The 56864-nt window shown below is 56.6% G+C and carries 53 protein-coding genes and 1 pseudogene (1 of these 54 running past the window's edge); 22 read left to right on the forward strand and 32 right to left on the reverse strand.

All coding sequences use genetic code 11. From position 1 onward, the window contains the following. Window positions 1-104 precede the first annotated feature (104 nt). Window positions 105-683 (reverse strand): oligoribonuclease, encoded by a 579-nt coding sequence (gene orn / locus PY257_RS13175; protein WP_275742562.1) that lies wholly within the window; start codon window positions 681-683, stop codon window positions 105-107. Between the two features lie 34 nt (window positions 684-717). On the opposite strand from orn, the gene PY257_RS13180 reads away from it, so the two are divergent. The 3 genes from PY257_RS13180 to rsgA are packed head-to-tail and all read left to right on the forward strand — an operon-like array spanning window position 718 to window position 3275. Next, window positions 718-1986, forward strand: coding sequence for a M48 family metallopeptidase (locus PY257_RS13180; RefSeq protein WP_275742564.1), 1269 nt, complete (start codon window positions 718-720; stop codon window positions 1984-1986). An 18-nt stretch (window positions 1987-2004) separates the two neighbouring features. After that, window positions 2005-2340, forward strand: coding sequence for a 4a-hydroxytetrahydrobiopterin dehydratase (locus tag PY257_RS13185; protein WP_275742566.1), 336 nt, complete (start codon window positions 2005-2007; stop codon window positions 2338-2340). Beyond that, window positions 2337-3275, forward strand: coding sequence for a ribosome small subunit-dependent GTPase A (gene rsgA / locus PY257_RS13190; protein WP_275742568.1), 939 nt, complete (start codon window positions 2337-2339; stop codon window positions 3273-3275). The genes PY257_RS13185 and rsgA overlap by 4 nt, the downstream gene beginning before the upstream one ends. A gap of 6 nt (window positions 3276-3281) precedes the next feature. On the opposite strand, the gene PY257_RS13195 is transcribed toward rsgA, so the two are convergent. From PY257_RS13195 to rpsP, 7 genes are all read right to left on the reverse strand, one after another. After that, entirely contained in the window at window positions 3282-4418 is a 1137-nt protein-coding gene (locus PY257_RS13195) for a pyridoxal phosphate-dependent aminotransferase (RefSeq protein ID WP_275742570.1), read from the reverse strand. A 408-nt stretch (window positions 4419-4826) separates the two neighbouring features. Further along, the gene (locus PY257_RS13200) at window positions 4827-5813 is read right to left on the reverse strand and encodes a CobD/CbiB family protein (RefSeq protein ID WP_275742572.1); all 987 of its coding nucleotides are present in this window, start codon (window positions 5811-5813) and stop codon (window positions 4827-4829) included. A 51-nt stretch (window positions 5814-5864) separates the two neighbouring features. Then, window positions 5865-6596: a CoA pyrophosphatase gene (locus tag PY257_RS13205; protein WP_275742705.1), complete on the reverse strand. Its 732-nt coding sequence runs from the start codon at window positions 6594-6596 to the stop codon at window positions 5865-5867. Between the two features lie 88 nt (window positions 6597-6684). Continuing rightward, window positions 6685-7077 carry a 50S ribosomal protein L19 gene (gene rplS / locus PY257_RS13210; protein ID WP_275742707.1) on the reverse strand — a complete coding sequence of 131 codons (393 nt, stop codon included), beginning with the start codon at window positions 7075-7077 and terminating at the stop codon, window positions 6685-6687. A gap of 147 nt (window positions 7078-7224) precedes the next feature. Then, window positions 7225-7974: a tRNA (guanosine(37)-N1)-methyltransferase TrmD gene (gene trmD, locus PY257_RS13215; protein WP_275742574.1), complete on the reverse strand. Its 750-nt coding sequence runs from the start codon at window positions 7972-7974 to the stop codon at window positions 7225-7227. A gap of 33 nt (window positions 7975-8007) precedes the next feature. After that, window positions 8008-8568 carry a ribosome maturation factor RimM gene (gene rimM / locus PY257_RS13220; protein WP_275742576.1) on the reverse strand — a complete coding sequence of 187 codons (561 nt, stop codon included), beginning with the start codon at window positions 8566-8568 and terminating at the stop codon, window positions 8008-8010. 60 nt (window positions 8569-8628) lie between these two features. Then, window positions 8629-8883, reverse strand: a complete 255-nt coding sequence (rpsP, locus tag PY257_RS13225; RefSeq protein WP_275742578.1) for a 30S ribosomal protein S16 — start codon at window positions 8881-8883, stop codon at window positions 8629-8631. A gap of 146 nt (window positions 8884-9029) precedes the next feature. Here rpsP and PY257_RS13230 point away from each other — a divergent pair, with 146 nt between their 5' ends. Next, window positions 9030-9554 carry a GNAT family N-acetyltransferase gene (locus PY257_RS13230; protein ID WP_275742581.1) on the forward strand — a complete coding sequence of 175 codons (525 nt, stop codon included), beginning with the start codon at window positions 9030-9032 and terminating at the stop codon, window positions 9552-9554. A 7-nt stretch (window positions 9555-9561) separates the two neighbouring features. Further along, window positions 9562-10008, forward strand: coding sequence for a TM2 domain-containing protein (locus PY257_RS13235; RefSeq protein ID WP_275742583.1), 447 nt, complete (start codon window positions 9562-9564; stop codon window positions 10006-10008). Between the two features lie 289 nt (window positions 10009-10297). Here the strand turns inward: PY257_RS13235 and PY257_RS13240 are convergent, their stop codons facing one another. The 7 genes and pseudogenes from PY257_RS13240 to PY257_RS13270 form a co-directional block, all read right to left on the reverse strand. Then, complete coding sequence (locus tag PY257_RS13240; protein ID WP_275742585.1) at window positions 10298-10660, reverse strand: DMT family protein; 363 nt, start codon at window positions 10658-10660, stop codon at window positions 10298-10300. Next, a complete protein-coding gene (locus PY257_RS13245) occupies window positions 10657-10851 on the reverse strand; it encodes a hypothetical protein (protein ID WP_275742587.1) in 195 nt (64 codons plus the stop codon). Before PY257_RS13245 ends, PY257_RS13240 begins: the two co-directional genes overlap by 4 nt. Before the next feature lie 254 nt (window positions 10852-11105). Beyond that, window positions 11106-11834, reverse strand: coding sequence for an ABC transporter ATP-binding protein (locus PY257_RS13250; protein WP_275742589.1), 729 nt, complete (start codon window positions 11832-11834; stop codon window positions 11106-11108). Between the two features lie 2 nt (window positions 11835-11836). Next, window positions 11837-12607, reverse strand: a complete 771-nt coding sequence (locus PY257_RS13255; protein ID WP_275742591.1) for an ABC transporter ATP-binding protein — start codon at window positions 12605-12607, stop codon at window positions 11837-11839. A 22-nt stretch (window positions 12608-12629) separates the two neighbouring features. Further along, the gene (locus PY257_RS13260; protein WP_275742593.1) at window positions 12630-13790 is read right to left on the reverse strand and encodes an ABC transporter permease subunit; all 1161 of its coding nucleotides are present in this window, start codon (window positions 13788-13790) and stop codon (window positions 12630-12632) included. 27 nt (window positions 13791-13817) lie between these two features. Continuing rightward, window positions 13818-14747: a branched-chain amino acid ABC transporter permease gene (locus PY257_RS13265; protein ID WP_275742595.1), complete on the reverse strand. Its 930-nt coding sequence runs from the start codon at window positions 14745-14747 to the stop codon at window positions 13818-13820. Window positions 14748-15196: 449 nt separating this feature from the next. Continuing rightward, window positions 15197-16165, reverse strand: a pseudogene (locus tag PY257_RS13270) (replication-associated recombination protein A); the annotation flags it as partial. A 181-nt stretch (window positions 16166-16346) separates the two neighbouring features. Between PY257_RS13270 and PY257_RS13275 the strand changes: the two are divergent. After that, a complete protein-coding gene (locus PY257_RS13275) occupies window positions 16347-17618 on the forward strand; it encodes a tyrosine-type recombinase/integrase (protein WP_275742597.1) in 1272 nt (423 codons plus the stop codon). Window positions 17619-17666: 48 nt separating this feature from the next. Here the strand turns inward: PY257_RS13275 and PY257_RS13280 are convergent, their stop codons facing one another. The 3 genes from PY257_RS13280 to PY257_RS13290 are packed head-to-tail and all read right to left on the reverse strand — an operon-like array spanning window position 17667 to window position 26963. Continuing rightward, window positions 17667-20972, reverse strand: coding sequence for a DEAD/DEAH box helicase family protein (locus PY257_RS13280; protein WP_275742598.1), 3306 nt, complete (start codon window positions 20970-20972; stop codon window positions 17667-17669). Between the two features lie 2 nt (window positions 20973-20974). Further along, entirely contained in the window at window positions 20975-24052 is a 3078-nt protein-coding gene (locus PY257_RS13285) for a site-specific DNA-methyltransferase (RefSeq protein WP_275742600.1), read from the reverse strand. 22 nt (window positions 24053-24074) lie between these two features. Then, window positions 24075-26963, reverse strand: a complete 2889-nt coding sequence (locus PY257_RS13290; protein WP_275742602.1) for an SNF2-related protein — start codon at window positions 26961-26963, stop codon at window positions 24075-24077. A 360-nt stretch (window positions 26964-27323) separates the two neighbouring features. Here PY257_RS13290 and PY257_RS13295 point away from each other — a divergent pair, with 360 nt between their 5' ends. Further along, window positions 27324-27947, forward strand: a complete 624-nt coding sequence (locus tag PY257_RS13295) for a hypothetical protein (protein ID WP_275742604.1) — start codon at window positions 27324-27326, stop codon at window positions 27945-27947. Between the two features lie 60 nt (window positions 27948-28007). Continuing rightward, window positions 28008-28460 carry a hypothetical protein gene (locus PY257_RS13300; RefSeq protein WP_275742606.1) on the forward strand — a complete coding sequence of 151 codons (453 nt, stop codon included), beginning with the start codon at window positions 28008-28010 and terminating at the stop codon, window positions 28458-28460. Between the two features lie 23 nt (window positions 28461-28483). On the opposite strand, the gene PY257_RS13305 is transcribed toward PY257_RS13300, so the two are convergent. Continuing rightward, window positions 28484-29338, reverse strand: a complete 855-nt coding sequence (locus PY257_RS13305; protein WP_275742608.1) for a hypothetical protein — start codon at window positions 29336-29338, stop codon at window positions 28484-28486. 110 nt (window positions 29339-29448) lie between these two features. Between PY257_RS13305 and PY257_RS13310 the strand changes: the two genes are divergently transcribed. From PY257_RS13310 to PY257_RS13330, 5 genes are all read left to right on the forward strand, one after another. Continuing rightward, a complete protein-coding gene (locus tag PY257_RS13310; RefSeq protein ID WP_275742610.1) occupies window positions 29449-29739 on the forward strand; it encodes a hypothetical protein in 291 nt (96 codons plus the stop codon). Window positions 29740-29775: 36 nt separating this feature from the next. Next, window positions 29776-30141 carry a hypothetical protein gene (locus PY257_RS13315; RefSeq protein ID WP_275742612.1) on the forward strand — a complete coding sequence of 122 codons (366 nt, stop codon included), beginning with the start codon at window positions 29776-29778 and terminating at the stop codon, window positions 30139-30141. Between the two features lie 20 nt (window positions 30142-30161). After that, entirely contained in the window at window positions 30162-30560 is a 399-nt protein-coding gene (locus tag PY257_RS13320) for a hypothetical protein (RefSeq protein WP_275742614.1), read from the forward strand. A gap of 145 nt (window positions 30561-30705) precedes the next feature. Beyond that, window positions 30706-30879 carry a hypothetical protein gene (locus PY257_RS13325; protein WP_275742616.1) on the forward strand — a complete coding sequence of 58 codons (174 nt, stop codon included), beginning with the start codon at window positions 30706-30708 and terminating at the stop codon, window positions 30877-30879. A gap of 226 nt (window positions 30880-31105) precedes the next feature. Beyond that, window positions 31106-32806, forward strand: a complete 1701-nt coding sequence (locus tag PY257_RS13330; RefSeq protein WP_275742618.1) for a primase-helicase family protein — start codon at window positions 31106-31108, stop codon at window positions 32804-32806. Window positions 32807-32843: 37 nt separating this feature from the next. Here PY257_RS13330 and PY257_RS13335 read toward each other — a convergent pair whose 3' ends face one another. Continuing rightward, entirely contained in the window at window positions 32844-33125 is a 282-nt protein-coding gene (locus PY257_RS13335) for an integration host factor subunit beta (protein ID WP_275742620.1), read from the reverse strand. A 182-nt stretch (window positions 33126-33307) separates the two neighbouring features. Here PY257_RS13335 and PY257_RS13340 point away from each other — a divergent pair, with 182 nt between their 5' ends. Continuing rightward, a complete protein-coding gene (locus PY257_RS13340) occupies window positions 33308-34093 on the forward strand; it encodes a hypothetical protein (RefSeq protein ID WP_275742622.1) in 786 nt (261 codons plus the stop codon). Window positions 34094-34096: 3 nt separating this feature from the next. On the opposite strand, the gene PY257_RS13345 is transcribed toward PY257_RS13340, so the two are convergent. Together PY257_RS13345 and PY257_RS13350 are read right to left on the reverse strand one after the other, a co-directional pair. After that, window positions 34097-34975 carry a hypothetical protein gene (locus PY257_RS13345; protein WP_275742624.1) on the reverse strand — a complete coding sequence of 293 codons (879 nt, stop codon included), beginning with the start codon at window positions 34973-34975 and terminating at the stop codon, window positions 34097-34099. Further along, the gene (locus PY257_RS13350; RefSeq protein WP_275742627.1) at window positions 34941-35612 is read right to left on the reverse strand and encodes a hypothetical protein; all 672 of its coding nucleotides are present in this window, start codon (window positions 35610-35612) and stop codon (window positions 34941-34943) included. Before PY257_RS13350 ends, PY257_RS13345 begins: the two co-directional genes overlap by 35 nt. A gap of 381 nt (window positions 35613-35993) precedes the next feature. On the opposite strand from PY257_RS13350, the gene PY257_RS13355 reads away from it, so the two are divergent. The 6 genes from PY257_RS13355 to PY257_RS13380 all read left to right on the forward strand — a co-directional run bounded on the left by PY257_RS13355 (window position 35994) and on the right by PY257_RS13380 (window position 43581). Beyond that, entirely contained in the window at window positions 35994-36257 is a 264-nt protein-coding gene (locus PY257_RS13355; RefSeq protein ID WP_275742629.1) for a hypothetical protein, read from the forward strand. A 5-nt stretch (window positions 36258-36262) separates the two neighbouring features. Further along, on the forward strand, window positions 36263-39445 hold the full coding sequence (locus tag PY257_RS13360; RefSeq protein ID WP_275742631.1) for an AAA family ATPase: 3183 nt from the start codon (window positions 36263-36265) through the stop codon (window positions 39443-39445). 16 nt (window positions 39446-39461) lie between these two features. Next, window positions 39462-39710, forward strand: coding sequence for a hypothetical protein (locus PY257_RS13365; RefSeq protein WP_275742633.1), 249 nt, complete (start codon window positions 39462-39464; stop codon window positions 39708-39710). A 431-nt stretch (window positions 39711-40141) separates the two neighbouring features. Continuing rightward, complete coding sequence (locus PY257_RS13370; protein ID WP_275742635.1) at window positions 40142-40351, forward strand: hypothetical protein; 210 nt, start codon at window positions 40142-40144, stop codon at window positions 40349-40351. A gap of 9 nt (window positions 40352-40360) precedes the next feature. Then, window positions 40361-42826 (forward strand): type IV secretory system conjugative DNA transfer family protein, encoded by a 2466-nt coding sequence (locus PY257_RS13375; RefSeq protein WP_275742637.1) that lies wholly within the window; start codon window positions 40361-40363, stop codon window positions 42824-42826. Between the two features lie 134 nt (window positions 42827-42960). After that, complete coding sequence (locus tag PY257_RS13380) at window positions 42961-43581, forward strand: DUF4116 domain-containing protein (RefSeq protein WP_275742639.1); 621 nt, start codon at window positions 42961-42963, stop codon at window positions 43579-43581. Window positions 43582-43595: 14 nt separating this feature from the next. Here PY257_RS13380 and PY257_RS13385 read toward each other — a convergent pair whose 3' ends face one another. Continuing rightward, a complete protein-coding gene (locus tag PY257_RS13385; protein WP_275742641.1) occupies window positions 43596-44201 on the reverse strand; it encodes a hypothetical protein in 606 nt (201 codons plus the stop codon). Between the two features lie 125 nt (window positions 44202-44326). Between PY257_RS13385 and PY257_RS13390 the strand changes: the two genes are divergently transcribed. Then, window positions 44327-45217 carry a hypothetical protein gene (locus PY257_RS13390; protein WP_275742643.1) on the forward strand — a complete coding sequence of 297 codons (891 nt, stop codon included), beginning with the start codon at window positions 44327-44329 and terminating at the stop codon, window positions 45215-45217. Window positions 45218-45243: 26 nt separating this feature from the next. Here the strand turns inward: PY257_RS13390 and PY257_RS13395 are convergent, their stop codons facing one another. The 6 genes from PY257_RS13395 to PY257_RS13420 all read right to left on the reverse strand — a co-directional run bounded on the left by PY257_RS13395 (window position 45244) and on the right by PY257_RS13420 (window position 50973). Then, window positions 45244-46302 carry an ArdC family protein gene (locus tag PY257_RS13395; RefSeq protein WP_275742645.1) on the reverse strand — a complete coding sequence of 353 codons (1059 nt, stop codon included), beginning with the start codon at window positions 46300-46302 and terminating at the stop codon, window positions 45244-45246. 85 nt (window positions 46303-46387) lie between these two features. After that, window positions 46388-46960 (reverse strand): hypothetical protein, encoded by a 573-nt coding sequence (locus tag PY257_RS13400; protein WP_275742647.1) that lies wholly within the window; start codon window positions 46958-46960, stop codon window positions 46388-46390. Further along, complete coding sequence (locus tag PY257_RS13405; protein ID WP_275742650.1) at window positions 46960-47922, reverse strand: hypothetical protein; 963 nt, start codon at window positions 47920-47922, stop codon at window positions 46960-46962. Before PY257_RS13405 ends, PY257_RS13400 begins: the two co-directional genes overlap by 1 nt. 35 nt (window positions 47923-47957) lie before the next feature. After that, entirely contained in the window at window positions 47958-49262 is a 1305-nt protein-coding gene (locus PY257_RS13410; RefSeq protein WP_275742652.1) for a replication-associated recombination protein A, read from the reverse strand. Continuing rightward, window positions 49255-49722, reverse strand: a complete 468-nt coding sequence (locus PY257_RS13415) for an AAA family ATPase (RefSeq protein WP_275742654.1) — start codon at window positions 49720-49722, stop codon at window positions 49255-49257. Before PY257_RS13415 ends, PY257_RS13410 begins: the two co-directional genes overlap by 8 nt. Before the next feature lie 138 nt (window positions 49723-49860). Then, window positions 49861-50973 (reverse strand): hypothetical protein, encoded by a 1113-nt coding sequence (locus PY257_RS13420; protein WP_275742656.1) that lies wholly within the window; start codon window positions 50971-50973, stop codon window positions 49861-49863. A 195-nt stretch (window positions 50974-51168) separates the two neighbouring features. Here PY257_RS13420 and PY257_RS13425 point away from each other — a divergent pair, with 195 nt between their 5' ends. Continuing rightward, a complete protein-coding gene (locus tag PY257_RS13425; protein WP_275742658.1) occupies window positions 51169-53526 on the forward strand; it encodes a heavy metal translocating P-type ATPase in 2358 nt (785 codons plus the stop codon). A 105-nt stretch (window positions 53527-53631) separates the two neighbouring features. Here PY257_RS13425 and lolA read toward each other — a convergent pair whose 3' ends face one another. The 3 genes in view from lolA to PY257_RS13440 are tightly spaced (at most 52 nt apart) and all read right to left on the reverse strand, a layout consistent with a single transcriptional unit that may run on beyond the window. After that, window positions 53632-54264 carry an outer membrane lipoprotein periplasmic chaperone LolA gene (gene lolA / locus PY257_RS13430; protein WP_275742660.1) on the reverse strand — a complete coding sequence of 211 codons (633 nt, stop codon included), beginning with the start codon at window positions 54262-54264 and terminating at the stop codon, window positions 53632-53634. Between the two features lie 28 nt (window positions 54265-54292). After that, the gene (locus PY257_RS13435) at window positions 54293-56608 is read right to left on the reverse strand and encodes a DNA translocase FtsK (protein WP_275742662.1); all 2316 of its coding nucleotides are present in this window, start codon (window positions 56606-56608) and stop codon (window positions 54293-54295) included. A 52-nt stretch (window positions 56609-56660) separates the two neighbouring features. Beyond that, window positions 56661-56864, reverse strand: partial view of a Crp/Fnr family transcriptional regulator gene (locus tag PY257_RS13440; RefSeq protein ID WP_275742664.1) — the 3' portion only. Its footprint extends 468 nt past the window's final position; only the last 204 of its 672 coding nucleotides appear in the window; its start codon lies off the right edge, out of view; its stop codon occupies window positions 56661-56663.

The following is a 56864-nucleotide window of genomic DNA, read 5'->3' on the forward strand; positions in this document are numbered from 1 at the left end:
CGACCCCATCAATCAGCCATGCGACCCAAAACCAAGCATTTGTTTTAACTAAACAGTATTGGGCTCATACCCGAATTGGAAAAGACTGCTGCTTTATGCCAAGCTCACTTGACCAGGAAATGCTCGCGGTAGTAGGCCAACTCGTCGATGGACTCGTGCACGTCGGCCAGCGCCGTGTGCTTCTGCGCTTTCTTGAAGCCGTTGTAGACCGCGGGCTTCCAGCGCTTGGCCAGTTCCTTGAGCGTGCTCACATCGATGTTGCGGTAGTGGAAAAACGCTTCGAGCTTCGGCATGTACTTGACCAGGAAGCGCCGGTCCTGCCCGATGGTGTTGCCGCACAGGGGGCTGCCGTTCCTGGGCACGTAGCGGCTCAGGAAGTCGATGATCTGCAGTTCGGCCTCGGCCTCGGTCACGGTGGAGGCGCGCACCTTGTCGATCAGGCCGCTCCTGCCGTGCGTGCCCTTGTTCCAGGCGTCCATCTTGTCGAGCTGCTCGTCGCACTGGTGGATCACCCATACCGGGCCTTCCATGCGCGGCTCCAGGTCGGGGCCGGTGACGATGACGGCGATCTCCAACAGGCGGTCGGTTTCGGGCTCCAGGCCGGTCATCTCGCAGTCGAGCCAGACGAGGTTCTGGTCGGATTTCGCCAGCGCGGCGCTCGAAGGGGTTTGCGTGTCGGACATAGGCGAGCATTGTCGCCGATACACTCTCGCGCATATGTCCGCACCCATTTCCTCCTCGCTGGCGTTCACGCTGGCCTTCGCCGCGGCCCTGGTGCTGGGGCTTGCCGCCAAGTTCTGGCTCGCCACGCGCCAGATCCGCCATGTGGCGCTGCACCGCGCCGCGGTCCCCGCGCCGTTCGCGCAGCGCATCTGCCTGGCGGCGCACCAGAAGGCCGCCGACTACACCATCGCCAAGGGCCGCTTCGGGCTGCTGGAGCTGGCCTTCGGCGCGGCGGTGCTGCTGGGCTGGACGCTGCTGGGCGGGCTCGATGCACTCAATCAGGCGCTGCTCGGCTGGCTGGGCGGCGGCATGGTGCAGCAACTGGCGCTGCTGGCGGCTTTCGCGCTCATCGGCGGCGCGCTGGAGCTGCCCTTCTCGCTCTACCAGACCTTCGTCATCGAGGAGCGCTTCGGCTTCAACAAGACCAACTGGCGGCTCTGGCTGGCCGATCTGGCGAAGGCCGCCTTCGTGGGCGCGCTCATCGGCCTGCCGCTGGCCGCCGTGGTGCTCTGGCTCATGGGCGCGGCGGGCGCCTGGTGGTGGCTCTGGGCCTGGGGCGTGTGGACGGGCTTCAACCTGCTGCTGATGCTGGTCTACCCCAGCTTCATCGCGCCGCTGTTCAACAAGTTCCAGCCGCTCGCCGACGAGACGCTCAAGACCCGCGTCACCGCGCTCATGCAGCGCTGCGGCTTCGCGGCCAAGGGCCTGTTCGTGATGGACGGCAGCCGGCGCAGCGCGCATGGCAATGCGTATTTCACGGGCTTCGGCGCGTCCAAGCGCGTGGTGTTCTACGACACGCTGCTGGAGCGCCTCTCGCCGCCCGAGGTGGACGCAGTGCTGGCGCACGAGCTGGGCCACTTCAAGCACCGGCACATCGTCAAGCGCATGGCCGGCATGTTCGTGGCGACGCTCGCTGGTTTTGCGCTATTGGGCTGGCTGTCAGCGCAAACCTGGTTCTACACGTGCCTGGGCGTGCGCCCATCCCTGGCCGCCCCGAACGACGCGCTGGCGCTGCTGCTGTTCCTGCTGGCCGCGCCGGTGTTCCTGTTCTTCGTCGCGCCGCTGTTCGCCCAGCTCTCGCGCCGCGACGAGTTCCAGGCCGACGCCTACGCAGTGGCGCAGACCAGCGGCGCCGATCTGTCGTCTGCCCTGCTCAAGCTCTACGAGGACAATGCCTCCACGCTCACGCCCGACCCGGTGTTCGCGCGCTTCTACTATTCCCACCCACCCGCCACGGAGCGGCTGGCCCGCCTGGCGGGCTGACCACCGGAGAACAACGCCATGGCATCCGATTTCAAGCCAAAAGACTGGTCCGCGCAGGTGCGGCGGGCGCTAACCGCTACTGAAATAGTAGCAATGCTGGCACAGCTACAAGGCTGGGCGCTGCACGGCGACGGCACCGACGTGGCGATCGAGAAGACCTTCCACTTCGCCAACTACTTCGAGACCCTGGCCTTCGTGAACGCCGTGGCCATGGTGGCCCACGTGCAGGACCACCATCCCGACCTGTCGGTGCACTACAACCGCTGCGTGGTTCGCTTCAACACGCACGACGTGGGCGGCTTGTCGGCCACGGACTTCGACTGCGCGGGGCGCGTGGACGCGCTGCTGCAATGACGGATGCGCCGCCGCAGTCGGCAGATGCGCTGCGCGGCGGCCTCGTGGTGAGCAGCCATGGCCGCCACTGCATGGTGGAGACCGCCGACGGCACGCGCGTGATCTGCCACCCGCGCGGCAAGAAAAGCGCCGCCGTGGTGGGCGACCGCGTGCTGTGGCAGCCCTCGCGCGACGAGGGCACCATCGAGCGCGTGGAGGAGCGCCGCAACCTGTTCTACCGCCAGGACGAGGTGCGCAGCAAATCCTTCGCGGCCAACCTGGACCTGGTGCTGATCCTGGTTGCCGCCGACCCGGTGTTCTCCGAAAGCCAGCTCGCCCGCGCACTGATCGCCGCCGAGGACGCGCGCATCGCGCCGCTGGTGGTGCTCAACAAGAGCGACCTGGCGGCGCCCTACACCCGCGCCTGGGAGCGCCTGCAGCCCTACCGCGACATGGGCTACGAAGTGCTGGGCCTGTCGCTGGCCCAGGCCGGCGCGGCGCGGCGCGCCGAGCTGCTGCGGCGGCTGGCGGGCAAGACCACCCTGGTGCTCGGCCCCTCGGGCGCGGGCAAGAGCACACTCATCAACCTGCTGGTGCCCGGCGCGCTGGCGGCCACGGGGGAGGTGTCGCAGGCGCTCAACTCGGGCAAGCACACCACCACCACCACGAGCTGGTACTGGGTGGACCGCGCCGCCGGCACCGCGCTGCTCGACTCGCCGGGGTTCCAGGAATTCGGCCTGCGCCACATCGCGCCCATGCACCTGGCAGCCTGCATGCCCGACCTGCGCGCGCATGCGCAGGAATGCAGGTTCTATAACTGCACCCACCTGCACGAGCCCGGCTGCGGCGTGATTTCCACAGTCAAAACGGCCTACAGCGCAGGCGGAATAAGCGCCAGCCGCTACAAAATATATAGTGACCTGTTCGCCGAGCTGAGCGCGCCGCAGCGCTACTGAACGCGGCTACGCCAGGATCTCCGCCAGCGCCCGCAGCAGCGTGTCGCACTGCGCGGGCGTGCCCACGCTGATGCGCAGGTACTGCGCGATGCGTTCGGGCCGCGCGAAATGCCGCACCAGCACGGCCCGCTCGCGCAGCGCCGCCGCCAGTTGCGCCGCATCGCGCGCCGGGTGGCGCGCGAACACGAAGTTGGCCTGCGAAGGCAGCACCTCGAAGCCCAGGTCTTCCAGTCCCAGCGTCAGGCCCTCGCGGCTGTCCATCACCGCGCGGCGCGTCTGCGCGAAATACGCCTCGTCCTGGTACGCCGCCTGCGCGCCGGCTTGCGCCAGCCGGTCGAGCGGGTAGGAGTTGAAGCTGTCCTTCACCCGCTCCAGCGCCTCCACCAGATGCCGCTGGCCAAAGGCCACGCCCACGCGCAAGCCGGCCAGCGAGCGCGACTTCGACAGCGTGTGGACCACCAGCAGGTTTGGATACTTGGCCACCAGGCCGACGGCACTCTCGCCGCCGAAATCGACATACGCCTCATCGACCAGCACCACGCGGTGCGGGCAGGCCGCGAGCAGCCGCTCGATGGCCGCCAGCGGCAGGCCGATGCCCGTGGGCGCGTTCGGGTTGGCCAGCACGATGCCGGCGCAGGGCGCGGCGGCAGCGCGCGCCGCGAGCGCCTCCACGTCGATGCGCAGGCGCGCGTCGAGCGGCTGCGGCTGCGCCGCGATGCCGTAGAGCCCGCAGTACACGCGGTAGAAGCTGTAGGTCACGTCGGGCATCAGCAGCGGCTCGCCCGCGGCGGGCGGGCTCGCCTGCGGACTCGCGTGCTGGAAGAAGGCAAAGAACGCATGCGCCAGCACCTCGTCGGAGCCGTTGCCCACGAACACCTGCGGCGCCGACAGCGCGTGCCGCGCCGCGATGGCCTCGCGCAGCGCCTGCGCCTGCGGGTCCGGGTAGAGCTGCAGTCCCCCGTGCGCGCCGCGCGCCGCGGCCTCGATGGCGGCGATGGCGCGCGGCGACGGCGGGTACGGGTTCTCGTTGGTGTTGAGCTTCACCAGCCCCGCCATGCGCGGCTGTTCACCCGGCACGTAGGGCTGCAGGCCGGCCACCACGGGGCTCCAGAACGGTGGCGCGGCAGTATCGGCGGCTGGCATGCAATGCTCCTGAATTAATAGCTTCCACCGCTTATTGCACCTGCGCTGGCGGCACTTTTTGTCGATAAAACCAGCTATCCAACACACTGATTGCGTGATCCGCGCCGCGTGAAACCGCTGCACCCCAGCGCAGCGGCTCGGGGCGTTGTCTCACTTCAGTTGCTCCACCGCGCTTCGCACCACCCGCAGCGCATGAAACTAGTGCAGTGTTCAACGCCAAGCAGCACATAAAAACCGCGCCTTTTGACGCATCGCTTTTATTGGTGCCGCCAAGCATCGAACACTGCACTAGCGCAGCCCAATGCCAGGGATACCGCGCAACCGGCTTTGCCGGGCCGCCGGTATCGCCCCCGGCGAGGGGGTTGGCGGCCACACGCAGTGGGCAAAAGCCTGGGGGAGTGTTTCACTTCAGCCCAGCAAGCGCGCCAGCGTGAGCAGCGCCAGCAGCAGCATCCACACCACGACCGAGCGCCAGACCAGCCCCACCACGCTGCGCAGATGGCCGACTTCGGGCTCGCGGCCCGGCGTGCTGTCGCTGTCGCCGATCTCGGTGCCGACCTGCAGGCCCTGCGTGGTGCCGGGCGCGTACACGGTCTTCAGCGCCTCGCCACCCAGGCGTACGTTGATGGCGCCCGCCGTGGCGGCCAGGATCACGCCGTCGTTGTCGTTGGGGAACTGCTGGGCGTGGAAGCGCCAGCCCTCGATGGCCTCCTCGAAGCTGCCGACCATGGCGAAGCACAGCGCCGTGAGCCGCGCGGGCAGCCAGTCGACCAGCGTCCAGGCCTGCGCCGCCGCGCGCTGCAGCGCCGGGCTCACGGCCTGCGGCTGCGCACGCTGCTTGTAGGCCCAGTAGCGCGAGACAAACTCGCTCGCGCGGTACAGCACCGCCCCCAGGGGCCCGAGCCCGAAGGCCGCACCGATGGAGAACCACGCCAGCACGCCGAACACGTGGCGGTGCGCCGAGAGCACGGAATATTCGAGCACGTGGCGCACGATCTCGCTGCGCGGCAGGTCGCCCACGTCCACTTTCTGCCACTCGGCCAGCCGGGCGCGCGCCGCATCCTCGTCGCCCGTCTCCAGCGCGTCGCGGATGTTGGTGAAATGGTGGCTGAACTGCCGAAAGCCCAGCGTGAGGTAGAGCACGGCGACGCTCCAGAGCATGGCGAACGGCCAGCCCAGCCCCCAGAGCAGCAGCCAGTACAGGCCCAGCGTGAGCAGCGTGGGCAGCAGCACCGCCAGGCCCCAGGCGATCCAGGCATGGTGCGGCCGCCCGGCGTCGCAATTGCGGCTGACCGACAGGGCCCAGGCGCGCAGGCCGCCGTGGATGGGGTTGGCGGGGGAAAGGGGCCGGGCTTGTTCGAGCAGCAGGGCGAGCAAGATGGCAAAGAAACTCATGGGCGGCAATGATAGCGGCCAGGCAGCCGTCGCCCGCGTTTTACCGGCCCCTCAGGCGCTCAGGAAGCGGTAGAGGTTGCGCAGCATCCCCGCCGTCGCCCCCCAGATGAAACGCTCGCGCCCGCCATCCTGGTAGGGCATGGAGAACCACTCGCGCCGCATGCCCTGCGTGTCCAGCACGTGGCGGCGGTGGTGCGCCGGGTTCATGAGGAATTCCAGCGGCACCTCGAACATGTCGGCCACTTCGTAGGCGTTGGGCCGTGGTTCGTAGTCCGCACGCACCAGGCCGACCACGGGGGTGACGACGAACGCGGTGCCAGTCACGTAGGTCGAGAGGTGGCCCAGCACGTCGATGAAGGCGGCGGCGATGCCCACCTCTTCCATCGTCTCGCGCAGCGCCGTGGCGGCAGCGTCGCGGTCGCCCGGGTCGGCGCGGCCGCCGGGAAAGGCGACCTGCCCCGAATGGTTGGACAGGTGCGCCGTGCGTTCGGTGAGCAGCACGGTCGGCCCGGCGTCGCGCAGGACGATGGGCACGAGCACGGCGGCCCGCGTGGGCTCGCGCGCGCTGCTGGGCAGCCGCGGGTCGACCCGCACCTCGGGCGTCCAGGCGGGCGGCTGCGCGAAGCGCGCGCGCAGCGCGGCGGGCGCGAGGGCAGCGGCGGGCACGGGCGGCAGTGCGTCGTCCACGCCGGCCACGGGCACGGCGCGCGGGTCGAAGTTGGGCAGCGCCGACAGCGATGCGATGACGGACGAGACCGCGGGGGCGGAAGAAGCGGGGTTCACGGCGTAGGCGCTGGCGCGCGCCAAAAGACAAAAGCCGCTACAGGCGGGCGCTGTAGCGGCTTGGGCTGCGGCGGCGAGGGGTTGTTCCTCAGGCGGCTGTCGCGGCGGTTGCGGCGGTCTTGGCGCGCGAGGGCAGCTTTTCCTTGATGCGGGCCGACTTGCCGCTGCGCTCGCGCAGGTAGTACAGCTTGGCGCGGCGCACGTCGCCGCGGCGCTTGACCTCGATGCCGGCGATCAGCGGGCTGTAGGTCTGGAACGTGCGCTCCACGCCTTCGCCGCTGGAGATCTTGCGCACCGTGAAGCCGCTGTTGAGGCCGCGGTTACGCTTGGCGATCACCACGCCTTCGAAGGCCTGCACGCGCTTGCGGGTGCCTTCGACCACGTTGACGCTGACGATCACCGTGTCGCCGGGGGCGAATTCGGGCACGGTCTTGCCCAGGCGGGCGATTTCCTCTTGTTCGAGGGTCTGGATCAGGTTCATGTCGGTTCCTTGAGCGATCATGGCCGCGCCGTGGTTGGCAAGGGTCTGAATGACGGTTGATGCCGGGCCGCGTGCTGCACTACCTGCTTAAGGCAGATAAGGTGCCCGGCCCGGCGTGGCCGGCCAGAGGATCTGGAGAGCCTGCAATTATAGCAGGCGCGCCAATGCCGCCTCGTCCTCGCCCGCCAGCCGGCCCGCGGCGCGCGCGGCGGCGATCAGGTCGGGCCGATGGCGCGCGGTGAGCGCCAGCCGCTGGTCGCGCCGCCAGCGCTCGATGCGGGCGTGGTGGCCCGAGAGCAGCTCCTCGGGCACGCCCTGCCCTTCCCAGACTTCGGGCCGGGTGTAGTGCGGGCAGTCGAGCAGGCCGTCGAGCGCGGGGTTGAAGCTGTCGAGCTGGTGGCTGCCCTCGTCGTGCAGCACGCCAGGCTGCAGGCGCGCCACGGCGTCGAGCAGCGCCATGGCCGCGATCTCGCCGCCCGAAAGCACGAAGTCGCCCAGGCTGATCTGCGCGTCCACGTGGCGGTCGATGAAGCGCTGGTCCAGCCCCTCGTAGCGGCCGCAGAGCAGGATGGCGCCCGGGCTGGTGGACCAGGCTTCGACCGCCCCATGGTCGAGCGGCCGACCGATGGGCGAGAACAGCACCACGGGCGCGCCATCGTCCGCGCGGTCGGCGCGGATGGCCGCCAGACAGCGCGCCAGTGGCTCGGCCATCATCACCATGCCGGGGCCGCCGCCGAACGGGCGGTCGTCCACGCGGCGGTAGTTGCCCTCGGCGTGGTCGCGCAGGTTCCAGAGCCGCACCTCGACCTGGCCCGAGGCATAGGCGCGGCGCGTCACGCCGCTCTCCAGGAAAGGCGCGAACAGTTCGGGGAACAGCGTGACGATGTCGAAGCGCATGTGGCGCAGCCGGGCCGCAAGTGTCGCCGGCGGTCAGTAATCAGGCTGCCAGTCGACCGTGATGCGGCGCTCGGGCAGTTCCACCTTGTCCACGAAGGCCGACACGAAGGGAATCATGCGCTCCAGCGTCTTGTCCTCATCGGCGTATTCGATCACCAGCACGGTCTGCGGGCCGGTGGAAAGCAGGTCGCGCACCTGGCCCAGCGCCACGCCTTCGCGGTTGACGACATCGAGGCCAATCAGGTCGACCCAGTAGTACTCGTCGCTGTCGGCGCTCGGGAAGCTGGAGCGCGGCACGAAGACGCGTGCGCCGCGCAATGCCTCGGCGGCGCTGCGGTCGGGAATGTCGTGGGCGCTGGCGACGACGGAGTCGGCATGCTCGCGCGCCTCCTTGATGGCCAGCCGGCAGGTGCCCTCGAACGTGCGGGCGCCCTTTTCGGCGGGCTGAAGGAACCAACGCTTGGAAGAAAAAAGCGCCTGGGGATCGGCGCTGTAGGGCAATACCTTGAACCAGCCCTTGATGCCCCAGGCATCGGCGATGCGCCCGACCTCGATCGCGTCGGCGGGAAGCTCTGCGGGTTCGAGGGGCGCCATGGCGGATGCGGGGGCTGGCAGGCACCAGCGGATGCGGGCGCCCGATGGTGCCGGCGGGCCTTAGGCCGCGGCCTTGGCGATGGCCTGCTGGGCCAGGCGCTCGACGGTCGGCGACGGCTGCGCACCCACGCCCTTCCAGTAGGTCAGGCGGTCCTGCGCGATGCGCAGGCCCTCCTCGCCTTCCTTGGCGGTGGGGTTGTAGAAGCCCAGGCGCTCGATGAAGCGGCCATCGCGGCGCACGCGCTTGTCCGCGACGACGATGTTGTAGAACGGACGGGACTTGGAGCCGCCGCGGGAGAGTCGAATGACGACCATGATTTATCCTTCGGGTGGTGCACCGGTCGGTCGGCTGCTTTTTTAGCAGGCGGCATTCCGGAACGGATTTTCCAGCGTTGAGACACGCGACTGGCCACCCGGCCAGCGACACGCTGCAAAACCTGCGATTATATCTTTTTCATCTTATGCCCACCATCCGCCCCAGCCGCGACGGCGATATGCCCGCCGTCACGGCCATCTATGCCCACCACGTGCTGACCGGCACCGCGAGCTTCGAGCTGGAAGCGCCCACGCTCGCCGCCATGCGCGAGCGCCGCGCCGACGTGCTGGCCAAGCCCCTGCCCTACCTCGTGGCCGAGGACGCGGACGGCGCCATCCTGGGCTATGCCTACGCCAACCATTTCAGGCCGCGCCCGGCCTACCGCTTCTGCGTGGAGAACTCCATCTACCTCGCGCCGTCCGCCCAGCGCCGCGGCGTGGGCCGGGCGCTGCTGGCCGCGCTGATCGCCGGCTGCGAGGCCGCGGGCGCACGCCAGATGGTGGCGGTAATCGGCGGCTCGGACAACGCGGGCTCCATCGGCCTGCATGCGGCGCTGGGCTTCGCGCCCGCGGGCGTGCTGCGCGCCAGTGGCTGGAAGTTCGGCCGTTGGCACGACACGGTGCTGATGCAGAAGGCGCTGGGCGCGGGCGACACGACAACACCCGCGTGACACCACCATGAAGAACAAGACGCTGGCCGTGTGGCTGACCTTCCTGGGCGGGCCGCTGGGGCTGCACCGCTTCTACCTGCGCGGCTTCGGCGACCTGCTGGGCTGGCTGCTGCCGATACCCACGGCGCTGGGCCTGTACGGCATCGAACGGGTGCGCCTGTACGGGCTAGACGACCAGGGAAGCTGGCTGCTGATCCCGCTGCTGGGCTTCACCATCGCGGGCTGCGCGCTCACGGCCATCGTCTACGGCCTGATGTCGCCCGAGCAGTGGAACCGGCGCTTCAACCGCGCCGCCAGCCCCGAGGCCGCCGCCGGCGGCACCGGCTGGCCCACGGTGGCGGGCATCGCGCTGGCGCTGCTGGTCGGCACGGGCGTGCTGATGGCCAGCCTGGCCTTCAGCTTCCAGCGCTACTTCGAATACCAGATCGACGAGGCCCGCAAGATTTCACAATGAAATCGGCCTCCAGCGCTTATTTTACGGGCGGCAGCAGCTATCAAAACAAGAGTAATCGTCGGCTCACTGGATACGGCATGCACCCACACCGTATCCGGCATAGCCATCAGAACCGGATACCGATTGGGATTGGCATGGCCTCATCGCGCGGCGCCTCGACCCACAACCGAGCCGAAACGACACCGCGCCATAGGTTGCAACGCAGCACCCAGGGTGCAAACGCCGCAGCATGCGACGTTTGCATATGCGATGGCTGCGCGAGCTTATGCACCAGCACGGCAGCCCGGCGTCAAGCCCCACGGAACATGAAGAAGACCGCAGCGGCCATGCACAGGCCCGCCCATACATAGTCCCAGCGGAAGGGCTCGCCCAGGTAGAACATCGAGAAGGGCACGAACACCGAGAGCGTGATCACCTCCTGCATGATCTTGAGCTGCCCGACGTTGAACACCGTATGGCCGATGCGGTTGGCAGGCACCTGCAACAGGTATTCGAACAGCGCGATGCCCCAGCTCGCCAGCGCCGCGACGTGCCACGGCGACGATGCCAGACTCTTGAGGTGGCCATACCACGCGAACGTCATGAAGACATTGCTGAGCACCAGCAGCAGCACCGTCTGCGCGGGCACCGGGAAAGCGTGGAAAAAGTTCATCCTAGAAACGGCAGTTGGATGCGCCTGCCGGTGCCGTGATCGGGGTGCCAGGCAAGACGCGACGACGCGGCGGGCTTGCTGCCCGCAAGGAGGAGCAACGCCGCATGGCGCGCCGAGCGCGGTGCTGGCGGGTGCATAGCGCTCTCACCCACGAGGTGAACGCCATCGGAGTCATCAACGATAGATTTCATGCGGCTTGTCAAGGGATACAAAGCGGTCAACTGCCGTTTCCAGGTTCATAGGGCCGGGATTATCCAGGCGCGCGCTGGTGGTTCACGCCGCAGTGGGCCGCCGTGCTGGAGTGGGAGCGGCGGCACGACCTCCATTTCGTCGGCACGGGCCACGAAGGCGCGAGCGCCCCCTCGCTGGGCATCCAGTACCGCTACTGTGCAAGGAAGAAAGGCACGCCTGGCCGTCTCTTTCGCTGCCGGGCGACCCAGGCGCGCTATTCACCCAGATAGGCCGCACGCACCTTCGGGTCGCTGAGCATCTCGCGCCCTGCGCCGGTCATGGTGATGATGCCGGACTCCATCACGTAGCCGCGATCGGCGATCTGCAGCGCGCGGCTCGCGTTCTGCTCCACCAGCAGGATGGTCACGCCCTGGGCATACACGTCGCGCACTACCTCGAAGATCTTGTCGACCATGATGGGCGACAGGCCCATGGACGGCTCGTCGAGCAGCAGCACCTTGGGCTGGCTCATGAGCGCGCGGCCCATGGCCAGCATCTGCTGCTCGCCGCCCGACATGGTGCCCGCGAGCTGGTCGCGGCGCTCCTTCAGCCGCGGGAACAGGGCGAACATGCGGTCGATGTCGGCGGCGATGCCGGCCTTGTCGGTGCGGATGTACGCGCCCATCTGCAGGTTCTCGGTGATGGTCATGCGCGCGAAAACGCCACGACCCTCGGGCACCATGACCAGGCCGTCCCTGACGAGATCCCAGGCGCCCCTGCCGCGGATGCTCTTGCCCAGGTACTCGATGGTGCCGTCGTTGAACGGCAGTGTGCCGGTGACGGCCTTCATGGTGGTGGTCTTGCCCGCGCCGTTGGAGCCGATCAGCGATACCAGCTCGCCCTCGTGCACCTCGAAAGCGACGCCCTTGACGGCCTGGATGCCGCCGTAGGCCACTTTCAGGCCCTTGACCTGCAATAGAACTTTGTTGGATTTCTCGGCCATTCTCAGTGTCCTCCGGTGCCCAGATAGGCCTCGATCACTTTTTCGTTCTTCTGCACGTCGGCAGGCGTGCCCTCGGCGATCTGCTTGCCGTAGTCGAGCACGGTCACGCGGTCGCACAGGCCCATCACCAGCTTCACGTCGTGCTCGATCAGCAGGATGGTGCGGTTGTCGCGGCGGATGCGGTCGATCAGCTCGCGCAGTTGCACCTTCTCGGTGGCGTTCATGCCGGCGGCGGGCTCGTCGAGTGCGATGAGCTGCGGGTCAGTGGCGAGCGCGCGGGCGATCTCCAGGCGGCGCTGGTCGCCATAGGACAGCGTGCGGGCCTTGTAGTCGGCGTACTTGCCGATGCCCACATAGTCGAGCAGCTCCTGCGCACGCTTGGCGATTGCGGCCTCCTCTGCCTTGAAGCCCTTGGTGCGGAAGATCGCGCCGAACAGGCCCGAACGGGTGCGGATGTGGCGGCCCACCATCACGTTCTCGAGCGCCGTCATCTCGGCGAACAGGCGGATGTTCTGGAACGTGCGCGCGATGCCCGCCTTGGCCACCTCGTGCACCGCCGTGGGCTCGTAGGGATGGCCGGCCAGCATGAAGCTGCCGCTGTCGGGCGTGTAGAGGCCGGTGATGACGTTGAAGAACGTCGTCTTGCCCGCGCCGTTGGGGCCGATCAGGCCATAGACCTGGCCGCGTTCGATGGTGATGCCGACATCGCTCAGGGCCTGCAGGCCGCCGAAGCGCTTGGAGATGCCCGCGACTTTCAATACGGTATTCGTCATTTGCGAAAAACTCCTGGGGCGCTCACGGATTGATGGACATCGGGCGGGCCGGCTCGTGGGGCACTTCGTCGGCGGGCGTTTCGATGCCGGGCGCTTCGGACGGGGCGGGCTTGCCGCGCAGCGACTTGCCGTGCTCGGGCGCCGGCCACAGGCCGCGCGGGCGCAGCAGCATGACGACGATCATGGCCAGGGCGATGAGCAACTGGCGCAGGATGGAGGCGTCGAGCCGCCCGTCGGTCAGGCCCTGCAGGGGCGCCGCCACGTAGCGCAACACCTCGGGCAGCGCCGACAGCAGCACCGCGCCGAGGATCACGCCCGGCAGGTGGCCGATGCCGCCCAGCACCACCATGGCGATGATCATCACCGACTCCATGAGGCTGAATGATTCGGGCGACACGAAGCCCTGGAAGGCGCCGAACATCGCGCCCGACACGCCGCCGAAGCTGGCGCCCATGCCGAAGGCCAGCAGCTTCAGGTTGCGGGTGTTGATGCCCATGGCCTTGGCGGCGATCTCGTCCTCGCGGATGGCCATCCAGGCGCGGCCGATGCGCGAATCCTGCAGGCGGTAGCAGATCAGCACGCTCACCAGCACCAGGAACAGGAACAGGAAGTAGTAGAGCGTGACGGAGGAGATGTCGAAGCCCAACAGGTCCAGGCGCCGGCCCAGGTCCAGGCCGAACACCTTGACCGAGTCGATCTGCCCTATGCCCTTGGGGCCGTTGGTGATGTTGATCGGGTGGTCGAGGTTGTTCAGGAAGATGCGGATGATCTCGCCAAAGCCCAGCGTGACGATGGCCAGGTAGTCGCCGCGCAGCTTGAGCGTGGGCGCGCCCAGCAGCGCGCCGAAGAACGCCGCCAGCAGCGCCGCGAGGGGGATCACCAGCCACAGCGAGATGTGCAGGCCGTTCGGGAACAGGGCCGCGAAGGCGGGGAAGTTTTCGGTCAACTGGGGCGAGGCCAGCAGGCCGAACAGGTAGGCACCCACGGCGTAGAACGCCACGTAGCCCATGTCGAGCAGGCCGGCGTAGCCCACCACGATGTTGAGGCCCAGCGCCAGCATGATGTAGAGCAGGGCCAGATCGGCGATGCGCACCCAGGCGTTGCCGAAGTACTGCAGCAGGAACGGCAGCACCAGCAGCGCGATGGCACCCGCGATCCAGCGGGAAAGATTCTGAGGTTTCATGGTTCGGTCCTTCTTCTTCTCTGGCCGTCAGGCGCGGTCGGCCACGCGCTCGCCCAGCAGGCCCGAGGGGCGCAGCGTGAGCACGATGATGAGCACGATGAAGGCGAAGATGTCGGTGTAGTTGCTGCCCAGCAGGCCGCCCGTGAGCTGGCCGATATAGCCCGAGCCGATGGATTCGATCAGCCCCAGCAGGATGCCGCCCACCACGGCGCCGGCCAGGTTGCCGATACCGCCGAACACCGCGGCGGTGAAGGCCTTGAGGCCCGGCAGGAAGCCCATGGTGTGCTGGGCCGTGCCATAGTTGGATGCATACATGATGCCCGCGATGGCCGCCAGGATGGCGCCGATGATGAAGGTGGCGGAGATCACCATGTCGGGCTTCACGCCCATGAGCGCCGCCACGCGCGGGTTTTCGGCGGTGGCGCGCATGGCGCGGCCCAGGCGGGTGTAGTTGACCACCCACATCAGCAGCGCGAGCGAGGCGGCGGTGAGGCCCAGGATCATGATCTGCGTGGGCGTGATGACCGCGCCGCCGATGAAGAAGGGCTCGCTGGACAGCAGCGTGGGATAGGGCTTGTAGTTGGGCTTCCAGATGATCATCGCCAGCGTCTGCAGCAGGATGGACATGCCGATGGCGGTGATCAGCGGCGCCAGCTTGGGGCTGTTGCGCAGAGGCCGGTAGGCCACCTTCTCGATCACGAAGTTGAGCGTGGCGGCCACCACGCACGAGATGAGCAGCGCAATGATGAGCACGATCCAGCCGGGGGTGCCGGGCATGGCGCTCTTCATGAGGCCGATGATGGTCCAACTGGTCAGCGCGCCGACCATGAGTACCTCTCCGTGCGCGAAGTTGATGAGGTTGATGATGCCGTACACCATGGTGTAGCCCAAGGCCACCAGGGCATACATGCTGCCCAGGACCAGACCGTTGATGATCTGCTGCAGCAGAGTGTCCATAAGAAATTTCCCTTCGACTTGTGTGACGGGCCCCTCGGGCAGGCTTCGGTGGCCTGGCCCTTGTAAGGACTGCATGCCATCTAGTGCAGTGTTCAACGCCAAGCAGCACATAAAACCGCGCCTTTTGCCGCATGGCGGCGTTGCAAATCCTCGCGATAGCTACGGCTATCGCTGTGGTTTGCGCCTTGCCCTGCGCCAAAACGCATCGCTTTTATTGGTGCCGCCAAGCATCGAACACTGCACTAGCAAAAAACCCGCCAGGGACGGGCCGCGCGGGTTGGAGGTGGCGCATTGTAGCCAGGGCCCCGCAAGGCCGGAAATCACGGCCAGAAAGGGTTTTCCCGGGCATTCGGGCTGAATCAGCGCGAATTTCACTGCATTAGAAATACTGATTGAACCGATTTGCCAGTCCTCCTGCTTATCGCAGGCCCGGCCATCGGCCACAGTCTTCAGCCTTTTCTGCCGGCCTCCTCGTCGAGTTGCCTCAGGTGGGCGAGTTTGTCGGCGATCTTGGCCTCCAGCCCGCGCGGCACCGGCTGGTACCAGCCCGGCTCGGGCATGCCGTCGGGCAGGTAGGTTTCACCCGCCGCGTAGGCCTCGGGCTCGTCGTGGGCGTAGCGGTACGCCTTGCCGTGCCCCAGTTCCTTCATGAGCTTGGTGGGCGCGTTGCGCAGGTGGATGGGCACCTCGCGCGACTTGTCCTTGCGCACGAACGCGCGAGCCTGGTTGTAGGCCGTGTAGCCCGCGTTGCTCTTGGGCGCGATGGCCAGGTAGATCACGGCCTGGCCCAGCGCCAGTTCGCCTTCGGGCGAGCCCAGGCGCTCGTAGGTGGCGGCGGCGTCACCCGCGATCTGCATGGCGCGCGGATCGGCCAGGCCGATGTCCTCCCACGCCATGCGCACGATGCGCCGCGCCAGGTAGCGCGCGTCGGCGCCGCCGTCGAGCATGCGGGTGAGCCAGTAGAGCGCGGCGTCGGGGTGCGAGCCGCGCACGGACTTGTGCAGCGCCGATATCTGGTCGTAGAAGTTGTCGCCGCCCTTGTCGAAGCGGCGGGCGTTGAGCGTCAGCGCGTTCTGCAGGAAAGCGGCGTCCACCGCCTGCACGCCCGCGGCGCGCGCCGCCGTGTCGGCCTGCTCCAGCAGGTTGAGCAGCCGGCGCGCGTCGCCATCGGCATAGCCCACCAGCGTGTCCACGGCGGCATCGTCGAGCCGCAGGCGCGTCAGCACCTTGGCCTGCGCCCGCCCCGCCAGCAGCCGGAGTTCGTCGTCCGTCAGGGACTGCAGCACGTAGACCTGGGCACGCGACAGCAGGGCCGAGTTGACCTCGAACGAGGGATTCTCGGTCGTCGCGCCCACGAAGGTCACCAGGCCGGACTCCACGAACGGCAGCAATCCGTCTTGCTGGCTCTTGTTGAAACGGTCACTAAAGCACTGTACTTTGTTATAAAATAACGACTTACAACGATTTTTAACAGGCTTTTCGGCACAAATTTCTTGAACGCGGCACAAATTTGGCACAAACTTTTTTCTTTGTGCCGATCTGGCTTTTAGCATTCTGCGGCCGCACATTTTTGCAGCCACACCACATGAAGGATTTAGCATGTCCGTCTATACCGTTGAGTATTCCCGCAAGAATCCAGAGACCAAGCGGAACATCACAGTAGTCAAATACCGTGCCCAGGTAAAGCACAACGGCAAGGTTCATACCAAGCTGTGTGACACCGAGCTAGAAGCCAAGAATTGGGAAGCCCAGAAGGAAAAAGAGCTATCGGGCATGGCCACGGTAGAGAACCTGATCACCGAAGCGAACAAGATCACCATGAGAATGCTCTTGGCGGAGCACTTCAAGCAACACCTGTCCAAACAGAGCCCCAACTCCTACAAGACCAATCACAATCGCAGTCTAAGGGCCATTCCTGAGTTCAAGATTCCATACGAGCTGATTCACAAGCGGATCAACAAGTACAAGTACAGCAAGACGATTGTGCAGGCAATCATTGAGCAGACCCGAAATGATTCCTTTGACTACATGAAGGACGGAATTCCATTTGGCGATTTTTTCGTTGAGACTGTTGATATGCAGCTTATCATTGCCTACATCAAGGCAAGAAAGGTGAAGGCCAACACCCTACTTCGTGAGCTTTCTACAATTTCGGGCGCCTTCACCCACGCCTATAAATACTTCACTGAATTTGAAGATGGTCTTGAAAACCCCGTGAAGAAACTCCCCAGAAACGAGAAGCCCAAGCCTGACAACAGTAGAAGAACCATAATCAATGAAGAACAAACATTGAAGATTGCAGAATATCTACAAATGAAGGCCAACCAAGAGCCCTACTATTGCTTCATCCAGTGCATCTACTCAGGCTGCCGCCGTGTTGAGTGTCTTTCAATGGAATGGGAAAACATTGATTGGAAAAACAAGACCGTCTTGATCCCAAAAACAAAAAACGGAAAGCCCCGTGACATCCCCATTGAGCCTTCTTTCCTTGAATACCTGAACGAACAAAGGAAGGAAAAAGGCAAAGTGTTCAAGCTGACCTACTTCAACATGCGCGCTTATTGGGTTGAAGCAACGAAGCAACTTGGCTACTACGATAACGAAAGAGAACGGCTTTACTTCCATGACACAAGAAGGACCGCCATCACGAACAACCTACGTCAAGCCGAAGGCAACAACTTCAAGCTTGCCAAGGTCTTCGGATTGAAGACGACCGAGATTGAAAAGCAGAAAGTTGCCATTGACCAAGACCTGTCAGGCATCATTCGCAAGCTGCAAAATGGCGAGAAACTGACACCCAAGGAAATCAGCTTGCTGGCTGGTCACAGCAGCACCAATGTGACCAATGACACCTACAATGCCGACCGCTAAAAATGGCAGCAGCCAAGAGACCACGGTTTGGAACCGTGGTCTCCAAAATCACAGCACCCCAGTCCGTTCAAACATTTTCTTCAGGTAAGCCGGCCCACCTTCGTCCATGAAGAGAACATTCCGCTCTTCCAGTTCCTGTTGCTTGCAAGTCACATTCAGCAAGTCGCCAAATGCCGTCCCAGACAGAATGAATGCATTCAAGGTCAGCTTGGGGTCCCCCAGTTTTTCCTGAAGCACCTTCACTTCCTTGTATAGACCCAACTTGGGATCGGTCAGGTTCATCTGCCGAATGCCCTTCGGATCAATGAAGTTCAGGCACTGCTGACCCGTTTCTTCATCTACCAGCCATAGCAGGTAGTCGGGGTAAAAATTGCCCGCCAAGGCAAAGCCCAGCCCCTTGGCTTTGGTATCGGCATTGCGCAGCAGATAGAGACTTCGCTTACCGATGATCTGTTGCCCCAATGGCGACTGATAGAAAGCTTCCAGGTCCCGAACAAACTGGATTTCGCTGGGTGCATCAAAAGCAAGGGGACGCATTTTTAGCGGAACCGCGCCTTCAATGGCGAACAGGGGGTAATACAGATGACTGTCAAAACAGATCGCTACCATCTGACCCGCATTCCACTGACTCGCTTCGCCCAGCTTGCCATCCCGCACCAACGCTTGGAGCTGCTTCAGTTTCTTCTCGTAGGCTTCACCGTCTTCGGTGTCTTCAATCTCAAACTGATAAACCTTGAGCAGCGTGTCGTCGTCTTCCTTGACGGTCACGATGTCGTAAAACTGCCCTTCATACGCGGACTTCAACGACTTGTAGAACCTGTCGGTGTAGTCCTGAAGCAGACGGATCAGAATTTCTTCCTGTTTGAGAATGTCGGCAAAGCCACGAATGCTCAGTTCAGACTTCGGGATGAACAACGTGTACCAGTCATGATGGTCCAGGCAAAAATCCATCAGGCGAGCCCGGTCTAGTCGCAGATTGCTCCAGCTTCGCAGTTGCTTGAACTCTTGCACCGCCAGGTAGATGCGATCAAAGTCAAACAGTGCCATGGTTTCACTGGCAATCTTGCCCATGTGCCGAATATTGCCTTCAGGACCAGCCCCGCCCTTGTCCTGACTGGCCAGTGCTTCCAGCTTGGGATACAAGTCCAAGGTGATGTGGGCTTCCTTGATCTTGCCCGCAAACTCAGCAGGCACTTCATAGAGCCACGGATAAACGGTGCGCTTGAATCCCTTGATCTGGTTGTCCTTGTAGCCATCCTTCAACGACAGGGTTTTGAGCTTGCTCTTCGGAAGATTGGGCCGAGTCTCAAAATCCAGTTCAATGATTTCGTCGGTCGGGGTGATCCCTTCTTCTTTCAGGTATTCCTTGAAGGCGGCCATGTAGCCCGCATTCACGCCAAAAATATTCAGGGTTTCCAAGCGTTCAAGGTGTGCCCCTTTTGGCCGTTGGGCCGGTGTGCTGCGCTTGAGAGAGTAATCCCGCCCTTTCAGACGAACACCACGCCCGAACAACTGGATGATCTGAGAGCCTTCGCCCTTCCCCATGTTCAGCAGACCCATGGTGGAAACCCGCCAACTACTCCAGCCTTCAGTGAATTTTCGGGAGCCAATCAGAACATGCAACTCGCTGTCCTTGTTGTTCAGTGTGCCAAACACCGACCCGCCGAAGTCATCCGCTTCCGTGTCAAAAAGTGCCAAGTTTTCTGGCTTTTCGGCTTCCTTGAAAAAGCCTGCATCGTCACCGATGTTGATCAAGCCGAACGGCTCCGACTCACCCACCCGAAGCACCAGTTCGCCCTTGCTGTTTTTGAGATTGACCACCTTCAGCCGTTGCTTGGCATCAGCATTGAACAAGAGCTTCAGGATGCCGCTGTACACATCATCTGCACTAAACGCCATCAACGGGGTGAAACGGTCATGGAAAATATTGCGACCCTTGCCGTCCAGCAAGCGCGCCGTATTAGCCAGCAAATCCTTCAGCCACAGCTTGGTTTTGGCTTCATCGTTCAGGAACCCCGCAAAGAAACGCAACACATTCAGGATGTCCGAATCTTCACCCGACACCGTATTGCCGACGAACACCCACAAGGGCTTTTCAATGTTGAAATCGGTCAGCTTGTCGCGGTTCGCTCCCCACAGGTATTGCTGCTGGTAGAAGCTCAACAGGCAGGCTGTGAAGTATTGACGGGCAATGTCTTCTTGGCTGAAGTCTTCATCCTTCAGGTTCAGGATGAGCGATTCCTTGCCGTAGCCGTCTTCGTAGAAAAACTTGTAGGAGTAGTCAAACAGAATGCTTTTGGCGTACACCTCACGGGTTGCCAAGGTGCGAGCCCGCCGTTTTTCTTCCGTGGTCAGGGTCAAAGACTGCTTCTGCGACTCATCCAGCTTCTTCAGGTTCGTGGTTTCAAAAAGGACTTTCGCCTTCTTCTTCATCAACTCGGCTTCGGCCTTCTGAACCGTAAAACCCTTGGCAACAGCCTGACCGAAGGTGGCGGAATACTCAAAGGCAAAACCACCACGAACCAGCGTTTCACGGCGAGACATCCAGGCCCCTGCTGCGGTGCCCGTGCCACGGTGGCCTTCATCCACCAGCACCAGGTTTTTGCCTTCAAAGGCTTCAACAGCAACGGTCTTGTCGCCCATTTCGTCGCCCAGCTTGTTGATGTCAATAATCTCAATCGTGCCCTTGAAGACACCACTGCGATTCTTTTCAAACATGCGACTGAAGCCAAAACCCGACAAGTTCAGTTCAGCCAGGTGCTGGCGAGACAAGCCTTCATTCGGCGTGAGCAGAATGATTTTGTCTGGGTAGGTATCCTTGCCGTTTTGGAAATAGTGCAGGTACTGGCGAATATTCACATGCAGCAGCAGGGTCTTGCCGCTACCCGTAGCATTCCAGAAGGCGAGCTTGTTCAGCTCGTCAGCATTGAACGGCTGAAAGCGGTTATCCGCATCGGCCTGCTTGTTGTAGGTTTTCAGTTGCTCGTTCAGGCCATCCAGCAAGGCTTGGGGCTTGTTGAAATACCAGTCCAGATAAATCTCTGTGAAGAGCAGAGACAGATACTGGAAATACTTCATATTGAGAACGGTGCCCTCAAGCTTGTTACGCCGTTCGGTAATGGCGTTCCAGTGCTGGACGATGTTCAGGTCATAGCGGCGAAGCTCTTGCTCACTGAACCGATCCACTTCAAACAGGTTCTGAGTCAGCTCATGAAAGAAGCCGGTTTGCCCATCATCATCTATGCCTTCGTGCCGATCTTCACCCAGACGAACTTTCAGACCGGCAAGACTGCCCCCCTTGAAGAAGCCCAACAACCACTGGTTAAGAACAAGCTGTTTGTGAAAGCTGGCCATGGTCAAGCTTCCGTGTTGAACATGCGGGACATGAATTCAGGTTCGATCTGGCGAATCTTCAGTGTCTTGGTGATACCCCCTTCGGCTTCCGTACTGGTGAAGACCGCCGGAATGTTGTGATCACCATTGATGTACACCACATCAAATTCACTGTCGGCAGGATTGATCGCCAGCTTGTCGCACAAGCGGTTGAGTTCGTCATAGGACAGTTTTTCAACATCACGCCACAGCACCAGAGCTTTTTCGCCAGACGGAAGCACACCCGTAACGGCGACAAACCCCCGGTCAATTTGCATATCTACATGCTTGACCCGCAGGCCAATCAAGTAGTTGAAGGTTTCCACCAGGTCAATGGTTCGCTCTTCATAGGCCCCCGCAGAATCTACCGTTACCTTCAATTTGAAGTCAAAAGGGTTCTTGAACTGATCAACTGACAGCAAGGAGCCACGGCTTTCTACATCCAGCATGTATCGCAGTAGATAGTCTTCCTTCGCTTCTGACGGCATAGACTCAAGAAGACTTTGCTGTGCTTTGGAACGGATCAGATGAAGATTGTTCAGCGTATCCTCATAGCTCTCAAGTTTAAGAACTTTGAAAGCATGGGAGATTCCTGTTTGAGGTGCTGTCGCCTTGCCATCCTTCCAGTCTGCGGAAAAAACCACTTTTTGGATGCGAGGCTTTGTTACGGTATCAAAGTATTCGCCTTGCTCAACAATAATGTACTTTCGCTGCCCTTTGTCTTCGCGGTTCAGATTGATTACAGCGTGTCCTGTTGTGGCAGAACCGCCGAAGTAGTCAAGAATAATTGGGTTTGAGTCATCCGCAGTTGAGATATGAATACACCGCTTTACGAGATTTATCGATTTAGGAAAATCAAATCGCTTCTCACCAAACATGTCAATCAGTAGGGTGTTTCCATAGTTCCCAGCATCAAACTCTCCGCCAGTCCAAACAGTTTTTGGGACAGTAAGTTCGTGTGTGACAAATAAATCAAGTGCGCCATCTACCTCAATGACGGTTATGCGATTTAGGTTGCGATGTATGGACTCCAAACCGAAGTTCCATCGCCGTTCTTCACCATCTTGGTCAATTGGCCAAATTTCAATTTCTCCATTTGGCATATATACATTTTTACCCGCAGGATGGAATTCGTCTTCAGGCACTGAACCAACTCGAACGATCTTTCCATCTTTCACATAAATTGGGTAGAAAGAAGGGCGCCGGAGGACACGTAGCGAATTTTCACCCCACCTACGCATTTTTCTTGGCTTGTCATTTTCTTCAGATGTTCTAGCGATATACGTCTTGCTATCAGCTTTTGTGAGGAACAATGCGTACTCATGCACTCTATTAAAGTCTTTGGTAATTGACCCCTTCGGGTTATGAACGACGGAGACCGTTGAAAGCTTGTAGGACGGGGCGGCATCTTCCAGAATAATGGAAAGATTTACCATTTCAGAATCGTCAATAGCAACGACCTTAACTCCGTTGTCGTTGAGGAGCCTCATTGAGAGCGCAAGCCTGTCTTGCATCAGACTTGCCCAAGATGAATGCTTGTATTCGTTCTTGTAAAGAATCGGAGTTGAATTTGTATTGTATGGCGGATCGATATAAACACACTTGACCTGACCACGATACCGCTCCTGCAACAGATTTAATGCCTGAAAGTTGTCGCTATGTATCAGCAGTCCGTTCAAGTTCTCATCCAGAGAGTCAATTATTGAAATCAGGGAATGTTTGAATTTGACGTCAAAAAGAGCCGTATCAACCATTAGGAATTGATGACGTTTCAGATAGCCAATACCATCTTTACCACCTTGATTAAATAGGTCTTCTTTGCCCTCCAACATCCCAAGTTCGCCCCACTGCTCCCACTGCTTTTTGTTAGCCACCACCTCTGAGTAAAGACTCTCTGGAACACGATCAAGAGTGATGCAGTAGTTGGTGCTAACGACAAACTTCTTCTTCAGCCAAAGCTTCTTCTGGAAGTTTTCAAGTTGTGCAAGAAAGGTGATCAAATCCAGTGCAATAGCACGAAGTGTCTGGATTAGGCGAAGTGATTTCTCAATGACAGAAAACGTCTCTGCCGATTGCACATCGTCAAGATGCATCACTTCATTCTTGATATAGAAGTCCAGTTCGCGACAAAGAAAACCACCCAAGTCTTTATGAATGAAGTAGTCGGCTGAATTCTTCGTGGTATAGCTGGTCAGGCTCTTTTCCAACAAAGTTCGTTGCGGATTTTTCTCTGTCGGTTCTCTTCGGCTCAGGTCCAGCCAACGCGCTTGAACAGCAGGATCGGCAAGAATGGCATCAACGGCCTGGGATACCAAAACATCCTGCTTGCTGCCTTTTGGCATGGCCTTGTAATCAAAGCGAATCACCAGCTCGTTGCCGACTTCTTCAATCGGCAAATACTCTTGCTCATACTCATCGCCGTTCTCATCCAGAAGGGTTCTGGTGTGCTGGTTAATGAGAACAAAGCGCCGTTCCTTGTCATTGTCCTTGCGGTTGTCTTTGGCAGTATCCGCAGCCACCAGACGAAACTTGACGGTGCGACCATCATCCAGCTTGAAGCCATAGTTGGAGAAGTTCTCGCCGCTCTTGGTGTAATACTGATCTTTGTTCGCCCAGTGCAACACCACTTCTTCCCCGGCATAGGGAATGGCATAAGTATCACCCTTGTAGCGCCGCTGGCTGATGAAGTCGCCCTTCTCGTAGTAGCGGGAAAAGAAGGTCAGCAAATGGGTGAAAACAGCGTTTTCGTGTTCAGCCCCGCCAGACCCCAGATCAGCAATTTTCTGCCGCAGTTCCTTGACCTTGGGCACGGTGTCGGGGTCCATGCCGTCAGCCCGATACTGGGTTTCCTTGTCCTTCAGCTCTTTTTGCAAGGCTTTCAAGTTGCCCGCGCCAGAGGCAGAAAGACTTTCAGCAACTTTTGCTTTTAGTCCGTTCTCAAGGTAGTCATTGATCTCCCCCACACGGGTATTGAGTATCCGATAGACCCCAAAGTCCAGTTCAGGACGATCAATTTGAAAAATCTCTTTTAGCTTGCGAACCAGGTCGTCGTATTTGCTCATGTTCTCACTCGTTTAATCATTTTTAGACCACTGCCCACTCTAGGGAAAACAGGGTTTTGGATTCGGTTTTTTGGGTCAGACGTTTTTCCAGCGACTCAATCAGGGCATCCCGTTTTTCAATGATGTCGTCTTCCACTTGAAAAATTTCCTGTCGCTGTCGGCGCTGCTGCTTTTCCAGCTTTTGGATACGTTGCTGTATCTCGTGCTGTTCGTCCAGGTTCGTAGCCAGCCTGGCCTGCCGCTGTGCAATCTTGATCTGCTCTTTGGTGTCCCGCAGGGCCTTTTCAGCCGCCAGAACCAAGTCATCAGCCCATTTTTCCAGTTTCTCACGGGCTTCATTGAAGTGCTTGTTGTTCGCTTCCAAGGACTGGCTGATGGTGGCTTTGGCATGGCGCTGGGACTCTGCCGCGAGTCTCGTCACCACCGAGTCAGGAATTGTCGTCGGAACGGCGCTGTCGGCCATGCAGTTGAACAACTTTTCGCAGGTTTCTTGCTCAAGGGGTGAGCCACCGGCATCCACGGCAGAGAACAGCAAATACTCTTCCCGCTCGTAGCTGTCTATCGCCAAGGCTGTCAGGGTCAGGTAGCCCCGCTTACCCCGCAGCGACTCCACCAGGTGCAGGCGGGTTGGGTGCTGGCTGACATTGAAAATCACCTTGGCAACGGGGGTATCCAATGCCTTGGCCTGATCAATCACATACTCGCCCAGCGGGTGCGACAGTCGGTAAAGGTAAGTACCGTAGTCGGGATCATCCTTCGCTATGGACTTGGGCCCTGACTTGGAAATCAGGTGATAGCGACCCGCAGGGATGCTTTGCGAAGGTGGCTTTGCAATATCAAAAGCAAGGTTTTCGTTATCAAACCGGGCTTGGTCACGGAGCATGAACTGAGTGACTGACCAGAACCGTTTGCTGAATTTGTCTAGCTGGGCCTTGGTGTCGGACAACTGAACCCGCAAACGCTCATGGACATCTTCGTCAAAATTCTCAAGCAACATCTTTCGGGTGTCGCTCATCCTTGCTTGGATGCGCTCGTCCATTTCAGCTTGCAGGGCTTTGAAGGCAGTTTCGATTTCTTCTGGGGTTCTGCATTCCTGATAGATGGTCAGGATGCGCTTCTCAAAATCCACCCCTGATTCAATGCTGCCCAGCACTTCATCGGAAGCCCCGAACACCCCGTTGAACAGGTTGAATTTTTCGGTCAGTAGCTCCAGCACACGGCGATCTGCCTGGTTACGCTCGTTCAGAAAGTTGATGACGACCACATCATGCTTCTGACCATAACGGTGGCAACGGCCAATCCGCTGTTCAACCCGCTGGGGATTCCAAGGCAAGTCGTAGTTGATGACCAAGGAACAGAACTGGATATTCACCCCTTCCGCCGCCGCTTCGGTGGCGATCAGGATGGTGCCCGTGTCCCTGAAATACTCAATCAGGGCCGTCCGAATATCAATGTCACGAGAGCCAGCAATCCGACCCGTGCCTTGGTTGGCCATCAACCACTTCTCATAGATGGCGGTGGCTTCAGGGCTGTTGTTGGTGCCACTGAACAGAACAACTTGCCCGGCATAGCCGTTCGCTTCAAGGTATTCCTTCAGGTAAAACTGTGTCCTTCGGGATTCGGTAAAGATCAGTGCTTTCTTCTGTGCCCCAGTGACGGCCATCTGCTCAAAACCAATATCCAAGGCCGACAACAGGCTTCTGGTTTTGGTGTCGGTGCCGATGCTTCGTGCCAGTTCAGCCAATTCAGCCAGCAGGCGGATTTCTTCATTGAGTTGCTTGCGGTCTATGTCTTGTGGCTGGGTGTCGCCGTCTTCTTCAAGCTCATCCAGTTCCAGGATCTCGTCCAGCAAATCGCCTTCAATGTCTTCGTCGGTAATCAGTGACTCGGCAAAATCGGGGTCATCCTGCACTTTTTCATCCCGCAACGCTTCCAGCCGGAGCTTCATGGTTTCCAAAGTGCCTGCCACTGCCAAGGACGAAGAAGCCAACAATTTGCGAAGAATCAGCTCTGTCAGGTGTCGTTGCCGATGCGGGATGGCGTAGCTGTTGGGACGGGTCAGAAATTCGCTGACCGCTTCATAGAGCCGGTGCTCATCATCCGTGGGACTGAAGGGCCGAGTGATTGCTTTTCGCTCTGTGTAACGGATGTATTCAGTAACCTGATTGCGAAGGGTGCGACGGCAAAACCCCGACAGCCGCTCCCGCAAACCTTCCAAGTCTCCCCCTGCCGACACATACTGACTACGGAAGGCATTCACATCACCAAAGATGTGGTCATCTATGAGCGTGGCCAGTCCATACAGCTCAAGCAGGGAGTTTTGCAAGGGGGTTGCCGTTAGCAACAGCTTGCGGCAATCTTCCATGGCCCACCGAAGACCTTGACCAATCTTGTTGCTCTCACGGTAGGAGTTGCGTAGTTTGTGGGCTTCGTCAATGACTGCCAGGTCCCACTGAATCGCCTTGAGCTCATCCCGAATCTTGTGAGCATAGTTGTAGGACAGGACAACAATCGCCTTCTGGTTCAGCGGTGACTTGCCCTGTTTCAGGAAATCACGGGAAGTCTTGGCATCCAGCACCACGGCGGGCAAGTTGAATTTTTCTTCCAGTTCAAGCGCCCATTGCTTGCGCAACGAGGCAGGGCAAATGACCAGCAGACGGCGACGGCGCTCAGACCAATACTGGCAAAGAACGATCCCCGCTTCAATGGTCTTGCCCAAACCGACTTCATCAGCCAGGAGCACGCCCTTGGAGAGTGGCGACTTCAAGGCAAACAGGGCGGCTTCAATCTGGTGGGGGTTCAGGTCGACACTGGCGTCAAACAGGGACTGAGACAGACGACCGACGTCATTGGGAGCATGCCGTCTGGTCAGCTCGTGAGCAAAATACTTGGCATGGAAGGAAGTGATCATGGCCCTGAACTGTCTAGTTATGTGTTCAACAAGGGGACACCGCCCCCCCAAGGAACCGGGCTCGTCAGCATCCGATGCAACGGCACCCCATCATTCTAAGCCACTACCCCTTGTCATAGACAGTCTTGACAAGCTTGTCATCATGCACAAGTACAAGTTTTCAACAAAGACGACAATGCCAAGGATCAAGATCAATTTCAGCTTAAGATGCCCGCAAAATAGCATTCAATGAAAACATCAACTTCATATTGCGACAGGGCATTGACGTCCAAAAAGTTGGTGCTATGATCCACCAAGAACAACAAACCAACTTGAAGCTTTGTTGAACCAGACAGTCTCACAACCTTGAAAGGACTCCAGATGATTTTCCCACAACAAGCTGAACTTGAAGAAATTGCCAAAAAAGTTCCTGATGGTTTGACTCAAGATGAATTAGAAAAGCTTGGAAAATTAACTGCAAAGAAAATTGAATGGCAACAAAAACGTGATGCTGAAATCACAGGAATTATTGATTCCATCAAGACAAATAAGATTGAACTAACTCGTCTAATTGGCAAGGCATACACCACTGATGATCTGAAAGCCGCAGCCGTTCATTTTAACTTGATTGCAAGTGACAAAGAGCAGAAACAAGGTACAGGTAATAAGAAGGACAAACTGATTGTCGGGACCTTCAAGCTTGCCGACTACGGATTTACTGCCGAACCACAAGCCGATGGCACTCTTCCTACCGAATTTGAATGGGACTTCAATAACGGCCCCCGTGGCTCTTCTTGGAAGCAGAAATTTGTGCAGGCCATCATTGCCAAAGGGGTTGATGACTGCATGGCCAAAATCACCCCCGACTTCAAGGCATGGCTGGAGATTTCCCGTCCTGATGGTCGGAACCCAAATAAGCGGGTTTATGAAAACAAAGCGGCTTTCTATAAAGCCTTTGGCCTTAAGGGTGACGGTACCCCTTCAAAGTCAAAGAAGACTGCCTAACCAACACAGCAGATTCACCACCAGCCCACTTCGGTGGGCTTTTTTACGCGAGTAACCCATATGCACGGACGACCGAGCAAACTGGATCAATCAGGCATTTATGCCAGCCCGAACACAGCCCTTGGACAAGAGATCGCCCGTGCTTTGGTTGAGCAAGGCGAATTCTATTTTTCCAGCAGCCAGCAAATTCTGGATGCCTTTGGGCAAGCCTTTGAACGAGCAGACACGCAGCAAGCCATAGACAACATCCTGACCTTCACCAAACAACTCAAGGAACTGGGTTGCCACATGCGGGAGTTTGGCTATCGGGTGATTGACGACAGCCAAGGTAAATACGCCCTGACCTACACGGTTGAGAGCTACCAATACGAGAACGATCCGCTATGGGTCAATGAAGTCTTCACCTTGGACGTGCCGCTGATCATGCTCATCAACATCTTCGCCAGCCACTGGAATGCTTGCCATGAGAAGGCTCCCATGCAGGACATCATCAATGTAGCGAACGGCAATTAGCAGAACTTCGCCTATGACCAGAATCAAAGTGAAGTCATAAAATACTCAGCCACTTCAACTCCATAGTTATCCTTCACTGCTTCAACGATACCTTGCTTCAAATAAGCAGGTGCGTTTCTTAAACGCCGATCTTTGCTTTCGTTGCAAAGGCAAACCAAGGCAGCAACTCCACAAACGTAGTCTTTGTTTAGCAAGTCTGCACGATTATTTGAATTACTAGGTTTTGGTTCGTATTTCTCGCCTTTAAGGCGAGCCCACATCTCACGAACTTCAGCAACTGACTCGCCAATGATTTTAGAAGTCGCTTTAGCTTCCCGATAGGATTGAGCAATGATATTTGCTTGGTGATCACAAATCTCCGAGAACTGACGATAGTGAAATGGTCGGTTTTCAAAGTCAGGGTCAAGTTCCCGAAGCAAGTCTTCATCAAGGTCGGGAAATTTTAAGTAGTGCCTAGGGATAACGATCTCTAGCAGTGCCTGGCACTTGTCATGCAGTTTCATCGTTGAAATTGCTTTGTGATGAAGCAACATCCAAGGTTCAGACTTCGTGAATCGCTCAAGAAGCCTATCTACATGGCTTCCGCATGCCGCAGCATCGTCATTCAGCACATCCCATATTGGGGATAGCCAAACTTCTGCTGTGCCAGGCAACTTTTGGCCAACAACAGTAACCGTCCCCGGCATGGGACGCCGCTTACCGCTCTGATACATCCCCCACAAGCTGGGCGAATTCACAACATTCAACCGAGTATCCAAGACGGACAGCTTGTCTGTGCCGAGTGCGGCTAGACACGCCTGCACCCATGCCTTCCCACGCAGACGCCGTGGCTGATCAGGCTCATCAATTTCATCACCAATGTCGAGATTTTCGCTCATACCACAATTTCGCCTGCCTGTCAAATACCCAATTCTGATTTTGGGTTCAACGAATAAAAAACAAGAAGTTCAAAATACACACACTTTAACAACAAACGAAAGGAAACAAAATGAAAACAATAATAGATGCTATCAAGAACAAGCAAATGCTTGTTGTTGTGTACAAAGGATTACCACGAATCATTGAACCACACATTGTCGGCACCGCAGCAAATGGTAATGAGTATGTTCGTGGATTCCAAACAGGTGGAACAAGCTGCACTGATGGTTATGGCTGGAAGATCATGAACACTGAAAAGATTCAGATGGTTTCATTGCTTCCCAACCAATTCTTCCCCAATGCGAGAAAAGACTTTACCAGAAATGATCCGCTCATTACCACTGCGTATGCAACCGTTTAAACAAATAACAACTAACCAACCAAAAAAGGAGATGCTATGAAAAACAAAAAACAACTTGGCAAATTACTCAACAAAGGCATGAGCAAGTTGAGTCACAACCAAATCAAAGGGTCAATTCTTACCAGCTTCATGGTCTATCAGGAATGCATTTTACATGACCGTGAAACCCCAAAAAGCCCTTGGTTTCACTTCCTTGACCTAGTAGCGCTTATGTGGGGCTACTACGGTGATCTTGACTTACACATTGACAAGATGGAAGAGCGATTGACAGCAGTTGTAGAAAGCTTCAAGTCCCGCTCAGATATTGAAATCTTTGTGCAGTCTGTGGGTGACTTCAAAGAAGAGCACGACAGGTATTTGGAAAATCTCAGCCAGATGTATGACCAAGTTATCAAAATTTAACAACAAAGAAAGGAATCACCATGCAAGACGCAATCGACTTTTATCGCAACAAATCAAACGAATTTTTAGCAAAGGCTTATGCATCACAGATCTACTCCGACATATGGAAAAAAATCTCAGAAGGATTTGAATGCAAAACCATTAAAGAATTCTACAAGGAATGCTCTACGGAAGAGCTTTTAGAAGTCACAACCTGGACCAACACTGTCTTTGGCAAAGAGCTTTGTGATGCGGTTGATTATGCGATTGACTATACATTAGCTGAAGAGGATACAGAAATCAGCAATGTAGCTGAAATAGAAATTGAAGCATTTCATTTTGGTGATCTGAAGTTTTTGGTAAAACTCAGATTGATTGATCCAGAACACAAGAAGGAAAAGTTTATTGAATCAATGAAACGAAATAGCTTTTACACCTAAGCAGAAATAGCTACTCCAGACACTTGGGGAAAGACCAGGGTGCCTGGGGATGCCGGTGAAAATCCGACTATTTCATTGACAACATTTTCAATCTTGACAATCAGAAATATTTTGCTATGTACAGATAAACCACAGGAGACATCAAATGATCAAAGAATCAAAAAAGAACAACTTCTTCAATGTCGTCATTGACGACAAGCTAATGAAGGATATTCGTGAGTTAAGACAAGCTGGCGTGAACTGGCAAGCACTGACTCGCAACTTTCTTCAAGGAAAAGCAGAAGAGTTCAAAAACAACGAAACATTCACTATGAAGTAAAAAAACAAAATGCGACTCGCCAAAGTCGCATCGATGAAAAAACAAACAACAAGAAAGGTTCCTTATGACTCTAATCAAAAGAAAGGTAAATGTCAATTACCAAAGTATTCTAAACAACGATGAAACTTACAATGCTTGTTCATCTATCAAAGACAAGCAACTTATGCTTCAGTACTGTCACGAATTTTCTAATTACTTCTTCATTGAAGATATGGGTGGAAAGTCTGTGATCATCTCGCCCATTCTTCAAAGGCGTTCAATTACCAACAACGACCGTAGTGAAACCTTTGTCAATGACTTTACTTACTCCTATTTTTCACAAAATGAGTTCAGCAAGTCAAAGATCAAGTCACACTTCAAGATTGACAAGCAGTATCAAAAAACCACTTACTCAGAGAAGGTCTGGTTTGCGGACTACTGGCTTGAAACCCGTAGTGAGATCTGCACCAGCTACAAGCGCACGGTGTTTGACCCTAACCCAAAGTTTGACGATCCGAACGTGTTCAATTTTTGGACAGGGTTTGTGGCGCCCATTCAAGGGGATGTGACTCCCTTTCTGAACCACATTGACAATCTGATTGAAGGCACACCAGAGCAGAAAGCCCATATCATCAAGTTGATCGGCTTCACTGTGAAGTATCCCCATATCCGAACCGATACAACGATCATCCTTCAGGGCAAGCAGGGGTCAGGCAAGACCACCCTTTCCGAGACCTTACGTGCGATGTGTCCCAGCCATACGGCGGTTGTGGATAATCTGGACGAGCTTTTGACTGGGTTCAACCACGAGTATCACCACACCAAGTATTTTCTGCACGAAGAATCCATTTTCTCCGGCGACAAGAAGACAAACGAGCTGATCAAGCCCTTGATCACCGGCATCACACGCAAGAGCCGAATCAAGAACGTTACATCTGTGGAAATCCAGAATTATTCATTCCACATTTTCACCAGCAACAACGACAACCCAGTCCGCATCGAAGACAGCGACCGTCGCCACAACGCCTTCACCTGCAGCAACAAGTTGATCGGCTACAAGTCATATTTCAAAACCTACTATGACTGGCTCAACAACGGCGGCGCCAACGCTTTGGTTCATTTCTTCCAGAACGAAGTGGATTACACCCATTTCGAGCCCACGATTTCCATTGAAACGGACGCCAAGAACTTGATCAAGGCGCAGAACCTAGACCCTGTGGAAAGCTTCATCTTCAACATTCTGGCTGGGGCGATTGATCCGATCCCCGAAGACAAACGCTATCAAGCCGAGAAGATGGAAGACCAGGAGCTCAACATTCCCCGCCGAGAACTCTTTGAACACTTCCAGTCTTTCCACAACACAGCAGGTCGAAATATCAAGGGCTTCAACCAGCAGAGTTTCAACGCCAAGGTGCAGCAGATTTTTCAGTTCCCAGACAACTATTCCGAATGGAAGAACAAGGCGATTGGCCGCTACTTCAAGTTTCCGAAGCTTGCCGAAGCCCGTAAGCGCTTTGCACAGCATATCAAGGTCAGTGATTTCTTCAGTCTGACCAGACCTGGTGCAAGCGAAGCAGATCAGACCACTCCCCTAGAATCCGATTTGCTTACCTTGGTGACACAGCCATCCAAGCCATTACCAGAAAAGGACAAAAAGGTATTGGAAGCGCTCGATATCAAACCGATTTCATTCACCATGCCCGTGAAGGTGGAAGAGCCTGTCGTTCAGTCTCCTGCCGCTAAACCAGAGCCATTGATTCCGAGTATCAAGAAGGCATACAACGAGTGCGATCCCTTCGCCGACGACTTCTACGACGATCCATTAGCCTGGAAGGCCCCTGTCCAAGAGTCCGAACACTGCTGGACAGACGACATTTTGGACAAGGACTATGCCGCACCACCTTTGAAGAAGAAGTTGGCCTTCTGGAAAGAAAGCACAACCCACTAAGCTCAAGAGACTCTTCGGAGTCTCTTTTGCATGGTGTTCATCTGCGATCCACCAATTCCCGTAGCTCCTTACCTGCCTTGAAGTGCGGAACGAACTTCCCAGCTACGGCAACCTTTTCGCCCGTCTTGGGGTTTCTCGCCGTGCGAGCAGGCCGATAGTTCAAGGAAAACGAGCCGAAGCCACGGATTTCAACACGGTTCCCAGCCTTCAGACAGTCGGCAATCGCCGTGAGAATTTCACTTACACAGCTTTCAGCATCTTTCAGGACAAGTTGTGGAAAACGCTCTGACAAGCGAGCAATGAGTTCGGATCGTGTCATGGATTAATTTTACCGAACAACAAGACTCTAAAAAAGCATCTTCCAAGGCTTGGCTGTTTGACTTAAGTTTTTATGAATTTTGAAAAAAGAATTTCAATCGCAATGTCAAAATATCTGTGAATAGCTATTGCTTTTCTTCTTTGTTTTTTGTAAGTCATATAAACAAACAAGAAAGAAAAGATATGAAGAAAAAAGTTGTGATTGTGGCATCCGATGCAGGTAACATTGGCAAGACACTCGTAGCATCCGTGATTCTTGAGACATTGAGAATGACCGAGAAGGTCGATGGTTATGTCTGTGACCGTAACTTTCAAGGCTTGTATGAACGATATGGGCAGAAGAACAGTAATGGGGCATTGAAGCCATTGCACTTACAAGACCCAGCCCAAGGAGTTGCCTTTCTGGACATTGCTAACCCTGACGAAAAATCCAAGGTAGCCAGCAGTCTTGGCACTGACTCCAATTACCTTGTTTTCGATTTGCCAGCAAATGCCACGCACCAACTGGCAACTTGCATGGGTAGCCCACAGGACTTCATTGATTTTCTGGACTTTGCCGATGCCGAAGTGATCTTCGTTTGCCCTATCAAGGATCAGAAAAGCATTACTTCCTACAAGAGCTTGAGAGAGACCTTTCCCAATGGGGCAAAGTTCATCCTTGCCATCAATGCGGGGTTCATCAAAGCGACCGAGAACAATGCCCAATCACTCATCGATGGTTTGCTCAAACAGTTCGGACACGAACCACACTTCATACTTGAGCAGACCTTGAGCCCCAGAATCTTTGACTTGCTCAAAAACAATACCCTACGAGAAGTATTTACCCCTAGAGCGGAACGCAAACAGGCAGACGGCTCTTACTTCCCTGGCGATGGTGACTATCTGGCGCAAGACAGAGGCGACCAGTTCATCATGAACAGGTTCATTCCCAGTGTCAGTCAAGCTGTGGAAGGACTTTTCTTGGACTGATAACTACCGCACCGCACGAAGGCGAAACAGTACGGCCTTGACTGCACTTCGCAAAATTTGCTCCGGCTCAAACTCGTTTGCATCCTTCATTGCTCTGAAAACTTCGATGGCGATTTCGGAACTGACTGCCTGATCCAGCATATTTGGATCAACAGTAAATGAACCACAATCCCGCAAAGACTCCCCCTGTGACTCACATGATCGCCAAAAAGGCTGCTGCTGCCACGTTGGTTCTGTTCCCGGCTTTATGTATCCCGGCTGTGGCTCAAGCCACGAACTGTTACTACCGTGGATACTGATTAGCTTCCAGTCAGAATAGTCACCGTAATCTTCAAATGCTTGGGGAATCAGTTTTTGACTCAAAGAGCGTTCAAGATCTTCAAGCCATCGCTCTGTCTGAACACTGACATCACCCGTGCAACGGTCCTTCAAATCTTGAGGGACTGAAACCATGATGGCTTTAGCTAACCCTTTGGGGCTGATCGTTCGGCGCACGCTACCACCACAATGATCTTGCAAAAACCGACCAGCCGATCCCGTGGTGTAGCGAAAAAATGCATGTTTGGGTTGTCCAATCGGGTGGAATTCACACCGCCAGTAGCAGCCTGAAGGTGCGGCATACGGCAAGATTGCCATCCGACCATAGCCGTTTCTGATGAGCCAAATGCCTGCCTTGATAATTTTTTCACAGTCCCAGAACATCACATCTTGCGAACTTTGTGGCTCACCGTCGTACATAACTTCGTCTTCGTCATCAAACTCGTTCATCCAATCCCCCACGATGTTGTAGTTGAGTGTCCGGTCATCGTATCGCCTAACTGATGAAAACAGGACAATCTGAAGGTTGCTATGCCCTTTCTTTTCCAATGCCCTTGGGGTCAAGTGGCACTCCTGCCGAGTTCATCAACCTACGTACCTTGCTCAAGTCCAGCCAGAGATCGCCGATGCTGGCACTGATTTTCTTGAAACCGGCATACACCGTGCGATCAAACGAGTTCAGCCCGTGAGCGTCAGCCAGACTGTAGAGCCAACGCCACACATTTTCCCAGTAACTGTCCCAGTCTTCCACGATTTTAGGACGACGGGCACCAGGCTTCACCAGTTCAGTCCAGTTGGGTTCATCCCCTAACCAGGAAGGATCAAGGCAATCGCGATCTTCGCTTCCAGTTGCGCCGACCGTTACCAATTCGGGTGCAGATACTGAGTGATTTTTCACTGTTGTCTTCGCTGACTGAGTGACCGTCACAGAACTTCTGTTTTTCTTTCGCTCATCCCTGACCAGTTTCATGTAGCGGCTGACCATCGCTGGATTGACCGTGCTGAATCCGACTTGGTTGAGTAGCAAGGCAAGTTCTTGATGGCAAACCTTGCCGACCTTCTTCCATGCCGGAAATAGACGACCGTTCCAGTCATCGTAGTTTTCCCTGAACACATCAATCAAACGTGTCTTGTTGGTTGTTGCAACAGCTTCCTGCTCTGCCTGCACGACTGCATTGTTCAAAATAGATTGAATCTCCATGACTTCATCCTTTGCTCTTATATAGTCATGAAGTAATAAATTTTTGTCACAAAATCAAGCGATCTTGTCTTTATTTTGTTGAAGCACTGTTTTTTATTTATGTTTTCATTGTTAAGCTTTGTTCTAGTCTTGTCTCTTCGTTGGCGTTTTGTTGTTACGCTTTGTCTTGGTTTTTTCTGCCTTTGTCTTTTCTATGTCGCCTTCTCTGTTTTTTACCGTTTTGCAGTTCATAAGCACCTATCACATTAAAATGTATCTTGATGCGTTAAGTGCCTTCAAGCCAGTCAAAACGAGCTTTGAGAATAATTTCGCTCCACTTGTCTGATTAAACCTTGACATTGCAACTTCGTTTGTTACCTTTAATCAAAAAAGGAAGAACAAATGAAAGACAGCTTACGAATGGATGGCATCAAGGTTTTTGAAGAAGATGCGAAGCTTCTTGACCTTGTGATGAAAGATCACCAGACAAAAAATAAAAGCGAAGCTTGGAGAATCGCCCTTCGTGAATACGAGAAGAACAGGCATCAGGCAGAAGCCTTCGATGACTTGAAGGATGAGTTGATTGCGGTAAAAAACGAAATTTCCAAGCTCAGTTCAGGGATTGAAGACTTGTACTTTATCGTTCAGAGCATGAGCACGGAGTAACCGTCATGATGTTGCGCAACTATGCTTCCATGACCAATCTGGAGTATCACGAGAAGCAACTGAACTACAACAGCACGTCGTTATTGGCTTCGATTGCCGAGCAGTTTCCCGACGAGCAATGTCATGACTTGAATGATCCCCGATTTGCCGAGTTTCTGGCCGACAATCCCTACAACCCAAAGCTATTGGGTGATCTGGCGCAGAGCTTGGGACTGGACGGTAAATTTCTCAGCCCTGAGCTATGGAAGGACTTGTCCAACGGCTGGTGTCCCGTGTCCGAATCATCGGCGTTGTTCAGCCAGGCACAGGACACCCCAAGGGGAAAAATGGTGCAGTTCAGGAAGACGGCCACCCCGATCAATCCTGACAGCAGCTATCGTTACCCTGCCAAGGGCGAGCAAAAGAACCGACTGGGAACAGAGTTCATCTTTTGCTTTGGCGAACGACTTTCAACGGCGATGGCGTTACTGGCCACCGAAGACCCCAGCATTGAAAAACGCTTCAGCCAGCTTTGCAACGATGTTTTCAGGCAGGCTGTTGTCCCTGAAATGCTCAATCTGGCCCGTATCCGAAAAGGTCAGGATGGCACCGACTACCAGTGTGCTGCCGAAATCTTGGGTATCCCCTTCTTCCATATTGACTCGCGCTCAGAGAGTCCCTTTCTGCACTTCCACTTTGATCTGCTGAATGTTGCCCGTGGCTACGACGGCAAGCTCTACAGCCTTTGCACGGATGAGATCGGTGCCAATGCTTCAGCGCTGGACGCCATTTTCATGCGCCACATGAAGGAAGGTCTGGAACGAGAATTCGGCTTTGTCTTCGATTCGGTCAAGCACGATGAGGACGTAGCCAACGAGTTTCTTCAGGAGCAGGAACGAAAAACGGTTTCCTTTGACTTGCCCGAATCCTTGATCCCTGCCCAGGTCCGTGACTGGCGATCCACCCGCGAAAGAGAGATACAAAAGGCGTTGAAAGCTTCGGGGAAATCCGGCTACCAGGCTGAAGAGCTTGCCCGCCTGACTTCCCGTGACGAAAAAACTGACAAGTCACCGGCTCAACTGAAGGCCATGTGGCATCAGGAATTTCAGCGCATGGGCTGGACACCGACCCAGTTCAAGCAGGAATTATCCCGTGTCAAAGCAACCCACAAACCCCAGCCGCCGCTGACGGCAGAAGTCATGGAAGAGACCTTTCTTCGTCATCACAAGGATGTGGCGATGACCGAGAGCCAATATCTGGCCCACATCCAGAAACAACTGTTGCCCAGCATGAGCGGCGAGCAAGCCGAACGAGAAGCCACCCGAATTTTTGAACAGGATTCCGTGCTGTCCATGAGCAAAGAGCAGATGGACTACTTCAAGCCCTTATTGGACGACACGATCACCGATCCCAACCACCGTCAGTCCATGCAACTGCGATTCATGCGTGAAGCCCGTTTTCTGCACCGATCCACGATTGCCAAGGATACCTATATCTCATCCAGCCTGAAGGCACGTGAGCAGGAACAGGGGTTCAGGTTTGACCGTGATCAGGTGGCCCGTTTCATTCTGGACTACGAGCGTCAGCAGTCCAGTCCCGACCGAAAATTCAAATTTGCACTAGGTCAGCGTGAAGCCGTGCAGATGATCCTGACCGAACCAGGGGCTGTTTGTAATGTGGCAGGTAGAGCCGGCGCCGGTAAATCCACCTTGTTGAAGGCGGCCCGTGAGTTCTATGTGGCTCATGGCTTCAAGGTCTTCGGGACTTCCACCAGTTCAACGGCAAGCAAGGGTCTGGCTGAATCCACAGGCATGGGCTCAAGAGAATTCCACAACACCACCAAACTGATACGTCTGCTGGACGAAGGGAAGTTGAAACTGGATCGTCAGTCCGTTCTTTTCTGGGATGAAGCTGGGATGGCCGACACCAACACCTTCTACCGTGTGATCCAGCATATAAATAATGCAGGGGCGAAGCTGGTTCTAGTTGGTGAACGTGAGCAGATCCAAAGCGTGGGATTTGGCTCAAATTTTTCTCAGCTCAATAAGGATTTCGTCACGACCCCGGTTCGTGAGATCAACCGACAGGTGGATCAGTGGCAACGCGAGATGGTGGAAGACTTTGCCAGTGGCCGAGCCCATCAGGCGATTCGTACCCTTTACGAAAACGGCAAGGTCATCATCACCCCTTCTGACGAGCAGCGTCTTGCCCAGATCGTCAATGACTACCTTTCGGCGAACAGCCCAGCCAAAGACAAAATCATCTTGGCCACCACCAACGACGACATTGAGCGCATCAATCTGGCAGTACGAACCCAGCTCAAGCAGTCAGGACAATTGCCAGAGCTAGAAGTCGTGGTTCAGTGCAAGGATAAGCAGGAACGAGCGTTTGCCAAGGGGGATCGTGTGGTTTTCACCAAAAACCAGAAATCCGACGATGCCGACACCCAGCAACTCAACAACAGCGATACAGGGGAAGTCAGTGAGATTTTCTTGAGCAAACTCACCGGCCAGCCGAAAGCGATCAAGCTCAAGATGGATGACGGCAGGGAAACCGTGCTGGATCTCGGAAAATCCCATGCCCTACGCCATGCCTACGCAGTTACGGTGCATAAAAGTCAGGGGGAGACCAAGAACCAGTCGTTCTACTTCGTATCCAGCAACACGAACAGTCTGCACCATGCCTATGTCGCTTGTTCTCGTCACCGTCATGAATTGAAGCTGTATCTCAGCGATGACATGGTCAGCCATATGGAAAGCAAGCTGGACGGCAAAGCCCCCACGGCATCCATGAAACAAGTTGCCCAGTGGATTGCCCGTGAAAAAAATCTGGACCTACCCAGTGAAACCTTGGAGTCCTTCACCGAGACCCGAAGCTTTCTGGACCAGCATTGGAAAGCGACGACCGGACACGCCCCCCATCCCTTGGATCGCCTGACCAGTATTGTGGAAGCGATGGCGAAGACCAATTTCAAGAAGACCAGCCACGACTACGAAATCTTGGATGGCAAAGCCCGCAACACCTACGAAGCCTTGAAGATGGCACGGGTTGAGCAGATTCGCCGTACCCATACCCTGCCCCCCACGATTCCCGATGGTGTCAAAGCCCAATTGGTGCAGCACAACCTTCAGTCTCAACAATCAGCCCGGTTGAAGCAGCTTGCCATGCAGCAGGCACAACAACAGACACGATCCACCATGCACAGATAATAAAAAGGAGAACCGCATGATCATCAGCCCCACACTCAAAGCACTCGCCAAATCCGAAGAAGCCCACGAACTCAGTAGCGACATCATCTGCCGAACTTGCGCCAACGCCATCTGGCGAGAAGGACGTATCCGTCGTGTCGGGCAACCAAGCAGTGACATTCTGCAATGCTATTGCCCCATCTTCTTCAGCGTGACCTGGGCGACACAGGAACCCCTTGAATTCACCCAGTGCGATGGATTCAAGGGAATGAACGACTTGACCTAGGACTCACAATTTCCACCCCCCTACTGGGGAAGCTCTGGGGAAAATTCAGTTTTAGCTGGGGAAGTTTCCCCATGGCCAGGGGTGATTTTTGATCAGCATGGGGAAGATCATGTGTCCCCAGCGGAAAAACTGAAGCATTTCCCAAGATTTACCCCAGCTTCCCCAGAGCTTCCCCAAGCGCCTGGGGAGGCTCAAAGCCCCTATTCATGCGGGTTGCGAATGATTTCCCCAGATACCCCATTCTTTTTTTAATTAAGAAGAAAAAGGGTATATAGATAGATTCTATACACCGTTGTGTCGACTTTTAAAAAGCCTGGGGTATCTGGGGAAGTCGGGAAAGTTGAAGCAAAAGTTTTTCTTCAAACTTTTGGTTGTCAGCTTGCTTTCTCTGATTATTTTTGTAGCTTGTACAAAAAGAAGAAGAGAAAATCATGGAGAACAAACAAGAAGATTTGATTGAAGAAGATTCAATCTTCATCCCCATCGAGATCATGGGGGATTACGAGTACAGCAATCAATCGTACATCAAGCCCCCCAATCCATGGTGGGCAGAAAATAGTTACAAGCTGAAATTCATCATTCCAGTCTTGTTGTATGTCTTGTTTTATGCAGCGTTTCTCTTTCTTGAATTCATGGCTTGAGAGTTCAGCATGACTATCAGAAGAGAGAACAAAGCAAAGTGGATGTTACCCGGCGATCAGCAGCCCTTGGACACCACCATTCAGACGGTTCATGTCGGTTCAGCCATGTTCATGGGGCTTTTCGTCACCGTGATTGTTACCAGCCTTGTTTTGTTGTTGTCGTGGGCCAACTACCCCTTCTTTCCTGCACCACCCAGCGAGCGACCACCGATTTTTCATGTGCAGGCGTTCTGGCAAGTCCTTGCTGGACTCGTCTCCAAGCTCTTTCAGGGGGAAGTGTTTCACTACTACCATGCTTATCTACACCGTCTAAACCAGATCGGCATGGGCGATTACCTTGTCTATCGTTGGTTGATGGCCATGGTTGGCGGTGTGGCTTGTGGTGGCTGGGTCTTCTGGAAATCGCTCAAACCCGTGGGGGGGGTTCGCCATATCAGGGGCAAGGAACTGCTGGAAGGAAAAATCGCCTACGGTATCTTGAAACGCGAATTTGGTTTTCTTTGCCGCAACGGGAAGGGTTCAGGCTTGGTGATCGGCGCCGACCAGGAATTTAATCCCACCAACCCGAAGCATTACAGCCCCCAGCATCTAAAGCCAGGCCGATTCATTGAGAAGCCAGAAACCCTTCGTCGTTCGCACGCTCTCTATATTGGTGGAACGGGGCGCGGCAAGACTCAGCTCATCTACTTTCTGGAAGTAGCTCAGGTCTATCAACGTATTCGCAACGGCGAAGCTCTCAAATTATTGATCGCCGACACCCCGAAATCGGACTACTGCAAGTATTTCCACAGTAGCCACATCATCAAGATTGCACCCCATGAAGAAGGTGGGGTTTGCTGGAACATCGCGGAAGACTTACGCAACCCGTTGGTGGCCAATGCTTTCTGGAAGGGAAAAATCCCCGTTGAAGAGAGCAACGAGATTTGGTCACTGGCTGCCGTAGCCGTCTGTACAGGGGCAACCAAGGTGTTACAGATTTTGGCACCGAAGGCATGGAACTACGGCATGTTGGCCCATCTGCTCACCAGGAACGGCGAAGCGTTGTCCCTGATCATTGGAGAGCACTACCCTGAAGCCCGACAGGTCTTGAATTCAGCCAAGGACACCTTGGCCAGTGTCATGTTCAATCTGGGCACCTACACGGCTGACATCATTCAGTTGGGACGAATTCACGATTGTTACGACAGCAAGACCCCGGTCTATCAAGCGACAGCCAGAGCCTTACGTTCTTCGGCTTATCTGAGCTTTGTCACCCAGGATATGGTCAATGATCAATTGAGCGATGAGAATGAAACCATCCGTTTGAAGAAGACCTGCTACTTCAAGGGGGTTTGCCTACATCTCAAGCGAAAACAGCCAAACTGGCAGTGGAAGGACTTTGCCGAGTTCGTCAAACAACCGATTGACGAGCAGAACCAGCGCATTTTTCCCTATCTGAGCGGCAATGAGAAAGCTGCACTCATGAAGCCAGCGTTCATGGATGGCTGGAAAAACTTGTGTGCCACCATCGTTCAGTATGCTGACGAATGGGACAAGGCAGAAGGCATCAATAAACTGTCCATTCGTGCTTGGATCATGAACGAGAAGCCCAAGCGAAAAGTGCTCATTTTGAAGCCTTCCGAGAGTTTTCCCACACTGACCGAAGGACTGATCAAGGGCATTCTCTACTTCGCAAACACGGTCATTCTGGGAGATTTGACCGACAGCCGTAGCCGTCGCTTCCACATACTGATCGATGAATTCCAGTCTTACGGCAACATTGAAGCCTTCACCGCACCTGCTTTATCGCTGTATCGCTCAAGGGGGGTCAGTCTCAGTCTGGCCATGCAGGATCTCGCGCAACTGGTGAAAATTTACGGGCAGGAATTCGTCGACTTCATCACTGCGAACACCGGCAGCATGTATATCTTGGGGGTCAATGACGGCTTCACAGCCAACAAGTTTTCCGAGTTGTTGGGTGAAAAAACCATCGCCAAGCTGCACCGTAGCGTGAGCCATAGCGACGGGGGCAAATCTACATCCGTGGATGAACAGCACCACCAGGAAAAAGTCATGGGGGCCAACGAGTTCAACTTGTTGGGGGCCAATGAAGCGACGCTAACCATCACCTATCTGGCTTTGTTCGCCCGACAGAATCCGGCCTACATACTGACAGCACCGATCTTGTCCTACAAAACCAGAGCAGAGAGCAAACCGGCCGCATGGATCGATGCCCAGCCGAACAGTCCTGTACTCCCAGACATGGATAGATTTTGGGATGTTTCCCACGACAGCTATCAAGCACCACAACCGGCAATCTCAGCCACCCAGACCATGATAGATGAACAGCTAGACCATCTCTACGACGGCTACTGTGACGACCTTGAAAAAGAATTTGCCACACAGACGGATGCGGATCGCCTTGGCTTCATCGCCGAACCAGGCCCGTTCGCAATGTATCAGGAAGGAAATGATCCAGAAGAAGGTGCCCGATAGGGGGAATCAAGCATGCAACGACAAAATTCTCAACTCAAGGATGTACTACCATCATTCGGGCAACGGATAATCTTGCAACTGACTAAAACGATGTTGTTCAACTGAACGCGTATCCACTATACACGACTTGAAAAATGCCAATTAACGCCACGATCAGAAAAATAATCAATGAAAAATGTCTCGATCCGAATACACCAGAGCTTGCCCTTGATGACATCAATGTTGCTTTGACCGTAGCCCAACACTGCCCTCAAGACTTCATCCATCTTTCTGAACGATTGCGAGCAGACAAAGCATTACTATCTCTGGTTTTGCAGAACATTCCTTACAGCATTCACCCGGAAGGTCCTCAACCAATTGAGTTAGCTTCAGATGCACTAAAAGATGACGAAGAAGTTGCAGCTCTTTCCATCAAGAAAAATCCATGCTCGATTCAGTGGTTATCAAATCGACTGAAAAACAATGACGATCTGGCGAAAATTGCCATGAATTCTTCACCACTAGCTTATCCAGGATTAAGCCTACGCTTGCGAGAGAAAGATGATTACATCGAATCCTATGTTCTAGCAGTTGAAAACTGTGGGCTGTACTGCCAGTGTGCCGAGGATTATCTTCCCAAAGAGTTAAAAAAGCATGTTGATGAATTTGGTTTTTCAACTCGTATTGTTCAGGCATGGCTCCTGAATAGGAAGTTAAGTCGAGACTTAGAAGTAAAGTCTAACTATCCTTACAAAAAGCGAAAATTGCCGGTTTGAAGTGAATTACTATTTCAATATGATAGACGTTTGATCAGCTCATAGCCGATCAACACAACCGCCATGCTGGACGACCAGACTAGAAAATCGCGAGCGATTCGTTTGATGGTGTAGGGAGCATCCACCATCTGCTGAAGGTAGGGTTCAATCAGATCGGGAAGCTTGGATCGCATGGCACTGATGAACAAGTGGCGGCTCTTCTCACGTAGCTTCTCGTTTTCTGCATCAAGCAAACTGGCGTAGCTTTGAATTTTTTCATCGTGAGCCTGTAGCAGTTGGGCGAAGCGCTGACTCATGTTCTGAAGATTACCCGCAGCACGGCTACTGTGGGCCTGTATATCCATCTTCATGCTATCAAGATTCCTGTTCAAAATCGCCTGCATCGCACTTTCAAGCGAATCAGACATTTGCCAGATCACATGATTCATTTGCTCTACGGCATCAGGCATATCTTCATAAAGTGTCTTGATGTATCCCATAACATAGAGAAGAGCGAAGGCTTCATCATCCGATCTTAAACCTGCATCATTGATGACCTTCATCAAGTCAAGCTTTCTTTCTTCAGGAAGCATGGCAAGTATCTTATCCCTGAACCCATCCTTTATTCCTGTTTCTTTCATTTGATTTCCTTTTTAATCAAACATACAAAAACAAAAACGGATTGCAAGAGAAACGCCACTTATCTTACTAGATTTGACTTTATCTTTTGTTTTGCTATTTCTTGATCATGACACAAAGGAAAGCCATGACAACAAGAGCAAATAAGATACAAACAGGGGAACTGGATGGTGTGACTGTGATTGCCGACCCCGGCAACCAGCGATACCTTGTAGATCTTCCGAACAGCTATGACGTGTATTGGCTATTCAACAGCAAGGATGAAAAACATTCTTTTGCCAAGCGTGTTGAGCAACCGGACATCAAACGAGCTATCTATGAAATTCCAATTGAAAATCTGGCTACAGATGAGCAGATCAAGAGCTTCACTTACAAGGTAAAGGAAGCCAGGAGCACCGCCAAGGCGATTGCCAGCGAACGAGAAGCTATGGAATCCGTGTTGTCCTTCGACCAAGCACATGACAACAAGACAGTTGCCTTCATCTACAAAGCCCCAACCAAAGGCTTTGCTGTTGGTGAAATTCTGCACAGCGGGAAGTTTTTTGTGGCTCAATCTGCTGGCGAGAACAACGAAAAGGTATTCGTCCGAGTCATCCACAGCACCAAGCTACTGCAAGGCAAAGAAGAGTTTGCCAACCGTGAAGAGACCTTGAAGGAAAAATTCCCAGTAGGCAGTAACAAATATCTACGATACGACGAATTGGGAAGAATCAGCGCCAAAGACTACCAGCCCAAGCAGGTTGTCACTGCTGAAACTCAAACCTTAACGGAAGATCAGCGTGCAGTTCTCAGGGCTTACAGTGAGAAGAACGGTCAGGCTTGGAAGGAAAAACTCAATGCAGCCTGGACCACTGGTAGCTACAAGGGACTGGACAACAATCAGTCTGCTCTTCTTCAACAAGTCCGCAACCAATTGGGCCCTGAGTGGCTGGCACAGTTGAAAACCGACGATCTCTACCCTGAAACGGCTAAAAAGGCGAGTGTTGCCAAGCCAAAGGCCACGGCAAAATCTCGATAAGCCACGCCTCGAAAGTGGTTTTCTAACTACATACTGATCGCACAACCCTTTTTTGCGGTGGCAATCGCCTGATCTGCCATGACTTGAGCTTGCTCGTTTTTTTGCTGAAGGGTCATTTTGTAGGCTTCCAAATGCTCAATCTGATATTCGGTAGCCTTGGATGCCTGATTAGCTGCCTTGGTGATCAAGGTTTTGTCGTCCTGCAAGGCGGAAAGCCATGACTTCAAGTATGCCGCATGGTTTTCATGGCTGGAAGGATTGTGGGGGATACCCAACTCAACAGCCATGAACGATGAAGTCAGTTCGGCGATCAGCTCTTCTTTTGCATACTCGGTTGTGCCGAATCCGTTTCCCATTTTTCTGCCCAATGCTGGCCCCGTGCTATGCCCAAACTCATGTAGTAAGGTGTCGGCATAGGCTTCACTACTCTTGAATAGACCGGGTTCAGGCATATGAACCAGATGCTTGGAAGATGAATAGTAGGCACGAGAGATCCCAGAGTGTTCCACTTTGAGATCAGTTCTTTCCTGCAAAGCCTTTGAGAGTAGTTCAATCTCTTCAGCCGGTTTCACTTCCTTACTGGCTTGTATGTAAGGTGGCATTCCTTCAATCTGACAGGCATTGAAAACGGGATACCACTTGAAGCCAATCTTCGGATTGCCATTTTCATCAAGAATAGGGGTAGCTTTCCCATCACTGTTCTTCAGAACATTACCGTCACTATCTTTCTGGTAGGCGGGAACGACCTTCATGATGTAGCTGGCCTTGGAACCCTTCTTGATGTGAAGTGGTGTTTCCATTTTTTTGGACAGTTCTTGCATTTGAACGAAGGTCATCCAGCGTGGATCGCTGAACTCTTCAGTCATCAGCGTTGCAACATTCGAACCGTGATATTTTTCACCAGTCAGGGCATTTCTTGGCCATTCATTGCAACTAAAGAATGGCTTATCCCACTTCAAACCTTGCTCTTCACAAGCAATCGCTTCTTCAATACGTGTAATGAACTTGTTGGTTAGTTCCTGCTGATAGTCTCGCTCTTCAGTCTTGGCGTATTCTTTCTTTTGATATTGTTTCTTGTATGCCATCTATGTCTCTATGATTATTATAACTAACCATAACGACAAAATTAACAATGTCAATAAACAAACCGCTCATCCAAAAAAACAACCTTCATTGGTCAGGCTGGTGAAGCCTATCTCCGAGATAGAACAACCCCCAAAAGCTCGTTATAAGCATCTGCCAGAATACAAACAATAAAATCAACATGTAAGATGCAGACACCAACGTATGGAAATTCTCTGGAATAATTGCTTTTATTGGAAGATAGATAGCTTGCCCAAAAATAGCAATAACAATAATAATCAGGCTCTCAGCAGTCAAAAAAGCAAACATTGAACATAAGAATCGTCTTCTTGTAAGCTCAATTGGCACTATTTGACCTTGGACCATAATGTCCAGTTTCGGCGCCGGCTTAGGCATTGTCTTATCAATGTCTAGCTTGTTGAAGGTAGCAATAGCAGCTAGTGCCGCGATGTAAAAGCCAGGTAGCCCTTGAACAAATCCAAGAATTTTTGAAATGACCGCACCATCAGCATAAAGTGGGATGTTCCCGTACTTTTTTAATCCAAACAACAGAGCAGTTGATAGCACTGCAAAAATAAGAGGATAGACCCAATCTACCACCCATTTCTGCTTGTGCTCAATGGATAGATAGGAAAGAGGTCTAAGTAAATGTCTGAACATTACGCCTCCGGCATCAAAAGCTCTTTCATTTTACCAAGTATGGGATCACAAAACTTGTCATATGAAGACTTCAAGTCGAATTCAAAACCGTCTAATTTTTCTTTTTTGACATAACCTTGTGCTGATGCAGCATCTGTATCCATCTCTACAGTTCTATCAACACCAGTAGGCGTCTTGAACTTGATACGCGCACGACTATAGTCTTCTTTCTTACTGGAAAATACTTTTTTCATCCGATTAAATTTGTCTTTAATCGGCTTATCTTCATCTTTCAATGTCAAAACAAGCGTTTTGCACTTCTCTTGTATATAACCATCCTCATCAATATTTGTGTATTTTTCTTTTTCCGTAATTAGTTCGATAGACTGAATTTTTCCATTATCCAAGTCATACTTCAAATCATCAGAAATATGCCCCTCAAATTCACACTTGAAGATTACATTGTACTTTTTCGGCTTACCGGCATCATCAACAGAACCATCTGGATGATTTTGTTCAAAGTCTAGTGGTGCGATAGACTTTGCGTCATGAAGAATCTGGTTGAGCAATCGCTGGACAACAAACATTCCAAGACCCGCACAATACTCAATCAATACCAAAGCAGGATCTAAGTCGTTTTGTGGAAGTTGTACAACAACATGAACAGAAAAATCTTGTCCTTCTTTCTCCTGTTTTTCTGCTGTGCGCCTCTTCTTTTCTTTAGGAATGGTGAATACTGGATCAGACATTCCTTTGTCTGACTTGTTGACCAGGATGCTGATGATGTCACCATCCCACTTCCATTCTGACACATAGAGTTGTTCTCGCCCCTTTGACATCTCTTTGATGCGCTGCTCAACAGGAACAAGCTCCATCAATTGGAAAGCTTTTCTGACCGAAATTGGTTTCGGTGCTTTGAAGGTCCGAGACTCTGCACCAATGGCGAGATCGTAGAAGAACACCAAACGTTCGGATTTTTTCACTTACTCTATCCCTTTGGAATTTTTACTACAGCTTACTACTTCTTGCCAGCTTCTTCATCCCACTTTTTCAGCAGGTTCAACTTCTCACCAATCTTACTTTCCAAGCCTCTAGGAACTGGTTGATACCAGCTTGGTTCAGCCATCCCATCTGGAAAATAGGTTTCACCCGCAGCATAAGCATTGGGTTCGTCATGGGCATATCTGTATGCGTGCCCATAACCCAGTTCCTTCATCAGTTTGGTAGGAGCATTCCTGAGATGAACGGGAACTTCTCGGCTCTTGTCCTGCTTCACGAAGGCACGTGCCTTGTTATAGGCCATGTAGCCTGCATTACTCTTGGCAGCAATCGCCAGATAGATCACTGCCTGTCCAAGTGCCAATTCACCTTCTGGACTACCTAGGCGCTCATAAGTCAGAGCTGCATCGTTGGCGATCTGCATAGCTCTTGGATCTGCTAACCCAATGTCTTCCCAAGCCATACGAACAATGCGACGAGCCAAGTATCTTGCGTCTGCCCCGCCATCCAGCATTCTGGACAGCCAATAAAGGGCAGCATCAGGATTGGAACCCCTGACTGATTTGTGCAGGGCGGAAATCTGGTCGTAGAAGTTGTCTCCCCCCTTATCAAACCTCCGCGAGTTCAATGACAGAGCATTCTTGATGAAGTCCGCATCAATGTTCGTAACCCCAGCAGCCCCGGCTGCTGTACTGCACTGTTCCAGCAGGTTCAGGAATCTACGGGCATCACCATCCGCATAACCGACAAGTGTTTCAATAGACAGCTCTTCAAAGGTCAGATGACCCAGTACCGTTTCTTTTGCCCTGACGAACAGTTCCTTCAACTCATCGTCCGTCAAAGACTTCAGAACATAGACTTGAGATCGGGACAACAAAGCAGAATTGACTTCAAACGAAGGGTTTTCGGTTGTCGCACCGATGAAGGTTACAAGCCCAGACTCTGCATAAGGCAGTAGCGCATCTTGTTGTGACTTATTAAATCGGTGAATCTCATCAACGAACAAGATGGTGTGCTTACCTTGGGCAAGGTTTTGCTCGGCCTGTTCCATCGCTGCACGGATGTCTTTGACCCCAGAGAACACCGCCGACAATGCAATGAACTCACAGGCAAACGCTTTGGCGGTCAGTCTTGCCAACGTGGTTTTTCCGACCCCAGGTGGTCCCCAGAAAATCATTGAGTGCGCTTTGCCGGACTGGAAGGCAAGCTTCAGGGGCTTACCTTCCCCAAGCAGGTGCGACTGCCCAATCACTTCGTCCAACACCCTAGGTCTCAGAGCTTCAGCCAAGGGGGCAACAGGCGATTTTTCGAACAGGTCAGCCATGTTGAATCCGCCCTAAAATCATGCTGCTACGAGTCTGAAAGTTGTGCCAAGGCACAAAAAAGGCACAAAACATATTTTTAAGTCGTTGATTTACAATGACTTTTATATATTTGTTGAACCTGTGAATCTCATCGACGAACAGGATGGTCTTCCTGCCCTGCGCGAGGTTGTGCTCGGCCTGCTCCATCGAGGCGCGGATCTCCTTCACGCCCGCGAACACCGCCGACAGCGCGATGAACTCGTAGCCGAACGCCTGCGCCGTGAGCCGCGCCAGCGTGGTCTTGCCGACGCCGGGCGGGCCCCAGAGGATCATCGAGTGCGGCTTGCCCGACTCGAACGCCAGCCGCAGCGGCCGGCCCGGGCCGATGAGGTGCGACTGGCCCACCACCTCGTCTAGGCTGGCCGGGCGCAGGGCTTCGGCCAAAGGGGCCGTGGGCGTGGCATGGAACAGGTCAGCCATGGCGGGGCGCCCTCCCCTGTGGCGGGCGCGGCGCGGGCGGTAACGGTGGTCGCATGGGGCCTATTTTCGGCCCAATCGCCCCGGCCCGGATGCGGATGGCCGCCGGGCCGCCCCCGCAGGAGCGGCGCGCGACGGGGATCAGTGGTAGGTGTACGTCACCGTGTAGGGCACCGTCATCGAGATCGGCGACGCGATCTGCAGCGTGGCCGACACATGGCCCACCGTGCCATTGAACGAGCAGTTGTTGATGACGAGCGTGCCCGTGCCGCTGGGGATGGCCTGCGTGAGCGAGCCGCTGGAACTGGCGTTCGTGAGGTCGTCGCAGAACTCCGCCTGCGTGGCCGGCTTGGGCACGTTGTTGATCGTGACCGGCGCCACGCTGATGCCAGACGCCACGATGTCCAGCGTCAAGGTATAGCTGCCCCCGGCGGATGGCGGCGCGGTCACCGTCACATGCGCGCTGGCCAGTGCGGCCTGGAAGCCCGCAGGCGGCGTGAACACGGGCGTGGCGGCGGCGTTCAGCAGCGTCGCGTAGCTCATGCCCAGGTTGGCCAGGGCCAGCTTCAGCGCCTCCAGGATGTCATCGATCGGGTCCTTGGCAGCCGCAGTGAACGGCTGGGTGACCGGGTTGATCGTGTTCAGCACCGCCAGGCCCAGCGCGGCGCGCAGCTTGGCCAGCGCCTGGTCGATGTTGGCGATGGTCACGTTGGACAGGTTCGCCGGCCCGCTGGCGCCCCACCACTGCGCAGGCGCCTGGCCCGTGAGGTTGGCCACCAGAAGGTCGGTGAGCGGCGTGATGTTGACCGTGTCGAACGAAATGGCCACCGAGTAAAGCGCCTGTCCCGCAGCCAGATTGCCGCCGGAAATCTTGACGGCGCACGGCAGCGACTGCCCGGTGGCGCTGATGGTCCAGGTGCCGCCGGGGCCCGTGATGGCGGTCGGCAGCGTGCCGCCGCCGGAGCAGACGGCCTGCACGGTGCCGCCCACGATGGGCGCGCCCACCGCCGCCGTGCCGCTGAGGGCCGTCGGCGCAGGGGCGGGCGACGGCGCCGGAGTGGGCGCAGGGGCCGGTGCCGGAGCAGGCGTGGGCGCCGGCGCAGGGGCGGGCGACGGGGATGGCGCGGGGGCCGGCGCCGATGGCGTGGGCGCGGGCGCCGGAGCGGGGCTGTCGTCGCTGCCGCCGCCACATGCCACCAGCCCCGCCGTCGCGGACAGGGCCAGAAGATACCGAACCCGCTGCGCCCATGCCATTGCAAAAACCTCAGACTTCATTGACGACCTCCGTGTTGATAAATGTTTCCCTCGCCCATTGTTGAATGCCGGGTTCGCACTGACAATCCCGCATTCAGGGGGGCGCGCCAACGCCCCTGGTCCAGGCAAGAATTGGCCTCCAGCGCAATATCCACTTGCGCTGGTAGCTATCAAATAAATAGCAATCCATACACCATGGACACCACCACCGAACAAACGCCGGCACCCGCGCAGCGAGACCCCGTGTGCGGCATGCCCGTGCAGCCCGCTGCGCCGCACCACGCCAGCTACGCGGGGCGCACCTATCGCTTCTGCAGTGCGCACTGCCAGGCGAAGTTCGAGGCCGACCCGGCGCAGTACGTGGCACAGCCCGCGGCGGCGCCCGGGCACCATCACCCCCTCCAGGCGGCGGCGCCCGCGGCCGCGGAGGCCCCGCCCGCCCCCGCCGGTACGGTCTACACCTGCCCCATGCACCCGGAAATCCGGCAGGACCATCCGGGCCACTGCCCCAAGTGCGGCATGGCGCTCGAACCCGTGCTGCCCAGCCTGGACGCCGGCGACGACGACAACCCCGAGCTGCGCGACTTCACGCGCCGCTTCTGGTGGACGCTGCCGCTCTCCGCCACCGTGCTGGTGCTGGCGATGTTCGGACACGCACTGCACCTCATGGACATGGGCGCGCAAAGCTGGCTGGAGCTGCTGCTGGCGCTGCCCGTGGTGCTGTGGGCCGGCTGGCCGTTTTTCGTGCGCGGCTGGCAGTCGCTGGTGAACCGCAGCCCCAACATGTGGACGCTCATCAGCCTGGGCACGGGCGCGGCCTTCGGCTACAGCGTGGCGGCCACAGTGGCGCCGGGCCTGTTCCCCGACTCCTTCCGGTCCATGGACCGCGTGGGCGTGTACTTCGAGGCGGCGGCGGTCATCATCTCGCTCACGCTGCTGGGCCAGATGCTGGAGCTGAAGGCGCGCTCGCAGACTTCCGCCGCCATCCAGTCGCTGCTGGGCCTGGCGCCCAGGACCGCGCGCCGCATCCGCGACGGCGGCGATGAGGAGGACGTGCCGCTCGCCGACGTGCACGTCGGCGACCGCCTGCGCGTGCGCCCCGGCGAGAAGGTGCCGGTGGACGGCGTGGTGGCCGAGGGCAGCAGCGCCGTGGACGAATCCATGCTGACCGGCGAGCCCGTGCCCGTGACCAAGCGCACGGGCGACAAGCTCATCGGCGCCACACTCAACACCAGCGGCGCGCTGGTCATGCGCGCCGAGCGCGTGGGCGCGGCCACCATGCTCGCGCAGATCGTGCAGATGGTGGCGCAGGCCCAGCGCTCGCGCGCGCCGATGCAGCGCATGGCCGACGCGGTGGCGGGCTGGTTCGTGCTGGCGGTGGCGGCCGTGGCGCTGCTGGCTTTCTTCGGCTGGGGCCTGTTCGGGCCGGCACAGGGCTGGCTGTTCGGGCTCATCAACGCGGTGTCGGTGCTCATCATCGCCTGCCCATGCGCGCTGGGGCTGGCCACGCCCATGTCGATCATGGTGGCCACAGGGCGTGGGGCGACGCAGGGCGTGCTGTTCCGCGACGCCGCGGCCATCGAGAACCTGCGCCGCGTGGACACGCTGGTCGTGGACAAGACCGGCACCCTCACCGAAGGACGCCCGGCCTTCGAGCGCGTCGTGCCCGCCGAGGGCTTCCGCGCCGACGAAGTGCTGCGCCTGGCCGCCAGCCTGGACCAGGGCAGCGAGCATCCGCTGGCCGACGCCATCATGCGCGCGGCGCGCGCCCAGGGGCTGGCGCTCGACACGCCAGGGACGTTCGAATCCAGCTCCGGCATCGGCGTGCGGGGCCAGGTGGCGGGCCATGCGCTGGCGCTGGGCAACACCGTGCTGATGGAGCAGGCCGGCGTATCCACCGCGCCGCTGCAGCCGCAGGCCGAGGCGCTGCGTGCCGAGGGCGCGAGCGTGATGCACCTGGCGGTGGACGGTCGGCTCGCGGGCCTGCTGGCCGTGTCGGACCCGGTGAAGGCCAGCACGTTCGAGGCGCTGGCCGCCCTGCACGCCGCCGGCCTGCGCATCGTGATGGCGACCGGCGACGGGCTGACCACCGCGCGCGCGGTGGGCGCCAAGCTCGGCATCGACGAGGTGCATGGCGAGGTGCTGCCCGCCGACAAGCTGGCGCTGGTGGAGCGCCTGCAGCGCGAGGGCCACGTGGTGGCGATGGCGGGCGACGGTATCAACGACGCGCCGGCCCTGGCCCGCGCCGACGTGGGCATCGCCATGGGCACGGGCACCGACGTGGCGATGAACAGCGCCCAGGTCACGCTGGTCAAGGGCGACCTGCGCGGCATCGCCACGGCGCGGGCGCTGTCGCAGGCGACGGTGGGCAACATGCGGCAGAACCTGCTGTTCGCGCTGGTCTACAACGCGCTGGGCGTGCCGCTGGCGGCGGGCGCGCTGTACCCGTTCACGGGCTGGCTGCTCTCGCCCATGGTGGCGGCGCTGGCGATGAGCCTGAGTTCGGCCTCGGTGGTGGGCAACGCGCTGCGCCTGCGCCGCCGCCCGCTGTAAGGACGTCAGGACTTACGCAAACATGCTCCATCGACCTGCCGGCTAGTGCAGTGTTCAACGCTGCACTAGCGCCACAGACGCATCCTTTTTGCGCAAGTCGTGGGGCTATTGTTTGAGCACATCCGCCCCGGCGGGCGGCTTGAACCGGAAGGTATCCGCCTCCAGCGGCGCATTGGTCTGGAAGTTGGCGAAGCGGATGGCCGAGCGCTGGCCGAAGCTGTCCAGGATGTCCAGCGCCGCGAGCTGCGCGCCGCGAAAGCCCACGCGCACGCTCTGTAACTGGCCCTCGCGCGCCCTGGGCGTCGCCAGAACCCACTGCAGACCGTCGGCGTCGGGCGCGGCATCGAGCTGGTAGTCGCGCCGCAGCGCCGCGAGGTCGGGCGCGGAGGCCAGCAGCGCGGCGGGCGTGCTGCCGAGCGCCTGGGCCTGGGTGCGCTGCGTCACCTGGTTCAGGTCGGCGTCGTAGAGCCAGAGCGTCTGGCCATCGGCCACGATGGTCTGCGCAAACGGCTTTTGGTAGGTGAAGCGGAACTTGCCGGGCCGCTCGAAGGCGAAGATACCGCTGGAGGTCCTGGTGCGGCCCGCCTGCCCGTCCCTGGACGGCGCGGTGACGACCTGCGTGAAGTCGGCCCGCCCGCTGTGCGTGGCGCGCATGAAATCTTCCAGGTCTTTTAGGCCATCCGCGCAGGCTTTACCTGCGGTGAAAGCTATCAATAATATAGCAAATATTTTTTTCATGAGTGCCAGGATGGTGAACGGGCCGGCATCACTCGGCGCGCCCAGGCACCAGGATTTCGCGCTGGCCGGCACCGCTCATGGCACCGACCAGGCCAGCCTTCTCCATATCCTCGACCAGCCGCGCGGCGCGGTTGTAACCAATCTTCAGGTGGCGCTGCACCAGCGAGATGCTGGCCTTGCGGTTCTTCAGCACCACCTCGACGGCCTGGTCGTACATCGGGTCCTTCTCGCCGCCGCCATGCTCGCCATCGAGCGTGCCGCCCTCGTCGTCGGCCACGCCGCCTTCGAGCACGCCTTCGATGTAGTTGGGCTCGCCGCCCTGCGCCTTGAGGTAGCTGACCACGCGGTGCACCTCCTCGTCGCTCACGAAGGCGCCGTGCACCCGCACCGGCAGGCCGGTGCCGCTGGCCATGTAGAGCATGTCGCCCATGCCCAGCAGCGCCTCGGCGCCCATCTGGTCGAGGATGGTGCGGCTGTCGATCTTGCTGCTGACCTGGAACGCGATGCGCGTGGGGATGTTGGCCTTGATGAGGCCGGTGATCACGTCCACGCTGGGCCGCTGCGTGGCCAGGATCAGGTGGATGCCGGCGGCGCGCGCCTTTTGCGCCAGGCGGGCGATCAGCTCCTCGATCTTCTTGCCCACCACCATCATCAGGTCGGCCAACTCGTCGATCACCACCACGATGTGCGGCAGCCGCTCCAGCGGCTCGGGGTCGTCGGGCGTGAGGCTGAAGGGGTTGTAGATGAACTCCTCGCGCGCCTTGGCGTCGTCGATCTTCACGTTGTAGCCCGCGAGGTTGCGCACGCCGAGCTTGCTCATGAGCTTGTAGCGGCGCTCCATCTCGGCCACGCACCAGTTCAGGCCGTTGGCGGCCTGTTTCATGTCGGTCACCACGGGCGCGAGCAGGTGCGGAATGCCTTCGTAGACCGACATTTCGAGCATCTTGGGGTCGATCATCAACAGGCGCACGTCGCGCGCCTCGGCCTTGTAGAGCAGGCTCAGGATCATCGCGTTGATGCCCACCGACTTGCCCGATCCGGTGGTGCCGGCCACCAGCACGTGCGGCATCTTGGCCAGATCGGCCACCACCGGGTTGCCGATGATGTCCTTGCCCAGGCCCATGGTCAGCATCGAGCGGGCCTCGTGGTAGACCTGGGAGCCCAATATTTCGGAGAGGCGAATGGTTTGGCGCTTGGCGTTGGGCAGCTCCAGCGCCATGTAGTTCTTGCCGGGAATGGTCTCCACCACGCGGATGGATACCAACGACAGCGAGCGCGCCAGGTCCTTGGCCAGCCCGACGATCTGCGATCCCTTCACGCCGGTGGCGGGCTCGATCTCGTAGCGCGTGATCACCGGCCCCGGCGAGGCCGCCACCACATGCACCTGCACGCCGAAGTCCTTGAGCTTCTTCTCGATCAGGCGGCTCGTCATCTCCAGCGTCTCGGGCGCCACGGTTTCCTGGCGCTGCATCGCGCCGTCGAGCAGGTCCACCTGCGGCAGCCGGCTGTCGGGCAGGTCGGTGAACAGCGGCTTCTGGCGCTCCTTGGCCACCCGCGCGCTCTGCTGCGGGTCCGCCAGCACGGGCTCGATGATCTGCACGGGCTGCTGGTGCTGCACCTCGATCTCGGTGCGCTCTTCCTGCAGCACCTCCTCGCGCTCGCGCGCGGCCTTGCGGCCCACGGCCACGTCCTGGGCGATCTCGCGCTTCTCGCGCTGCGACTCGACCAGACCGTAGATGCGCGCGCCCAGCCCCTCGGCGACGCGTCCCCACGAAAAACGGAACGCCAGCGCAGCCCCTACCAGGGCCAGCACGATGCACAGCAGGCCCGAGCCGGTGAACCCCAGCCACTTGACGCTCGCGGGTCCCGCCAGGTAGCCGAGCACGCCGCCCGCGTGCCCGCCAGGCAGGCGCGGCTCGAAGCGGTACATGCGCGACCATTCGAGCGCCGTACTGGCCGCGAGCAGCAGCGCCAGCCCGGCCCAGAACAGCAGCCGCGCGCGCGCCGACGGCGCCTCGCCCCCGCGCAGCCAGCGCGCCAGCGATGCCAGCCAGGCGCGCAGCCCCGCAGCCACGCACCACCAGACCGAGAAGCCGAGCAGGAAATAGCTGCCGTCGGCCAGCCAGGCGCCCACGCGGCCCGCCCAGTTGCCCGCCTGCGCGGCGGTGCCCGAGGTGGACCACGCCGCGTCCTGCGGCGAATAGCTGAGCAGGGCCAGGAGCCAGAACACCAGCGCCACGAGGCCCAGCACCAGGCCGATTTCATGCGCAAAACGGCCCGCCATGCCGCGGACCGGCACGGGCTCGGAAGAGGACGGATTCAGGGTGTTGAGGGAATAGGACATAGGCGGTCGGGCATGAGCTTACCCCACCCTTTGCGCCCGCCCGCCGAACGGCTCAGGCAAGGCTGTGCAGCGGGCTCTTGAGCACGGTGCTGCCGTCGGGCAGCGCCTCGATGAAGCCGCGCTCGCCCAGGTCCTTCATCACCCGGCTGACCATCTCGCGCGAAGCGCCAACCATCTTCGCCAGATCCTGGCGCGAGATTTTTTCGCGGATGACCTGCCGCCCGCCCGCGTCCGCCTCGGCGAAGTCGAGCAGCGC

This window comes from Curvibacter soli (assembly GCF_029211125.1).
Taxonomy (GTDB): Bacteria; Pseudomonadota; Gammaproteobacteria; order Burkholderiales; family Burkholderiaceae_C; genus Curvibacter_A; species Curvibacter_A soli.

What these genes read in the sequence shown, in the direction of transcription:
- orn (WP_275742562.1), bottom strand. Translation starts at nt 683, where the DNA reads ATGTCCGACACGCAAACCCCTTCGAGCGCCGCGCTGGCGAAATCCGAC.
- PY257_RS13180 (WP_275742564.1), top strand. Translation starts at nt 718, where the DNA reads ATGTCCGCACCCATTTCCTCCTCGCTGGCGTTCACGCTGGCCTTCGCC.
- PY257_RS13185 (WP_275742566.1), top strand. Translation starts at nt 2,005, where the DNA reads ATGGCATCCGATTTCAAGCCAAAAGACTGGTCCGCGCAGGTGCGGCGG.
- rsgA (WP_275742568.1), top strand. Translation starts at nt 2,337, where the DNA reads ATGACGGATGCGCCGCCGCAGTCGGCAGATGCGCTGCGCGGCGGCCTC.
- PY257_RS13195 (WP_275742570.1), bottom strand. Translation starts at nt 4,418, where the DNA reads ATGCCAGCCGCCGATACTGCCGCGCCACCGTTCTGGAGCCCCGTGGTG.
- PY257_RS13200 (WP_275742572.1), bottom strand. Translation starts at nt 5,813, where the DNA reads ATGAGTTTCTTTGCCATCTTGCTCGCCCTGCTGCTCGAACAAGCCCGG.
- rplS (WP_275742707.1), bottom strand. Translation starts at nt 7,077, where the DNA reads ATGAACCTGATCCAGACCCTCGAACAAGAGGAAATCGCCCGCCTGGGC.
- trmD (WP_275742574.1), bottom strand. Translation starts at nt 7,974, where the DNA reads ATGCGCTTCGACATCGTCACGCTGTTCCCCGAACTGTTCGCGCCTTTC.
- rimM (WP_275742576.1), bottom strand. Translation starts at nt 8,568, where the DNA reads ATGGCGCCCCTCGAACCCGCAGAGCTTCCCGCCGACGCGATCGAGGTC.
- rpsP (WP_275742578.1), bottom strand. Translation starts at nt 8,883, where the DNA reads ATGGTCGTCATTCGACTCTCCCGCGGCGGCTCCAAGTCCCGTCCGTTC.
- PY257_RS13230 (WP_275742581.1), top strand. Translation starts at nt 9,030, where the DNA reads ATGCCCACCATCCGCCCCAGCCGCGACGGCGATATGCCCGCCGTCACG.
- PY257_RS13235 (WP_275742583.1), top strand. Translation starts at nt 9,562, where the DNA reads ATGAAGAACAAGACGCTGGCCGTGTGGCTGACCTTCCTGGGCGGGCCG.
- PY257_RS13240 (WP_275742585.1), bottom strand. Translation starts at nt 10,660, where the DNA reads ATGAACTTTTTCCACGCTTTCCCGGTGCCCGCGCAGACGGTGCTGCTG.
- PY257_RS13245 (WP_275742587.1), bottom strand. Translation starts at nt 10,851, where the DNA reads ATGAAATCTATCGTTGATGACTCCGATGGCGTTCACCTCGTGGGTGAG.
- PY257_RS13250 (WP_275742589.1), bottom strand. Translation starts at nt 11,834, where the DNA reads ATGGCCGAGAAATCCAACAAAGTTCTATTGCAGGTCAAGGGCCTGAAA.
- PY257_RS13255 (WP_275742591.1), bottom strand. Translation starts at nt 12,607, where the DNA reads ATGACGAATACCGTATTGAAAGTCGCGGGCATCTCCAAGCGCTTCGGC.
- PY257_RS13260 (WP_275742593.1), bottom strand. Translation starts at nt 13,790, where the DNA reads ATGAAACCTCAGAATCTTTCCCGCTGGATCGCGGGTGCCATCGCGCTG.
- PY257_RS13265 (WP_275742595.1), bottom strand. Translation starts at nt 14,747, where the DNA reads ATGGACACTCTGCTGCAGCAGATCATCAACGGTCTGGTCCTGGGCAGC.
- PY257_RS13275 (WP_275742597.1), top strand. Translation starts at nt 16,347, where the DNA reads ATGTCCGTCTATACCGTTGAGTATTCCCGCAAGAATCCAGAGACCAAG.
- PY257_RS13280 (WP_275742598.1), bottom strand. Translation starts at nt 20,972, where the DNA reads ATGGCCAGCTTTCACAAACAGCTTGTTCTTAACCAGTGGTTGTTGGGC.
- PY257_RS13285 (WP_275742600.1), bottom strand. Translation starts at nt 24,052, where the DNA reads ATGAGCAAATACGACGACCTGGTTCGCAAGCTAAAAGAGATTTTTCAA.
- PY257_RS13290 (WP_275742602.1), bottom strand. Translation starts at nt 26,963, where the DNA reads ATGATCACTTCCTTCCATGCCAAGTATTTTGCTCACGAGCTGACCAGA.
- PY257_RS13295 (WP_275742604.1), top strand. Translation starts at nt 27,324, where the DNA reads ATGATTTTCCCACAACAAGCTGAACTTGAAGAAATTGCCAAAAAAGTT.
- PY257_RS13300 (WP_275742606.1), top strand. Translation starts at nt 28,008, where the DNA reads ATGCACGGACGACCGAGCAAACTGGATCAATCAGGCATTTATGCCAGC.
- PY257_RS13305 (WP_275742608.1), bottom strand. Translation starts at nt 29,338, where the DNA reads ATGAGCGAAAATCTCGACATTGGTGATGAAATTGATGAGCCTGATCAG.
- PY257_RS13310 (WP_275742610.1), top strand. Translation starts at nt 29,449, where the DNA reads ATGAAAACAATAATAGATGCTATCAAGAACAAGCAAATGCTTGTTGTT.
- PY257_RS13315 (WP_275742612.1), top strand. Translation starts at nt 29,776, where the DNA reads ATGAAAAACAAAAAACAACTTGGCAAATTACTCAACAAAGGCATGAGC.
- PY257_RS13320 (WP_275742614.1), top strand. Translation starts at nt 30,162, where the DNA reads ATGCAAGACGCAATCGACTTTTATCGCAACAAATCAAACGAATTTTTA.
- PY257_RS13325 (WP_275742616.1), top strand. Translation starts at nt 30,706, where the DNA reads ATGATCAAAGAATCAAAAAAGAACAACTTCTTCAATGTCGTCATTGAC.
- PY257_RS13335 (WP_275742620.1), bottom strand. Translation starts at nt 33,125, where the DNA reads ATGACACGATCCGAACTCATTGCTCGCTTGTCAGAGCGTTTTCCACAA.
- PY257_RS13340 (WP_275742622.1), top strand. Translation starts at nt 33,308, where the DNA reads ATGAAGAAAAAAGTTGTGATTGTGGCATCCGATGCAGGTAACATTGGC.
- PY257_RS13350 (WP_275742627.1), bottom strand. Translation starts at nt 35,612, where the DNA reads ATGGAGATTCAATCTATTTTGAACAATGCAGTCGTGCAGGCAGAGCAG.
- PY257_RS13355 (WP_275742629.1), top strand. Translation starts at nt 35,994, where the DNA reads ATGAAAGACAGCTTACGAATGGATGGCATCAAGGTTTTTGAAGAAGAT.
- PY257_RS13360 (WP_275742631.1), top strand. Translation starts at nt 36,263, where the DNA reads ATGATGTTGCGCAACTATGCTTCCATGACCAATCTGGAGTATCACGAG.
- PY257_RS13365 (WP_275742633.1), top strand. Translation starts at nt 39,462, where the DNA reads ATGATCATCAGCCCCACACTCAAAGCACTCGCCAAATCCGAAGAAGCC.
- PY257_RS13370 (WP_275742635.1), top strand. Translation starts at nt 40,142, where the DNA reads ATGGAGAACAAACAAGAAGATTTGATTGAAGAAGATTCAATCTTCATC.
- PY257_RS13375 (WP_275742637.1), top strand. Translation starts at nt 40,361, where the DNA reads ATGACTATCAGAAGAGAGAACAAAGCAAAGTGGATGTTACCCGGCGAT.
- PY257_RS13380 (WP_275742639.1), top strand. Translation starts at nt 42,961, where the DNA reads ATGCCAATTAACGCCACGATCAGAAAAATAATCAATGAAAAATGTCTC.
- PY257_RS13385 (WP_275742641.1), bottom strand. Translation starts at nt 44,201, where the DNA reads ATGAAAGAAACAGGAATAAAGGATGGGTTCAGGGATAAGATACTTGCC.
- PY257_RS13390 (WP_275742643.1), top strand. Translation starts at nt 44,327, where the DNA reads ATGACAACAAGAGCAAATAAGATACAAACAGGGGAACTGGATGGTGTG.
- PY257_RS13395 (WP_275742645.1), bottom strand. Translation starts at nt 46,302, where the DNA reads ATGGCATACAAGAAACAATATCAAAAGAAAGAATACGCCAAGACTGAA.
- PY257_RS13400 (WP_275742647.1), bottom strand. Translation starts at nt 46,960, where the DNA reads ATGTTCAGACATTTACTTAGACCTCTTTCCTATCTATCCATTGAGCAC.
- PY257_RS13410 (WP_275742652.1), bottom strand. Translation starts at nt 49,262, where the DNA reads ATGGCTGACCTGTTCGAAAAATCGCCTGTTGCCCCCTTGGCTGAAGCT.
- PY257_RS13415 (WP_275742654.1), bottom strand. Translation starts at nt 49,722, where the DNA reads ATGGCTGACCTGTTCCATGCCACGCCCACGGCCCCTTTGGCCGAAGCC.
- PY257_RS13420 (WP_275742656.1), bottom strand. Translation starts at nt 50,973, where the DNA reads ATGGCATGGGCGCAGCGGGTTCGGTATCTTCTGGCCCTGTCCGCGACG.
- PY257_RS13425 (WP_275742658.1), top strand. Translation starts at nt 51,169, where the DNA reads ATGGACACCACCACCGAACAAACGCCGGCACCCGCGCAGCGAGACCCC.
- lolA (WP_275742660.1), bottom strand. Translation starts at nt 54,264, where the DNA reads ATGAAAAAAATATTTGCTATATTATTGATAGCTTTCACCGCAGGTAAA.
- PY257_RS13435 (WP_275742662.1), bottom strand. Translation starts at nt 56,608, where the DNA reads ATGTCCTATTCCCTCAACACCCTGAATCCGTCCTCTTCCGAGCCCGTG.